This is a genomic window from Janthinobacterium lyxosi, from assembly GCF_051380665.1.
GTDB lineage: Bacteria > Pseudomonadota > Gammaproteobacteria > Burkholderiales > Burkholderiaceae_D > Janthinobacterium.
This window is the reverse complement of the sequence record NZ_JBNYXM010000001.1, coordinates 111448-168062: the sequence shown is the minus strand read 5'-3', so window position 1 is coordinate 168062 and position 56615 is coordinate 111448. Positions and strand designations below refer to the sequence as shown.

Below are 56615 nucleotides of genomic sequence, written 5' to 3'. Positions count from 1 at the left end.
TCATCGCCATGCTGTTTCTGGGCGATATTATGAACCTGACGCTGGATAAATACATCGCCGTGTTCTTCGTGCTGGCCGTGATCTGCCTGATCGGTTGTTTCACCTATCTGCTGCGCGAGATTTACCTGGCCGCCACCGCCCAGCGCATCCGGCGCCATATCCGCCCACCCCGCTAGGCGGGCCGCGCCGGTTTTACCTTCCATATTAAGAACGAGTCAAGCATGCACGATTACAAACGCCCCCCCACCCTGCACCGCTACGGCCAGCGCAGCGAGCTCGAATTGGCCTTGAGCCTGGGTCAGTTCCGCCTGGAGCCGGCGGGCAATTGCCTGACCCTCAGTTTTTCGCAAGTGTGGGACAAGCAACTGTTCGACCTGTTCGCCCCGGCCGACGCCTGTTTGATCATCCACAATACGGAAGAATTCGGCGAACGCCTGCACCGCGCCGTGCAGCGCACCTTGCCCAGCTGGGCCGGCATCGACGGCATCGTCGAATATGGCCAGCGCGCGGCCCTGGGCGCCGCCTTCACCAAGACGCGCGCCGAAGCGCCCGAGCAGGAATGGCTGTTCGCCTGGCGCTCGATGCAGCCGCAGGCCAGTTTGAACCCCGTCACGGTAAAACTGGGCAGCCTGGAAAATTTCGCGGAGCTGCGCGACCGCGATACGTATTTAGCCTGATTTATCAGGATTTATCGGCATGCTGGCTGTCGATGCGGGCCAGCACGGCCGCCATCATGCGCTCGATATCGCCGCGTATCATGGTCGTGCCCAGCATGCCGGGCACATAGAAGCCCGGCATCAGCCGGCTGCTGAAGACGATGCGCGTGCCGCCCGTCTCGGGGATGGGATACAAATTCCAGCGCGATTCGTAATGCCGCATGTCGCCCGAAATGAGGGCGATGTCGATGGCCGTGAACGGCGTTTCCGTGGCCCGCACCACCAGGTGGATGGCGTGGTTCATGAACAGGAAGCGCGCCATGCCCTGCTGCTCGATGATGACTTCATTGCCGTTGCGCGACAGCACGCGGCAGGAACTGAGGTCGGGCACGAATTCGCTCATGCGCTCGTAGGTGGTCAGCGTCTTCCAGACGGACGCCAGCGGCGCCTGCACGCTGCCGCTGGCATCGACTTCATACATGCGTTGCCCGTCGACCTCGATGCGCTTGACGTCGACCTTCAACCTGTCCAGGCGCAGCACCTGCATCTGCGCTTGTGCTGCCGCCGGGGTGGCAACGGTGCACAGCATCAGCAGGCAGAGGAAGAGGCGCGTCATGCTACCTAGCCTACGGGAAACTTGCGCCCGGCACAAGCTGTACCCATCGCCGGCGAGTGCGCCGGGCGATTTAGAACTCCCGGTCTAGAGAAATACGCTGCGGCGGCCAGCAATGCTTGTTACCGTACGGCCTGCATACCATCTTCTATCGGACCGACCATGACTGCCTATCCCCATTTGCTGGCCCCGCTCGACCTGGGCTTCACCACCTTGCGCAACCGCGTCATCATGGGGTCCATGCACACGGGCCTGGAAGACCGTTTTTATCATTATGGCAAGCTGGCCGCGTTTTACCGCGAACGGGCACGCGGCGGCGTGGGGTTGATCGTCACGGGCGGCATCTCGCCGAACCGCCAGGGCTGGCTGCTGCCGTTCGGCGGCACCTTGAATTTCCTCGGCGACGTGCCCAACCATCGCAAGGTGACGCGCGCCGTGCACGAGGAGGGCGGCAAGATCGTCATGCAGATCCTGCATGCGGGCCGCTACGGCTACCAGCCCTTCGTCGTCTCGGCGTCGGCAAAAAAATCGCCGATTTCGCCCTTCCGCCCCCGTCCCTTGAGCGAACGGGGCATCGAGCGCACCATCTGCGACTACGTGCGCTGCGCGCGCCTGGCGCAAAAGGCGGGCTACGACGGCATCGAGGTGATGGGCAGCGAAGGATACCTATTGAACCAGTTCCTGTGCGCGCGCACCAACCTGCGCCAGGACCGCTGGGGCGGCAGCATCGAGAACCGCATGCGCCTGCCCGTGGAAATCGTGCGCCGCATCCGCGCCGCCGTCGGCCCCAACTTCATCATCATGTACCGCCACTCGCTGCTCGACCTGGTCGAGGGCGGCAGTACCTGGGACGACGTGGTGACGGTGGCCAGGGCGCTGGAACAGGCGGGCGTGACGATACTCAATACGGGCTTCGGCTGGCATGAAGCGCGCGTGCCCACCATCGTCACCTCGGTGCCGCGCGCCGCCTTTGCCAGCGTGGCGGGTCGGCTGCGCCGCGAAGTGAGCATTCCCGTGGTGGCCTCGAACCGCATCAACATGCCGCACGAAGCCAACGCCATCCTGGAGCGGGGCGACTGCGACCTGGTGTCGATGGCGCGCCCCTTCCTGGCCGACCCTGACTTTGTCGCCAAGGCTGCCTCGGGACGCGCCGACGAAATCAACACCTGCATCGGTTGCAACCAGGCGTGCCTGGACCACACCTTTGCCAACAAGCGCGCCAGCTGCCTGGTCAACCCGCGCGCCTGCCATGAAACGGAACTCGTGTACGCGAAAAAAGCCGTGCCGCGCAAGGTAGCCGTCGTCGGCGCCGGTCCGGCCGGCCTGTCGGCCGCCACCGTGGCCGCCGAATGCGGGCACGAAGTGACCCTGTTCGACAGCGGCGACAGCGTCGGCGGCCAGTTCAAGGTGGCCATGCAGATACCCGGCAAGGAAGAATTTACAGAAACCATCCGTTATTTTGCCCGCCGGCTGGCGCTGCTGGAGGTCAAGCTGCGCCTGGGCCAGCGCGTCACGCGCGAGCAATTGCTGGCTGGCGGCTATGACGACGTTATCATCGCCACCGGCATCAAGGTGCGCCTGCCGGCCATTCCCGGTATCGAGCATCCGAAAGTGCTGTCGTATCTGGACGTGCTGCAAGCCAAGAAGCCTGTCGGCGCGCGCGTGGCCATCATTGGCGCGGGCGGCATCGGTTTCGACGTGGGCGAGTATTTGCTGCACGACCCGGCGCACCCGCTGCCGCAAGCCGTGGCGACCTGGGCGGGCGAGTGGGGCGTGGATTTGGACGCGGCGACCGGTGGCGGCCTGGTGCCGCCCGTGGCATCCACCCCGGTGAGGCAAATCTTCCTGTTGCAGCGCAAGACCTCGAAAGTGGGCGCGGGACTGGGCAAGACCTCGGGCTGGGTGCATCGGGCGGCGCTGGCGAGAAACGGCGTGGCCATGCTGGCCGGCGTGACCTACGACAAGATCGACGGGCAAGGCTTGCACATCACCGTGGGCGGCGAGCAGCGCCTGCTGGCGGTGGACAACGTGGTCATCTGCGCGGGCCAGGACAGTTTGACGGAACTCATGCCGCCAGCCGACAAGGATGGCAAGCCGCTGGCCACGGGCGGCCCGCGCTTCCATAAGATCGGCGGCGCCGCGCTGGCGGCGGAACTCGATGCCAAGCGGGCCATACGGGAGGGCGCGGAGCTGGCAGCGAGTCTATAAAAAATGGGGCCAGTCCTTTCAGGGGGCTGCGCCCCAATGGGGCGCGTCCCGATCCCGAAGGGACTGACCCCGGAAGCCGGCATCAATGCCCGCCATGCCCCCTCTTCACCGTCTCAAAACTCTGCAGCACGTGCTCGGCCATGCCATTCGCCAGTTCGTGCTCGCCAATAAACACTTTGCCCGCGTTTTCCGCGCGCAGCAATTCCGCCTCTTCCTCGCTGTGCGTGCGCACCACCGTCAGGATGGAGGGGTTCAGCGCGCGCGCCGTCGCTATCATGGCGCGCACGTGGAAGGTGTCCGGTGTGGCAATGACGAGCATGGTGGCGTGCGTGATGTGCGCCTGGATCAGCACGGCCGGTTCGCCCGCGTTACCGGCCACGGCCGGGATGCCCTCCTTGCGCAACTGGTCGACGATGTCGCGGTTTTCCTCGGCCACGACAAAGTGGATGCCCCGTTCCATCAGGGCGGCGGCGATGCGCCGGCCCACGCGCCCATACCCGACCAGCACGACTTGCCCCGACAGCTTTTCCTGCGGCACCGTCATCGGCAACTCAGCCAGCGGGTCCGTGGTGCGCTCGAACTTGCGCGCGAAATCGCTGTTGCCGATCACGCGCAGCAGCGGCTTGGCCAGGCTGAACACCAGCGGGTTGAGGGCGATGGACAGGATGGCGCCGGCCAGAATCAGGCTTTGCCCTTCCTGCGGCATCAGGCCCAGCGACAGGCCCAGGGCGGCCAGGATGAACGAGAATTCACCGATCTGCGCCAGGCTGGCCGAGACGATGATGGCTGTTTTCGGCGGATAGCGCAGGGCCATCACCAGCAAGAAGGCGGCGATCGACTTGCCGAAGATAATGATGGCGCACACGGCCAGCACTTGCAGCGGCTTGTCGATGAGGATATTCGGCTCGAACAGCATGCCGACGGAAACGAAGAACAGCACGGCGAAGGCGTCGCGCAGGGGCAGCGACTCTTCCGCGGCGCGATGACTGAGTTCGGATTCGCGCAGCACCATGCCGGCGAAGAAGGCGCCCAGCGCGAACGACACGCCGAACAGCTTGGTCGAAGCGTAGGCGATGCCGACGGCGGCGGCGATCACGCACAGGGTAAACAGTTCGCGCGAACCGGTGCGCGCCACTTGCCACAGTATCCACGGGAACAGCTTGCGGCCCACCACCAGCATGAAGACGATGAAGCCGGCCACTTGCCCCAGGGTCACGGCCAGGGTTTGCCACAGGCTGACGGCCTCGGCATCCGGTGCCACTTTACCACCGAGCACACCGGCAAACGCCGGCAGCAGCACCAGCACCAGCACGGTGACCAGGTCTTCCACCACCAGCCAGCCGACGGCGATGCGCCCGTTGAGCGAGTCGAGGATGCCCCGTTCTTCCAGCGCGCGCAGCAGCACCACGGTACTGGCCACGGACAGGGCCAGGCCAAAGATCAGCCCGCCACCGAGGGTCCAGCCCCACCAGTGGGCCAGGCCCATGCCCATCGCCGTGGCGACGCCGATCTGCAGGATGGCGCCGGGCAGCGCGATCTTGCGCACGTCCCACAAATCCTCGATGGAAAAGTGCAGGCCGACACCGAACATCATCAGCATCACCCCGATTTCCGCCAATTGCCCGGCCAGTTCCGCATCCGCCACAAAACCGGGTGTGGCCGGTCCGATGATGATACCGGCGGCCAGATAGCCGACCAATGCCGGCAGTTTCAGGCGCGCGGCGATGAAGCCAAAGATGAGGCCGAACCCGAGGGCGGCGGCGATGGTGGTGATCAGACTGATGTCATGGGGCATGCGTGGTGGGTTCCTTATGGGGGCGTGCGGATGGAAAAAGAGGGTGTTCAGCGATCGAGTATAAACGCAACAAAGCTGCGGCTGGAATGTTCCTGCCGCTTTTTTTACAAAAAATTTACGCACCATCTTCGTCCAGGTGGCCGCGAACGCATGCCATCCACCCGCATCTGCGCCTAATTGAAGCAATCAGGCGCTTCTCCCCCAGGCGCTTACACCTTGCGCACGACCACGCAGCCGATGGAATAGCCGGCGCCGAACGAGCAGATGACGCCCATGGCGCCCGCCGCCATATCATCCTGATAGGTATGGAAGGCGATAATGGAACCGGCCGACGAAGTGTTGGCGTAGGTGTCGAGGATCACGGGCGCCTCGTTGGCTTCCGCGTCGCGGCCCAGGATCAGGCGCGCGATCAGCAAGTTCATGTTCAGGTTGGCCTGGTGCAGCCAGTAGCGGCTCACTTGCGCCACTTCCACGCCGGCCTTGGCCAGGGTTGCCTTGATCATCTCGGCCGCCATCGGGCACACTTCCTTGAAGACCTTGCGGCCTTGCTGGCGGAACAGCTTATCTGCCTTGCCCACGCCGGATTCGTCAAAACGGTTGAGGAAGCCGAAATTGTTGCGGATGGCGTTCGAGAAGCGCGTTTTGAGTTGCGTGCCGATGATCTCGAACTGGTGCTGCGACACGGCCGTGTCCTTGGCTTCGACGATGATGGCGGTGCAGGCGTCGCCGAAAATAAAATGGCTGTCGCGGTCGCGCCAGTTCAGATGGCCGCTGGTGATTTCGGGATTGAGCACGAGCACGGCGCGCGCCTGGCCGCTTTGCACGGCGGCGACAGCTTGCTGGATGCCGAAGGTGGCGGACGAGCACGCCACGTTCATGTCGAAACCATAACCATCGATGCCCAGCGCATCCTGCACTTCCACGGCCATGGCCGGATAGGCGCGCTGCATATTGCTGCACGCTACCAGCACCATATCGATGTCGGCCGGCGCGCGGCCGGCGCGCGCCAGCGCATCGCGCGCGGCGGCGACAGCCATTTCCGCCTGCAAGGACAATTCGTCATCGCCCCGTTCCGCAATGCGCGAGACCATGCGGGCAGGATCGAGGATGCCTTCCTTTTCCATCACGAAGCGCGACTTGATGCCGGACGCCTTTTCGATGAAGGCCACGCTCGACAGGTCCAGCGCCGTCACCTCGCCCGTGGCGATCGCGTCGGCGTGATCGGCATTGAATTTTTCTGCGTAGGCATTGAAGCAGGTGACCAGTTCTTCGTTGGAGATCGAAAATGGCGGCGTGTACAGTCCGGTACCGCTGATGACGACTTGTTTCATGGTTAAACTTTCAAATTTGGCAATCGGCGCGCTGCCGATAAGTGAAGCAAATTTTACACAAACGGACTCGACTGTAGAGAGTTTCGTGTTGCGGAGGAGGGGGAAGTGTGGCGGAAGATTGATTTTTGTCGCTTGGACGGGTGACCGGGGAGCATGGCGCCCCCCGCTGTGCTGTTGGCGCTGCTGCTTACTTCTTCTGTTCTTTCTTGACGTCGGCTTGCACCACCACCGGTTCGGCCTTGGCCAGTTGCACCGGCAAACCTTTCAGGTGGTTCAGCGCCTGATGCAATTGAAAATCATCCTTGCTGCCAAATTCCAGCGGCTTGCGGGTCTTTTCCAGGGCGATGATGCGCAATTGCTCTTCCATCTCGTCGTTGACGGGCGCGGCCTTGGCGCCGTTGGTGGCGCTGCCTTGGTCGCGGTCGTTGCTCAGGTGCTTGGTCAGGTCCGCTTCGCGGATGCGCAAGCCGTTCAAGCCGTCGCCGTCCGCATTTTCATCGACCAGCAAGTCGGGCACGATGCCCTTGGCCTGGATCGAGCGGCCGTTCGGCGTGTAGTAGCGGGCCGTCGTCAGCTTGACGGCCGTGTCGGCGGTCAGCTGGCGAATGGTTTGCACGGAACCCTTGCCGAAGGTTTGCGTGCCGATGATGGTGGCGCGCTTGTAATCCTGCAGGGCGCCGGCAACGATTTCCGAGGCCGAGGCCGAGCCCGTGTTGACCAGCACCACCAGCGGCACTTTTTTGATGGCTGCCGGTAATTTCGCCAGCGCATCGCCTTCCGAGCGGAAGGTATAGTATTCGGCGCGGCCGTAGAATACCTGTTTCGAGTCGGGCAACTGGCCGTTCGTCGAGACGATGGCCGCGTCCTTTGGCAGGAAGGCGGCCGAGACGCCGATGGCGCCCTGCAGCACGCCGCCCGGATCGTTGCGCAGGTCGAGCACCATGCCCTTGATGTGCGGGTCTTGCTGGTACAGGGCCGTGATCTGCGCTGCCATGTCGTCGACGGTCGGTTCCTGGAATTGCGACACGCGCAGCCAGGCGTAGCCCGGTTCGACCATCTTCGCCTTCACGCTTTTTTGATGGATTTCCTCGCGAGTAATGGTGAAGGCCAGCGGCTGCGGTTCATCCTTGCGGGCGATGGTCAGCGACACCTTGGTGCCCGGTTCGCCGCGCATGCGCTTGACGTTATCGTCCAGGCTGACGCCTTTCACGGGCTGGCCATCCAGGCGGGTGATTAAATCGCCGGCCTTGATGCCGGCGCGGTAGGCGGGAGAATCTTCGATGGGTGAGACGATCTTGATGTAGCCGTCTTCGCTGAGGCCAATTTCAATGCCCAGGCCGACGAACTTGCCTTCGGAGCCTTCGCGCAGCTCGGCGTAGGCTTTCTTGTCCAGGTAGGCGGAATGGGGGTCGAGCGAGGCGACCATGCCGGAAATGGCGTCTTCCAGCAGTTTCTTGTCTTCCACCGGCTCGACGTAATCGGACTTGATCAGGCCAAACACATCGGCCAGCTGGCGCAGCTCTTCCAGCGGCAGGGGCGGCTCGACGGTTTTTTGCGCCATGGCCGAAAATTGCAGCGACACGGCGACGCCGGCCACCACGCCCAAGCCGATCAAGCCGGTATTTTTGAGTTTGCCCATCATTGCACCTTTGCAGCTAGCGTGTCTTGCACAAGCGCCAGTCCCCGTGGAGCGGCGCTTTCCTGAAAGTATAGACCTGAATCTCTGCCGGCGTGGGCCGGCCATGGAAAAAGCGTGCCTGGGCCCAGTCTACGCGCGAAAACGGGGCTGTCAGCTTGCCATATGTTGCGGCTTTGTATGCGATGTATAGTTACTCTTGAGGGGAGTAAGCATTTGTAAGAGTCGAAAAAAAGCGTGTGCGGCGGCCCTATAGTGGACTCGCATTCTCGACCCGAAGTGGTTTTGCCTGCGTCTGCGGACGCAGGCTTTTTTTTATCCGGAGCCCCCATGACCTCGTTGACCTTTACCCCTGCCGTGCGCCGCCTCGGCCTGGCCTTGCTGCTGGGCACGACCGCCTTGACCGCCTCGGCCGTGCCGATTGCCGAGATGCGCCTGGAAGACTTGCTGCCGATGGCCCCCGATTTCAGGACGGAATTGAAACTCAATGCGAATCAAACCATCTTGTGGCAACAGGTGGAAGGGAAAAGCCGCCAACTCTTGCGTGAACGCAAGGCGCGCCACGAACGCCTGCAAGCGGGCGTGGCACAGGGCTTGCAGGCGCCCCGGCTGGAGTTGCGCGATTTGCTCGCCGGCCTGGACAATGAAAGCACACAGAGCCTGACCGAAGAAAAGCAGTTGCGCGAGTGGTGGCTGAGCGTCAACGATGCCCTGGACGAGCAGCAGCGCCAGGCGGTGGCCCAGTTCATCGCTGGCCAGATGGCGCGCATAATGAACGCCGCCGCGCCCCGTAGTGAATCGCGCGGCGCGCCCGGTGGCGAACACGGCGGGCGCAAGGGTGGCAAGGGGGGAATGGGTGGCGCGGGCGCCAGCATGACGCTGCCCGGTAACTGAGGGGCAATTCCGGGGCAGTCCCGGGGCAAGGATGGCCAAATGGCATGGTCGCGTGCTACATTCCTGCAGCGCCTGGCGCGGCGGGCTATCCGCCCGCAGCTATCTGCCCGGTCTTTTTGACATGCCCCATAAGGACAATCCGTGAATCGCTATCTCTTAAGCAGTCTGACTCTGACCCTGTTGGCTGCGTTTGCCCATGCCGCCGAACCGGCATCCGCCGCATCCGCCGTGGCAGCACCAACCGTGGCGCCCAGTGTCGCACCTTCCGCGCCTGCCGCCGCTGGCATCGTTTCCGGCATCGATGTGCAGTACATCGACCCTGCCGTCAGAGTGCAGGACGATTTTTTCACCCATTTGAACGGCAAGTGGCTGGCCACGGCCGAGATCCCTGCCGACAAGTCGAGCTGGGGTTCGTTCGCCAAGCTGCGCGATGACACCACGCCACAGTTGCGCGGCATCATCGAAGCCACGCAGCAGGACAAGCACAAGAAGGCCGGTTCCGAAGCGCAGAAAATCGGCGACATGTACGCCAGCTACATGGATGAAGCCAAGCTCGATGCGCTGGGCACGAAGCCGCTGGCAGGCGAACTGAACCGCATCCGCTCGCTGCGCGACAAGAAGGGCGTGCCCGCCCTGATCGCCCACCTGAGCCAGACGGGTGTGTCGACGCCGTACGCCGTGTATGTGGGGCAAGATGCGCGTGCCTCGACGAAATATGCGGCGTATGTGAGTCAGAGCGGCCTGGGCATGCCCGACCGCGATTACTACCTGGAAGCCAAGCAGGCTGGCACCAAAGAAAAATACCAGGCGCACGTGGAAAAAATGCTGGCCATGGCCGGCGACAAGAACGCCGCCGCCCGCGCCAAGGCCGTGGTGGCCCTGGAAACCTCGCTGGCCGAAGTGCAATGGACCAAGGTTGAGAACCGCGACCCCGTCAAACGCTACAACAAGACCGACATTAACAAGCTGAACGAACTGACCCCCGGCTACGACTTGAAGTCCGGCCTGGCGGCCCTGGGCATCGCCAACAAGGTCGATTACGTCATCGTCAACCAGCCGAGCTACCTGGCCGGCTACAACAAGGTGCTGGCTAGCACCGACCTGGACACCCTGAAAGCGTATTTCGAATGGCAGTTGCTGCGCAGCTATGCCAGCTACCTGTCGAAAAACTTCGTCGACGAGAGCTTTGCCTTCTATGGCACGGTGCTGAGCGGCGTGACGGAAAACCAGCCGCGCTGGAAGCGTGGCGTGGGCGCCGTCGAAGGCGTGCTGGGCGAAGCCGTCGGTAAGCTGTATGTCGCGCAATATTTCCCGGCAGAGCGCAAGGCACACATGCAGGAACTGGTGAAAAACGTGCTGGCCGCCTATAAGGACAGCATCGACACCCTGGACTGGATGAGCCCGGAAACCAAGAAGGAAGCGCAAGCCAAGCTGGCCAAGTTCACGCCGAAGATCGCGTATCCGAACAAATGGCGCGATTACACGAAGCTGCAAATCGTCCAGGGTGACCTGGTCGGCAACATGATGCGCGCCGCCAATTTTGGTTCCGCCCGCCAGGTGGCCAAGCTCGGCAAGCCGATCGACCGCGAAGAGTGGGGCATGACGCCGCAAACGGTGAACGCCTATTACAGCTCGACGATGAATGAAATCGTCTTCCCCGCCTCCATCCTGCAGCCGCCGTTCTTTGACGCCAACGCGGACGACGCCGTCAACTATGGCGCCATCGGCGCCGTCATCGGCCATGAAATCAGCCACGGCTTCGACGACAAGGGCAGCCAGTCCGATGGCGACGGCAACCTGCGCGACTGGTGGACTCCGGCCGACCGCAAGAACTTCGCGGCCAAGGCCGACGCGCTGACCAAGCAATACGACGGCTACAGCCCATTGCCTGGCTATAACGTCAACGGCGCGCTGACCCTGGGCGAAAATATCGCCGACAACTCGGGCGTGGCGATTGCGTACAAAGCCTACAAGATTTCGCTGGGCGGCAAGCCGGCGCCCGTGCTCGATGGCTTGACGGGCGACCAGCGTTTCTACATGGGCTTTGGCCAGGTATGGCGCAGCAAGATGCGCGAAGCGCAGCAAATCGTGCAAATCAAGACCGACCCGCATTCGCCGGGCCAGTACCGCGCGAATGGCACCATGGTCAACCAGCCTGGCTTCTATGAAGCGTTTGGCGTGAAACCGGGCGACAAGATGTATGTCGCCCCGGAAAACCGCGTGATCATCTGGTAAGCCCTGTCTTGATGAAAACGTAATCCTGTAGCAACAGAAAAGATCACCTCGCGTGGTCTTTTTTGTATTTCGGACAAAGTTTTTTCTGTCGTTTCGGCCGGTATGCTACAGTCAAAAACCGGGCCAGAAGCCTCGGGCATTCTGACCCTTATATTCCACACAATATAATATTGAGGATTACCGTGAATCGTTATTTGTTAAGTGCATTGACCCTGAGTTTGCTGGCCGGCGTGTCCGGCATGGCTGGCGCCGCTGATTCTGCCAAGAAAGCTGCTGCTCCCGCCACGGCCGTCGCGGCTGCCGCGCTGACGTCCGGCATCGCCGTCGAATACGTCGATCCTGCCGTGCGCGCGCAGGACGATTTGTTCCAGCACCTGAATGGCAAATGGCTGGCGGAAACCGTGATTCCAGCCGACAAGTCGAGCTGGGGCAGCTTTGCCAAGCTGGCCGACGATACGCAAACGCAGCTGCGCGGCATCGTCGAAGGCGCCGCCGCCGACAAGGCCCGTGCGACCGGTTCGAATGCCCAGAAGATCGGTGATTTCTACAATAGTTTCATGGATGAAGCCAAGCTGGAAAGCCTGGGCCTGACGCCCTTGAACGCGGAGCTGGCGAAGATCGCCGCGCTGCAGGACAAGGCGGAATTGCCGGCCGTGATCGCCCACTTCAGCAAGCTGGGTGTGACTTCGCCTTACGACTTCGCCATTCACCAGGACGCCAAGGATTCCACCAAATACGTGGCCGACATCGTGCAAAGCGGCCTGGGCTTGCCTGACCGCGATTACTACCTGGAAGCGGGCAAGGCCGATACGCGCGCCAAATACCAGGCCCACGTGGAGAAAATGCTCAGCTTGTCCGGCGACGCGAATGCTGCCGCGAATGCGAAAGCCATTGTGGCCCTGGAAACGGAATTGGCCAAGGCGCAATGGAGCAATGTGCAGAACCGCGATCCCGTCAAGACCTACAACAAGGTGGAGCTGGCGAAACTGGCCACCGTGGCGCCAGGCTATGACTGGGCCCGCTACCTGAAGGACACGGGCATCGCCGGCAAGGTCAATTACGTGATCGTCAGCCAGCCCAGCTACCTGAAAGGCTTTGCCGAGATCGCCAACAAGACGCCGCTGGACACATGGAAAGCGTACTTCCAGTGGCACTTGCTGCACGCCAATGCCGGCTACCTGCCAAAAGCGTATGTCGATGAAAACTTCGCCTTTTATGGCACCACGCTGACGGGCGTGACGGAAATGCGTCCGCGCTGGAAACGCGGCGTGGGCGCCGTCGAAGGCGCGCTGGGCGAAGCCGTGGGTCAGTTGTACGTGGAGCAATATTTCCCGGCCGAGCGCAAGGTGCGCATGGAAGCGCTGGTCAAAAACCTGATGACGGCCTACCAGCAAAGCATCGACAAGCTCGACTGGATGAGCCCTGTCACCAAGAAACAGGCGCAGATCAAGCTGGCCAAGTTCACCACCAAGATCGGCTACCCGAACAAATGGCGCGATTACTCGGGCCTGACGGTGGCGCCGGACGATTTGATCGGCAACATCCAGCGTTCGCACCTGCTCAACTACAACCGCGAATTGAACAAGCTGGGCCAGCCTATCGACCGCGACGAGTGGGGCATGACGCCACAGACCGTGAACGCCTATTACAATCCTGAGCTGAACGAAATCGTCTTCCCTGCCGCCATCCTGCAAGCGCCGTTCTTCGACGCCAACGCGGACGACGCCGTCAACTATGGCGCCATCGGCGGCGTGATCGGCCATGAAATCAGCCACGGCTTCGACGACCAGGGCGCCCAGTACGATGGCGACGGCAACCTGCGCGACTGGTGGACCAAGGCCGACCATAAAAACTTCGCCAAGAAAACCAAGCAACTGGTGGCGCAGTACAACAGCTTCAGCCCTGTCAAGGACCACTTCGTTAACGGCGAACTGACCCTGGGCGAGAACATCGCCGACAATTCCGGCGTGGCGATTGCCTACAAAGCGTACAAATTGTCGCTGAATGGCAAGAAAGCTCCCGTCATCGACGGTTTCACGGGCGAGCAGCGCTTCTATGCGGGCTTTGCCCAGGTATGGCGCATGAAGATGCGCGAAGCGCAGCAACTGGTCTTGCTGAAAACGGACCCGCACTCGCCAGGCCAGTTCCGCGCCAACGGCACCATGCGCAACCAGCCCGGCTTCTACCAAGCCTTCGACGTGAAACCGGGCGACAAGATGTATCTGCCACCGAAAGACCGCGTCATCATGTGGTAAGACTGCTGTTCAAGGCCTAAGTTGCCAGCCGCCCCGCGCAAGCCGGGCGGCTTTTTTTGGTGCGCCAGGCATGGCGCGACGCGCGCGAGCGCGGCCCGACTGACTGTGGTGGTTAGTTGAGTGACTTGGAGGTGAAAGTCCTCTGCACACCCGGCAAGGGGGAGTGCTAGCTGAACGGCAAGGGTGTTCATCGGCATCATCCGCCTGTTCATGGGGCGCCTGGGTGTACTTAAGAGCAATATCGACGCCCTGTCGGCCGGCGACGCCGACCTGACGCGGCGCCTGCCGGGCGGCGGCGGCAGCGAGTTCAACGATGTGGCCGGCAGCTTCAACGCCTTCATCGAGCGGCTGCAGCAGATGATGCGCGAAATCGGCCGCAGCACCGGCTCCATCGCGCTGGCCTCGCGTGAAATCGCCAGCGGCAACCAGGATCTGTCGGCCCGCACCGAAAGCCAGGCCAGCGCGCTCGAGCAGACCGCCGCGTCGATGGAGGAGTTGACCGGCACCGTCAGGCAGATTGTCAGTAGCGGCCAGGAGGCCAACCGGCTGGCGCTGGACGCCTCGAAGGTGGCGGCGCGGGGCGGCGTGGTGGTGACACAGGTGGTTGAGACGATGGGCGCGATCGAACGTTCATCGAAGAAAATCGCCGACATTATCAGCGTCATCGACGGGATCGCGTTCCAGACCAACATCCTGGCGTTGAACGCGGCCGTCGCGGCGGCCCGGGCCGGCGAGCAAGGCCGCGGCTTTGCCGTGGTGGCATCCGAGGTGCGCAACCTGGCGCACCGCTCGGCCACGGCAGCCAAGGAAATCGGTGCGCTGATCGTGGAATCGGTGCACAACGTTGACGCCGGCACCAAGCTGGTCGACCAGGCTGGCGCCACCATGCACGAGATCGTCGCCGGCACCGACAAGGTCGCCAACATCATCGGCGAGATCCTGCTGGCCAGCCAGGAGCAGGAAACGGGCATCGGCCAGGTCAACCAGGCCATCGTCCAGCTCGACGACAACACCCAGCAAAATGCCGCGCTGGTGGAGCAGGCAGCGGCAGCAGCCCATTCGATGCAGGAGCAGACCGGCAAGCTCGAACAGATTATCGGCGCATTCAAGCTGTAGCGCGCCGCGCACGGACATTAAAAAAGCCGCCCGGTTCAGTTGAACCGGGCGGCTTTTTCACATCTGCGGCAGCCTTTGAGGGCCGCTTCAACGCGCCGCCTGAAGCGGCATCGCGCTTATTTCTTGGCTTCTTCCGTTGGTGCGCTAGCGCCGTCAGCGGCCGCGGCCGGTGCTGGCACTTCTGGTTCCTTGAACTTGCCGCCCGAAGCGTTGGCAATGTAGACGACGGCGCGCGCTACTTCCACATCGTCGAGGTCGGGATTGCCGCCCTTGGCCGGCATCGCGCGCAAGCCTTCGATGGCGTGTTTCAGGACCGTATCGTAGCCCTGGGCCAGGCGGGCCGACCAGCCGCCCACATCGCCAAACTTCGGTGCACCAGCCACGCCGGCGCCATGGCAAGCCACGCAGGTTGCCGTGTAGACAGCTTCGCCGCTTTGCAGCACTTTCGGACCGCTGGTATCCTTGAAGGTAAAGCCGGCGTTGGCAACCGGACTCAAGCGCTCGGCAATGGCTTCCGGCGACTGGCTGTCCGTGCCGGCGCCCGTCAGTTTTTGCGCCGTGACGAACTGCACCAGCAAGATGATGCCGATGACGGTGACGAGGAAGAAGCCAGCTACGGCGGCAAGCAATTGTTTAGGCGTTTTGATCGCTGATTGTTGTTCGTTATGTGCGTCGCTCATGATGTCCTTAGTCCAGATTTGAAACTGATGGCCGTGTAAGGTAGCATTTTTACATGCTTGGATGCAAACCTTTATGAAACCCACAATTATAGGCACAAAAATTGAGCAGTGACATGCAATTGCCAGCGATACGACAGTTTCCGTAGACGTAGGTAAAGAAAAACGGTATCCTTCGCATCACTTCAGAAATTCCCCCTACGCGGCTGTAGCTCAGTGGATAGAGTATTGGCCTCCGAAGCCAAGGGTCGTGGGTTCGATCCCCGCCAGCCGCACCAGTTTTTCCCTAAAAAAATCAACTACTTGGTTGTTGCATTGGTTTGCAATGTAATGCGTTATTTTGCGTATTTTGGCACACTCACTGTGCCAAAATTGTGCCACCACATAGGCACAGAAATTCAAGTATTTGGCACAATGTGGTGACCTAGGTCGACTTTAATGAGTGTTCACGAGTGTAGTCCACGTGGCGCTGCAATCTCTTAAGTTCATCATCTACCTGTTACGAGCACGGCATCCATGGCCCCGGCCACAACAGCTTTACCACGGCCGACGATGGCGATGGCGTGTTGCTGGTGTACCATGCGCGCATCTACACGGAAATCGTTGGCGATCCCTTGTGGAACCCGGACCGTCACACGTTTGTGACGCCGCTGCGCTGGGATGCGCAGGGCATGCCCGTGTTTGGCCGTTCATCGACCCTGTAATCTTCGGAAGAGTGCTTATGACCTCTGTTGAACCTGTTTCCGCGTCCGCCACCGTCACCGAGGCGCCGTTCGGCGTCTTGCCCGATGGCGCCCACGTCAGCGTATTTACCCTGACGAACCGCCAGGGCATGCGCGTCAAAGTGCTCGACTTTGGCGCCATCATCAGTGAAATCCACGTGCCGGACCACCATGGCGTGTTTGCCGACGTGGTGCTGGGTTTCGAGCGCCTCGAACCCTACCTGGCCAACAGCGCTTTCCTGGGCGCCGTCATCGGGCGTTTCGGCAACCGCATCGCCGCAGGACGTTTCAGCCTTGACGGCAAGGATTACCAACTGGCGGTGAATAATGCGCCGAATCACTTGCATGGCGGCAACCAGGGCTTTCACCAGGTCATGTGGCAGGCCGAGCCGTTCACCAGGGATGACACCGTTGGCGTCACGTTCAAGCGCAGCAGTCCGGACGGCGAAGATGGCTATCCGGGCCGGCTCGACGTCACGCTGACTTATGAACTCGATGACGACAACGCGCTGAGCCTGCGCTACCACGCCGTGACGGATCAGGCCACACCCGTCAACCTGACCAATCACAGCTATTTCAACCTGGCGGGGCAGGGCACTATCCTCGGCCATGAGCTGACGATACACGCGGACCGCTACCTGCCCGTCGATGCCGGTTCCATCCCCACGGGCGAGCTGGCGGACGTGTCCGGCACGCCGTTCGACTTGCGCCAGAGCACCATCATCGGCGACAGCATAGCCCTGCCGCATGAACAGATCCGCATCGGGCGCGGCTACGACCATAACTTTGTGCTCAATCAACAGGCAGATCACAGGCTGAACCTGGCCGCCAGCGTGCGCGATCCCGTTTCGGGCCGGGTGATGCAGGTGTACACGCAGGAGCCGGGCATGCAGTTTTATTCGGGCAATTTCCTCGACGGCAGCCAGCACGGCAAGCAAGGCCCCATCTGCTACCGCGGCGCGCTATGCCTGGAAACCCAGCATTTCCCGGATGCGCCGAACCAATCCCATTTCCCCAGCACCATCTTGCGCCCGGGTCAGGTGTATCAGACGCAAACCGTGTACCGCTTTTCCGCCGAGTAGGCACCCCAGCCAAAACAGCCCACGCCCTGCAGCTACCCGCCCGCAGGGCGTTTTCATTGGTGCATGCTGATACCGTTTTCGATATCGGAACGCATTAAAAATTGATTGGAAAGGCATGGCAGGATTCTTTAGTATTCCAACATCGCTGCCCGGGCCGACGACCTTAAATCCGGCATGGCACAACCAGGAGAATGGCATGTCTGAGACAAAAAAGAAGGTTGCCCTGCGCTCTGCCGAGTGGTTCGGCTCGCAGGACAAGAACGGCTTCATGTACCGCAGCTGGATGAAAAACCAGGGCATACCTGACCACGAATTTCACGGCAAGCCCATCATCGGCATCTGCAATACCTGGTCTGAACTGACCCCCTGCAACGCGCATTTCCGCCAGCTGGCCGAACACGTCAAGCGCGGCATCCTGGAAGCGGGCGGTTTCCCTGTGGAATTCCCCGTCTTCTCGAACGGCGAATCGAATCTGCGCCCCACCGCCATGCTGACGCGCAACCTGGCCTCGATGGACGTGGAAGAGTCGATCCGCGGCAACCCGATGGACGCCGTCGTGCTGCTGGTCGGCTGCGACAAGACCACGCCAGCGCTGCTGATGGGCGCGGCCAGCGTCGACATTCCCACCATCGTCGTCAGCGGCGGCCCCATGCTGAACGGCAAGCTCAATGGCAAGGATATCGGCTCCGGCACGGCCGTATGGCAGTTGCACGAACAGATGAAGGCCGGTTCCATCACCTTGCACCAGTTCATGTCGGCCGAATCGGGCATGTCGCGCTCGGCCGGGACCTGCAACACCATGGGCACGGCCTCGACCATGGCCAGCATGGCTGAAGCGCTGGGCACGTCCCTGCCGCACAATGCCGCCATTCCCGCCGTCGATTCACGCCGCTACGTGCTGGCGCACATGTCGGGCATCCGCATCGTCGAGATGGTGCACGAAGACTTGCGCCTGTCGAAAGTGCTGACGCGTGCGGCGTTTGAAAACGCCATCAAGGTCAACGCCGCCATCGGCGGTTCGACCAATGCCGTGATTCACTTGAAGGCGATTGCCGGGCGCATCGGCGTGCCCCTGGAACTGGAAGACTGGACCCGTGTGGGCCGCGGCACGCCAACCATCGTCGACCTGCTGCCGTCGGGCCGTTTCCTGATGGAAGAGTTTTACTATGCGGGCGGCTTGCCGGCCGTGATACGCCGGCTGGGCGAAGGCGATTTGCTGCCGCACAAGAATGCGCTGACCGTCAACGGCAAGTCGATCTGGGATAATTGTGTCGAAGCGCCCATCTACAACGATGAAGTGGTGCGCACCTTGGACAACCCGCTGCTGGCCGATGGCGGCATTTGCGTGCTGCGCGGCAACCTGGCGCCACGCGGTGCCGTGCTGAAACCCTCGGCCGCCTCGCCGCATTTGATGCAGCACTGCGGCAAGGCTGTCGTCTTCGAGGATTTCGAACACTATAAATCGCGCATCCTCGATCCGGACCTCGATGTCGACGCGAACTCCGTGCTGGTCATGAAAAACTGCGGCCCGAAAGGCTATCCGGGCATGGCCGAGGTGGGCAACATGGGCTTGCCGCCGAAACTGCTGGCGCAAGGCATCACCGACATGGTGCGTATCTCGGATGCGCGCATGAGCGGCACGGCCTACGGTACCGTCGTGCTGCACGTGGCGCCGGAAGCCATGGCGGGCGGCCCGCTGGGCATCGTGCGCGATGGCGACATGATCGCCCTCGATTGCCACGCCGGCAGCCTGAATATCGACATCAGCGACGCGGAAATCGCCGAGCGCCTGGCGAAGCGCGAGCTGGGCAGCGCGCCTGGGCCGAAGAGCGGCTACCAGCAGCTGTACATCGACCACGTGTTGCAGGCCGACGAAGGCTGCGATTTCGACTTCCTGGTCGGCAATCGCGGTTCCGCCGTGCCGCGCCACTCACATTAAGCGGAGAATCCCATGCTGTTGCTGCAATTTACGAATGAACACGGCGACCGCCTGGTCGGCCTGCTGCAAGACGACCAGATCCGCGTCATCGAAGGCTACAACACGACGTATGCGCTGGCGCAAGACGCCATCCGCAAGAAGGTCAACCTGGCCGAACTTGTCAACGCCACCGTCGGCAACACCACGCACTTGTATGCGGATGTGGCCGCTGCCGGACGTCTGCTGGTGCCGCTTGACCATGCGGACGAAGCGCACTGCTACGTGACGGGCACGGGCCTGACCCATCTGGGCAGCGCCGGCGCGCGCGACGCCATGCACAAGAAAATCGGCGGCGACGCGGAGTCCTTGAGCGACTCGATGAAAATGTTTCGCCTGGGCGTGGAAGGCGGCAAGCCGGCTGACGGCACGGCCGGTGCCCAGCCCGAGTGGTTTTACAAGGGCGACGGCTCCATCGTGCGCCCAAGCCGCCAGCCGCTGCGCATGCCCGATTTTGCCCTCGATGGTGGCGAAGAACCGGAAATCGCCGGCCTGTACGTGATCGGCGACGATGGCCAGCCCTACCGCGTCGGCTACGCCATCGGCAATGAATTCTCGGACCATGTGACGGAACGCCAGAACTATCTGTACCTGGCCCACTCGAAGCTGCGCATGTGCAGCGTGGGACCGGCCCTGCTGGTGGGCGAATTGCCCGCGCACATCGCCGGTACCTCGCGCGTGCTGGATGCGGCCGGCAAGGTGCGCTGGGAAAAAACGTTTGTCAGTGGCGAAGAGAATATGTCGCACACGATTGCCAACCTGGAACACCATCACTTCAAGTATCCGCTGTTCAAGCGCCCTGGCGACGTGCATGTGCATTTCTTTGGCACGGCCACCCTGAGCTTTGCCGATGGCGTGAGCGTGGCGCCGGGCGAAACCTTTGAAATCGAAGCGCCGGCCTTTGGCCCTGCCTTGCGCAACCGCCTCGACGTCTCCCCAACCGAATTTGCGAAAGTGAGCACATTATGAGTTTCAATATCACCGGTGATGCATTGATCGGCGGCGTCGCCGTCAAGGGCAATGGCGGCTCCTTCGAAGCGTGGGACCCGGCCGCGCGCGCGCACATCGCGCCCGCCTTCCACATGGTGGACGTAGCGCAAATCGACGCAGCGTGCCGTCTGGCGCAAGCCGCGTTCGACCCGTTCCGCGCCACCACGGATGCGCAGCGTGCCGATTTCCTGGACGCCATCGCCACGCAAATCCTCGAATTGGGTGACGACTTGATCGTGCGCGCCATGACGGAAAGCGGCTTGCCGCGCGCGCGCCTGGAAGGCGAACGTGGCCGCACGGTGGGTCAGCTAAAACTGTTCGCCGGCTTGCTGCGCGAGGGTTCCTGGACCGATGCGCGCATCGATTCGGCTTTGCCGGAGCGCACGCCACCGCGTCCTGATTTGCGTTTGCGCATGATCGGCCTGGGCCCCGTCGCCGTGTTTGCGGCCAGTAACTTCCCGCTGGCCTTCTCCGTGGCCGGCGGCGATACGGCTTCGGCCCTGGCTGCCGGCTGCCCTGTCGTGCTGAAAGCTCATTCGGCCCACCCTGGCACGTCGGAACTGGTGGCGCGTGCCATTGTGAAAGCGATTGCCCTCTGCAAGCTGCCGGCCGGCGTCTTCGCCTTGCTGACGGGCACGGGCAATGGCATTGGCCAGGCTTTGGTCGCCCATCCGGCTATCCAGGCCGTGGGTTTTACGGGTTCGCGTTCGGGCGGCATCGCCCTGATGAAGGTGGCCGCGGAGCGCCCGCAGCCGATACCTGTATATGCTGAAATGAGCAGCATCAACCCCGTGTTTGTGCTGCCGCAAGCCCTGGCTGCCCGTGGCGCGGCGATCGCCAGCGGTTTTGCCGCTTCGCTGACGATGGGCGTGGGCCAGTTCTGCACCAATCCCGGCCTGGTGCTGGGCCTGGAAGGCGCCGACTTCACGGCCTTTGCCGCCGCTGCCGCCGAAGCGCTGGCACCCGCGCCGGCCGCCACCATGTTGACGGCCGGCATCGCCAGCAGTTATGCCAAGGGCGTGGCCGCCCTGGCGCAGCACGCCGATGTGACGTCGCTGGTGCAAAACACGGGCGAGGAAGGCAAGGGCGCCGCCGCCCTGTTCGTCACCTCGGGCGAGGCCTTCCTGGCCAAGCACGACTTGCGCGACGAAGTGTTCGGCCCCGCCTCCTTGCTGGTGGCTTGCCGCGACATGGAACAGTTGCTCACGATCACGGAAAGCCTGGAAGGCCAGCTGACGGCCACCCTGCAAATGGATGCGGGCGACCTGATTGATGCGCGGCGCTTGCTGCCCGTGCTGGAACGCCGCGTGGGCCGCATCCTGGCCAATGGTTTCCCGACGGGCGTGGAAGTGTCGACGGCCATGGTGCACGGCGGCCCGTTCCCGGCCACGTCGGATGGCCGCAGCACCTCGGTGGGCACGGCGGCGATCAACCGCTTCCTGCGCCCCGTGTCTTACCAGAATCTGGCGCAGGACTTGCTGCCGGCATCGCTGCGCGACGATAATCCGCTGGGGATCTGGCGCCGTCACGATGGCGTGCTGGGCAAACCTTAATCATAAAAAATACACAGTGGAGACAAGCATGAAGCAATTGGCGACATATGGCAGCTTGCAGGGCAAGCGCGTGTTCATCACGGGCGGTGGCAGCGGCATCGGTGCATCCCTGGTGGCGGAGTTTGCCGCCCAGGGCGCGCTGGTGGCGTTTGTCGATATCGCCGTGGAAGCCAGCGAGGCCCTGTGCCGCCGCCTGGAGGAGGCTGGCATGACGGCGCCCTTGTTCCGCCATTGCGACATCACGGATATTCCATCCTTGCAAGCCGTCATGGCGGAACTGGCGGAGAAGCTGGGCGACTTCGATATCCTCGTCAACAATGCGGCCAATGACCAGCGCCACCAGGCGCAGGATGTTACGCTGGAATACTGGAACGAGCGCATTGCGATCAATCAACGTCCCATGTTCTTCACGTGCCAGGCCGTCTTCGAGGGCATGAAGCGCAAGGGCGGCGGTTCCATCATCAATGTCAGCTCGATTTCCTGGCACATGAAGTCGGGCGGCTACCCCGTCTACGCCACCACCAAGGCGGCTGTCGTGGGCCTCACGCGGGGCCTGGCGCGCGATTATGGCGCCCACAATATCCGCGTCAACACGGTCACGCCTGGCTGGGTCATGACGCAGCGCCAGATCGACCTGTGGGTCGACGACGCGGCGGAAGTGGAAATCAAGAAAAGCCAATGCTTGCCAAGCAAGCTGATGCCACAGGACATCGCCGCCATGGTGCTGTTCCTTGCATCGGACGACGGCGCGATGTGCACCTCCCAGGAATTCATCGTCGATGCTGGCTGGGTCTGACAAAACGCCCTGGGCGTTTTGTCGGGCGCGGGTTTGCCCGTGGGCCGCACCAAGGTCTTGCTCTACGCCTTCAGCGGCTTGTGCGCGTCCCTGGGTGGCGTGCCGGTGCTGGGCACCATCCAGACCCTGATCGCCTTCGACGGCACGCTCAGCTCGTGGTGGACCAAGATCGTCATCGGCGGCCTGCTATTCGTCTTTTGCGTCGTGCAAAGACTGATGGCCATGGGCCAGAAACATACCAACGGGAGTTAAGCAATATGTTTTACAAGAGCAAATTTGCCGCAGCCATCGGCATGGCGGCGGCGCTCGCCTGCGCTCCATTCGGCGTGCAGGCGGCCAATCCCATCGTCAAGGATATCTACACGGCCGACCCCGCCGCGCTGGTCGACAATGGCAGGCCTACCTGTACGTCGGCCGTGATGAAGCGAGCGCCACGGATACGGATTACCGCATGAATGAGTGACGCGTGTATTCCTCGTGCGACATGGCGAACTGGACGGATCACGGCTCGCCCGTGCGCTTTTCCACCTTTGCCTGGGCCGGCAACATTTTCCGCGGCACCATCATGGACAAGAATGCCGTGGTGAAAACCATTCACCAGGCCATCATCGAATTTAACGGCAAGTCCTACCTCTTCTATCACAACGACAAATTGCCCGGTGGCGGCCAATTCCAGTGCTGCCTGCAAGGCATCCTGAGCGCTGCTTGACGACGCACCAGACAAACCGATATCAGTAGTATCGATATTGAATTAAAACTGATATCGATCATGATATGATTTATTCATGGATACCCTCAACCCCAACTGGTTCTTGCGAGCCCGCCTGAAGACGCGGCAATTGCTGCTGTTGATCGCCCTGGACGAGCAGCGCAACATCCACCGCGCGGCGGAAGAATTGCACATGACGCAGCCGGCCGCGTCCAAGCAAATCAAGGACCTGGAAGAGATGCTGGACGTGCGCCTGTTCGACCGGTTGCCGCGTGGCATGGAGCCGACGATTTACGGCGAGACGATGATACGCCACGCGCGCATGGCCTTGACGAGCCTGTCGCTGGCGCATGACGATATCGTCGCCCTGAAGTCGGGCCTGACGGGCCAGGTGGAAGTGGGCGTCATCATGACGCCGGCCATGGCCTTGCTGCCCCGGGCCATTGCCCGCATCAAGCAGCAGGCGCCGTTGATGCGCATCGGCGTGCACCTGGAGCACAGCAATACCCTGATGGACATGCTGCAGCATGGCACCTTGGATTTCATGATCGGGCGCATCCTGGAAAAGGAAAGCAGCGCCGGCCTTATCTATGAGGAATTGACGGAAGAGCCGGCCAGCGCCGTGGCGCGCAATGGCCACCCGCTGCTGTCGCGCAAGAATCTGCAACTGAAAGACCTGGCGGGCCAACCGTGGATCTTGCCGCCGCAAGGCAGCATCCTGCGCCACCGCTTCGACATGATGTTCCGCCGCGCCAGCCTGGAACCGCCCGTCGACGTGGTCGACACCACCGCCTTGCTGCTGATTACGTCCCTGCTGCAGCAAACGGATTCGCTGCACGTGATGCCGACGGAAGTGGCGCATTACTATGAATCGTTGAACGTGCTGAGCATTTTGCCCATCGAGCTGCCGTGCAAGATGGATGCGTTTGGCATCATCCGTCAGCAGGACCATTTGCTGTCGCCGGGGGCGGACATGCTGCTCAAAGCCGTGCGGGCGACCGCCGCCGATATGTACTAATCCGGCACTTCAAAAAAGAACAGCTGCACCAATCTGCCATTCTCCGGCGTGTCGCCAAACACATTGCTGATCGAGTGAAAGTAATGGCCCTTGTACACGATCAATCGGTTGTGGCGCATGGGTACTTCCAGCAGCGCTTGCCAACTGTCGCGCTGTTCCTGTAAGTCGTTGAATTTCTGCACCTTACTGTTCGGCAGCCAGCGTTTCTGGAAATCCTTGAAGCTGGCGTAGCCGCCCGCTTTTACGTCCGCTTCTGGCAAGCGACGGTACCAGCCGCTGGGCTGGTGGCGCCAGAAGGTGGTGCCGCCCTGGCACTGTTCGGGCGGGTTCAGATACAGCACGCCCGCATAGAAATTGAAATTGTTGCCCGTCTCGTTATCCACGTGGATATCCGTGCGCGCCATCGCGTCCGCATAGCTGAGGCGGTAGGAACCATTGTCGGGCGAGATAAAACGGATGGGGCGGCCCAGCGCCGTGGCGATGCGCTCCATGATGGCTTGACTGGGCTGGCCCGCCGTCTGGCTGCCCGGGTAGTTCTGTCCCGCATAGCGCTGCTGCTCGAACGGTAAAGCCAGCGCCTGCGCACGCCAGGCGGCGGGATCGGGCAGGAAATCGTCGAGGATGTGCAGGTCGGTTTCGCGCAGGAAATCGTGCAAGCTCGCAGGCACATCGGGTATGGTCAGCCGTTCCGTGTTTTCAGTGTTGGGACTGGCAAAGCCGATGCGGCACGTATGTGCCAGTGCCGGGTGCAGTGCCAGGGCCTGCGCGTAGCGGGCCAAAGCCAGTGCCTGCTGGCCCGTGCGGTAATACAGTTCGGCCAGGCCCTGCAGGGTTTGCCAGCGCTGCGGGCGCAGGGCGTGGGCCCGTTCCAGTTCGGCGATGGTGTCCGTCAGACGTTGTTTTCCCATCAGCAATTCCGCATGGCTGATGGCGAAATCGTGCTCGTGCGGCGCCAGCCGCGCCGCCGTGGCATAGCTGGCCAGCGCCGCCTCGCTGTCCGTACCGCGCAGCACATTGCCGAGGTTGTAGTGGAACAAGGCATTGTCGGGCTGCTGCTTGAGCGACAGTTTCAGTAAACCCAGGCCGATGGCGCCCTGGCCCAGCTCCAGCATGGCCAAGCCCTGGAAATGCTGGGCTTCCGCCAGGGCCGGGTCCAGTTTATACGCGGCCTGGTAGGCATTGATCGCTTCGATCAGCTTGCCTTGCTGCTGCAGTTGCCGGCCCTTGGCCAGCTGTTGTTCCGCCAGTGTCTGTTCGCCCATGTCCCGATCCCGATGCAAAGTGGCGAACAGTGTAACCGAGCCCGTTCTACCGCGCCTGGCTGACAGGAATTTCTTCCCCGTTCAGCTTGATCGCCACCTTGACGATCTGCGCCTTGACCTGGTTGCTGGCCATGTCCGTTTCCTGGGCGTAGGCATACACGATGATGGCGAAGTCCTTGTAGCCGCTGCGCGCCGCCTCGATCTTGCGGGCCGCGTCCTGGTCCACTTTCAGCAGCGAGTAGCCGTCGCCATTCGTGAACGCCAGCTTGTAGTCGCCGTTGTCGTACATGTAGTAATACGTGCCCGCTTCGGCGAACTTGGCGGGGAAGGCGGCCTTGTCCATCGCGTACGGCGACAGCGCGCCCTGGCCGTTGATCTGGTAGCGCAGGTAGCGCTTCGTTTTGGCCTCATTGACCTTGGCGTCGATCTGCGGTTTCAGCGCGTCGAGCACTTCCTGCTTGCGGAAGGCGTCGTTGCTGCCCGCATATTCACGCGAGATGCGCTGCGCCACGGCCGCGTAATCGGGCGGCACGCCGGACAGGGCGATGTAGCTGTACATCAACTGGTTGCCGCTGGTGATGTCGACATAGCTGGCGCTTGGCGTGGCAGCGTCCGCTTGCGGCAGGCTGGCGGCAGCCACCTTGACTTGCGCTTTCGCGGCCAGGTCGGCCGTGCTGGTGGCTGGTGCGGCGACGGTCGGTGCGGCGGAGTCGGTCTTGCCGCAGGCGGACAGGATCAGGGCGATGGCGAGCAGAGCGGGCAGAGTACGTTGCATGATATTTCCTTCAGTGAGTGTGTAAGAGATGACTTAGCCGACGGGTTTAGCAAACGCTCTTGCGTTTGTATTCGCCAACACCGTAAGCGGCCAGGACAATGCTGGCGGCCAGCACCAGGTAAAAGCCGATGCCAAACGAGAGTCCTTGCCACACTTGCCCCAGCATTTCGCTGGCCATCTGCTCGGCCATGCGGGCTGCGCGGCTGCCCATGATGCCGCCCATGGCGTTGCCTGCCTCGCTGACGGCGCCCTTGATCTTGATCAACAGCAAGCTGCTGTGCACGACGACGAACAGCAGCGGTGCGCACTTGCCCAGCGCCGCTTTCGGCTGGCTGCTGGCCATGGTGGCGCAGCAGGCGGCAATCGCCGTCAGGAAGAAGAATTGCGCGGAGGTAAAACCGCCGCCGCCATCGCGGGCAAAGTTTTCCAGGCTGTCGGCGGACAGGCCCAGCAACTGCCAATAGGTGCGCGAGACGGAAGCGAAGAGGCGGATGCCGAGGGTGTTGAAGACAAAGGCGCCGGCGATCAGCACGCCAAGAGTCGCCAGCACCTTGATGCCCAGCGCCGAGACGGCCTTGCCCCACAGCTGCTGGCCCTTGTCGCGCGCCAGTTTCGCCGCGCCGGCCATTTCTTCCTGCGCCAGCTGCTGCGTCGCCACGGCGCTGACGGTGGCGAGGCTGCCCGCGTCGTCGAAGCCTACGTCGACGACGGCGTTGATGGCGGGCGCCACATCCGAGCGCCAGTGCGTGGCCACGTCGAAGGCATGTTGAATGCCGGCCACGCTGACGGAACCTTGTCCGCTTGCCTGGTAGGCGAGGATGCGGCCCCGTTGGCCGGTGGTAATGGTTGCTGCCGTGCTGGATGGTTGCATGGGATTTCCCTGGTCACTGTCATGCTGTATTGCATGTACCCACGGATAACGGGGACAGTTCAGGGAAATCCAAAATTATTTGAAACTATTTTTTCGGCGGCTGTAAGACGTCCTTGGCGGCGCCCTGGTAATCCTTCATCAAGCCCATGAAGGCGTCCTGCAAATGCCGGGCTGCGTCCTGCGGCGGCGCGCCCGTGCGCCGCGCCAGGTCGAATTTATAGGCATGGGCGGGGCTGTAGCCCGCTTGCGAGGCGGCGTCGAGCAGCACGCCCGCGCGTTTTAATGAGGCCGCGTCGCCCTTGACCATCAGCAATTCCGCCAGATAAGTCTGGGCGATGGGAAAGTCTTTCGCGGCGGCCTTTTCCAGCCACTGCATGCCTGCCTTCGGTTGTTTGATGCCCGCATCGCCGCCGCCGATGCCATAGCCGAGGGCAGTCAGCGCCACCAGGTCGCCACTGCGCGCGCGCTTTTCCAGTTGCTGGCGGGGAAACGGCCGCGCCGCGATCTGCATGCGGATTTCATAGTTGATGTCTTGTAAGACGTTGCCTGGCCATACTTTCTTGCCAGCGGCGGTGACGGCGGCAGGTGGCACCGGCGCCGGCGCCGGAGCGCGCATGCCGCTGTTGCCCGAGGCCAGCACGCCCGGCACCGGCTGGCTGACGCCCTTGCCGCTGCCCACGTTCAGCACCAGGCGCGCCGACGTTTCACCGAACGAGACGCGGGGCTTTTGCACATCGTGCGTCATGGCGGCCACCCTGGCTGCCACTTGCGAGAAGACGTCGCCCATCGGCAAGCCCGGCGCATCGAGCGCGTCGAGCAGGGCGCTCGTGTAGGGGCTGTTGCTCGAATCGGGCGACCAGAAATCGCGCGCCAGGGCGCCGGGGCCGGCTGAATAGGCGATCACCACGCCGCGTGGCGCTTGCGTGTCGGCAAAGCCGTGGCTGGCCGCGTTGCCGCCACCGGGAATCACCGCCGCACCACCGCGCGTATATTCCTGGCGGCAAGCGTCGAGGATCAGCACGGCGCCGCGCGCGCCCGTGCGCTGCAAATCGCCTGCCAGGCTGGAAACGGACACGCCCTGCGCGGCGATGGCCGCCGCGCTCAGCGCATGCATGTTGGCGCCCAGCGGCAGCACATAATTGGCTTCGCCCGCCTGCGCGCCGTGGCCCGCGTAAAACACGAGGGCGATATCGGCGCCGCGTGCCTGCGTGGAAAACTCGGCCGACGCCTTTTGCAGCTGCGCCGCCGTGATGTCCGTGCGTAACAGCACTTCAAAGCCCAGGCGGCGCAGGCGCTCGGCCATGGCGCGCGCATCGTTGACGGGATTTAACAGGGGCTGCGGATAGGCCGCATTGCCGATCACCAGGGCGATGCGCTTGCCGGGGGCAGCTTGCACCGGCGCTGGCACGGCGGCGTGCGCTACGTTGCCGCCCAGCAAAAAGAACAGGCTCAAGAACAGGGGAATCAGGCGATGCATCGGCGTCTCGGGAATTGTCGTGAAAATAACAAAAGTTAGCGATTTCCAGTGTGATATGAGAAAATTGCTTTAATGCATTTTACCTTACTGACAAGTTTCTCTTGTCTGGCCAGCGCATTGCTTGATTGCCGGTGCGCGTCGCCGCCGGCCAGTGGCGCGTGCCGCCCAACACACGATCGGACCGGCTGTGCAATCGGAACAATTTGAACGGATTCATGCTTTCTGGACCCGCCGCCCGCAGCTGACGCAAGGTGAACTGGGCGAGTTTTACCAGCGCGTCATCGCCGCGCTGACGCCGTGCCGCCCGCGCGAGGCGGCGTCGCTGGGCGATTCCCTGGCCGACTTGCGCCACCAGTTTTTCATCGAAAAAGTCCTCCACAGCGACAGCGACGCCGCACCCCACCATGTGGGCGCCCTGTTTTTGTACTTCAAGCGCTTCATCATCGACCAGCTGCGCAAGCAGCGCGATGACGAAGATGCCGATGCGCAAGAGGGCTGCGAGCTGCGCGCGCCCGACGCCTATGCGGAACCGCTGCGCGACTATCAGCTCACGCCGCAGCAAGTGCGCGTAGCGGCAGACGTTTTTATCACCACCTTGCCTCGGGACTTGATCTTGCTGCTGCGTCATTGCGGCTGCGGCGGCATGCCCGTCAAGGAACTGGCCGAGCAAATCGCTTCCGCGCACTATCACGGTGGCAAGCTGGGCCTGGTGCACAGGCAGAAGGGCGAGACCAATAGCGCGGGACGCCAGATCGTCGAACCGGCCCACCGCGCCACCTTGCTGGGCAGCTGGGTCTTGAGCCTGCTCAAGCTGCGCGTGGGGGACTCTTTGGCCGCGCGCGACATGCAGGCGGCGCAAATAGTTTTGGATATCTTGTGCGTGGCCGCGTTATCCCTGCACATGGACCCCGCGTCCACCCACCCGAACACTGATGAAAGGCCACCGGCATGACTGCTTTGACGCCCTCGCTGGCCATCGTTGCCGCGCGCCTGCCATCTCCCCCATCTTCCGCCGAGCTGCTGGACGCGGATGTGAGCGGTGCTACCCCCGACTGGCGCGGCATTGCCGTGCCGGAGCACGTGCTGGCAGGCTTTGCGCGCCGCAGCGATGCCGCGCCGCTGGCCGCGCGGCCCATCGCGGGTGGACAAATCCATGTGCTGGCGCGCCGCCCCGGCTTTGGCGCCGTGCTGCTCGATGCCTGGGATAGCACGCGGCAGCGCTGGCGCGGCTGGCTCGTCACGCCCGACACGGCGTATGCGGATGCCTGCGGCCTGGTGGTCGAGCAGCGCGACGCGCCCGCCGACCCGCGAGCCGGCCTGGTGCTGTGCGACCTGCCCGTGACCCTGGCCGTGACGGACCTGGGCGCCTGTCTGGGCGTGTTCAGCCAGGACCGGCTGCAGGCGGCGCGTTGGCTGGAAGCGCAGGGCCGCGCCAATGGGGCCACGGCGGCGCCCGGCGTGATCGCCCGCGTGGCCTTGCCCGGCGACGACTATGCGCTGACGGGCACGCCTTTGTCGCGCGAACTGGGCAAGGATGACCGCGTGGCCTACCGGCAATTGCTGCGCCAGGGGCTGCAGCAGTTGCAGATCGCCTCGGCCGAAGCGCTGGCACCGGTATCGAGGCCTGTGCAGGCGGCCAATGCCAGCCGCTGGCTGAAGATCGTCACCGCCGTGGCCGCCAGCGTGATGGTGGTGCAATCGGCGTGGCTGTTCCTGCCGAAACAGGATGCCGTCGTCGGCCATGCGGAATTCCGTAACGGGGGCAGCGGCGTCGAGACGGGCGTGCGCCTGCGCGTGCTGTTCCGCGCCGACGCGACGGAAGCGGAAATCCGCACCTGGCTGCAGCGCGAGCAGCTGGAAATCGTCGCCGGGCCGGACACCCTGGGCGCCTTTACCCTGCTGTCGCGCGACCGCCAGAAAGTCTTGCCGTCACCGGGACCGGGCAATCCGCTGGCCGTGATCAATCCCTGAATTGTGAAATAAGAGAAAGTTATCCAGCATGACAACGTATAAGATTTTTGCATCCGCGCACTGGCGCAAATTGATCGCCGGCGTGGCAGTTGGCGTCCTGTTGACGGGCTGCGCCATGACGCCGAATGGCCGTGGCGGCGTGATGGTGGGCCTGGATACGGCCGAGTTGTTCGGCACGCCGATGTCCACCTTCCGCCTGCGCGATGGCACGGAAGGCGTCTTGCGCAAGGACCCGCAAGGCAAGTATTCGATCAAGCTGTCGCAGGCGTTTCGCGTCGTGCCGCTGGACAAGGCCATCATGGCCCGCGTGGCGCGCGTGGAAAACGTGGGCGAGCGCACCGTGGTGATCGTCGAAACGCAGGAGCGCAACTGCGCCTACCGCTATGAAGTGCTGGCTTTCCAGGGCACGGACGTGCTGCAGTGGACGGTCGGCAATTGCAAGGACCGCCCTCGCGTGGAACTGGCGGTGGACGGAAAATCGCTGAATATCGACTTTCCCAACTACAACCGTTTGTCGCGCATGATCTACACGGACAACCGCCTGCTCAACGCCAGCGTGGCCGTGCCGCCCGGCGTCGATACGCGCGCGCAGCCGTTTGCCGACGATGCCTTGCGCGCCACCGGCCCCGTCATCGCCACCATGCCTGGCAGCGACAGCGGGCGCGTGATCCCGGCGCCGCCTGCCGCCGCCCCGGCGCCTTCCGCCGCCCCGAAAGCGGGCAGCCGCGCCAGCGCCAAGCCGCGCCGCCAGGAGAGCCAGGCCAGAGCGGCGGCGCCCGCCGTCAGCAGCCTGCCCGCGCAGCGTACCGCAGCTTCTGCGCCGGCGGCGCCGATGATCTTCCAGGCCGAAGAGATCAAGCCCGTCGTCATCGACTTGAGGAAATAAGATGGCCGCGAGTTTGCGCAGTCTGCAAATCCGGCAGACCTTGATCCTGATCGTCCTGACGATTATTTACCTGTGCTTCGAGCTGGGCTTCAATGCCCGCTTGCTCGACGTGGTGGGCGGCAACGTCAAGCCGGAAGACGTGGAAGGGGTAGAATTTTATGGCCGCAGCCTGTCCGGCATCGCCGCCGCGCTGGTGGTGTTGCAGCTGATGTGGCGCCGCCGGCTGAAGAACAATGGCAGCGGGCCAAGCTGGACCAAGATCATCGTCTGCTGCGTGGTGACGGCTGGCATCGTCTTCGGCGTGCTGAAAACCACGGTGAATGTGCTGGTCAACACGCGCGACGCGGAATTTCGCCGCATGGCCTTCAACACCACCTTGCTGCAGCGTTCGCTGGTAGGCGGCAGCTTGCAACTGCAGGGCCTGGTCGACGATCCCACCCTGTTCGCCAAGCCGGAAGGCAAGTCCTTCCTGGCCCTGTTCCCCTTCCTGGCCGTGTCCGTGCGGCATCTTGACGAGCGCATGGGGCCGGCCAAGGAGCAGCTGGTGCGCGCCAACGTGCGCCAGGTGGCGGGCGGCCCGTCCGGTTACTATGACAAATATCAGGAAGCCATGCGCGAGCTGGCCGGCAAGTGGGAACTGTATGCGGGCATCATCCCCGATAGCGATGCCGGCTTGCGGGCCAAGCAGCAATCCTCGTGGGAAGAATACCGCAACAGCCTGTCGCGCCGTGGCTGGCAGCCGCATTCCGTGCCGATGCGGCGCCAGGCGGCCGTCGTCAACAATGTGCGCAAGAAAGTGCCCGTGCCCGCCAACTGGCGTACCGATGACGAGCAGGGCTTCCGCGCCGCCGTCAAGCGCCGCTACATGGCCGAGGCGGCCAGCAAGGGCGTTACCGTGCGCGGCGAGCGCATCCCGCCGGGCTTGCCGTTTGCCGCCTTTGTCGCGCGCCCCGGCGTGCAGGCGGAATTGCGCGAAGCCTTGAAACTGCCGGCCAGCGCCACGGTGCAGGCATCGTATGCGAGTCCTGCCGAGTTCGGGCGCCTGTTCGACCAGTTCCTGGATCGCCAGACGGCGGAAAAACTGGTGGAATACCGCGCCAGCCGCACGGATTTTGAAGCGGGCGGCAGGTTCTTCCATGAAGGCAAGGAAGCGGCGCGCGCCGCCATCGTGCCGCCCGTGGCCCTGTTTTTCTCGCTGCTGGGCGCCATCGGCCACTTTTCCAAATTGCTGTACTTGATCGCCACCGTCGTATTATTGCTGCTGGCCATGCGCCGTGGCGAGCAGGCGGGTGCCGATGGACAGCTGAGCCGCCGTTCCGCCTGGATCGCCACGGGCGTGCTGGCGACGGCCTTTGCGGGCACCTGGGGCATCTTGTCCGTGCTCGACAACAACGTCACGCGCAGCGAGCTGTTCCGGCAAATGCTGGACTGGACGCGCCAGGGCGAGCCCGACAGCACGCGCTGGAATCTCGCCGGCAAGGCCATCCTGGCCAATATCACGCACGTGGTGGCGGTGGGGCAGGGCTACAGCTACCCCGTCAACGAAGCGATCCGCATCAATGTTTTGCAGGGAATTCACTATGGCTATCACGCAGGACAAAAATAAGGCGGCCGCCCTGGCCTTGCTGCTCTGCATGGCCAGCACGGCCGTGCATGCCGACTGCCTGGGCATGAAGGTGCATGCCCACCGCGGCGCCGGCAATGCGCCGGAAAACTCGCTGAGCGCGCTGCGCAACACGTATTTCGGCACCTGGGACGGCGTCGAGACGGATTTGCAGCTGCTGGGCGACGGCAGCTGGGTGGTGCACCACGACCTGCTGACGGGGAGAGTGGTCGACACAGGATCGCCCCGCACCGTGAAACAGTTGACGGCCGACGACTGGCGCGCCGCCAGCATGAAGAACCGCGGCGTGCTGACGGCAGAAACGCCGCCGTTCGTCAGCGATATTGCCGACCTGGCGACGGCTTTCCCTGCTAAAACCCTGAATGCGGAAATCAAGGATGTCGTGGCGTCGTGCGCGCCCATCAACACCCTGGTGGGGCAGTTGCGTGCGAACATCAAGCATGGCAACTGGTTTTTGACCTCGGGCGTGCCGAACAATCTCGCTTGCGCGCGCCGCGCCGATCCGCACGGTTATCTGGGCCTGCTCGTGTTTGACGCGCGCAATGCGCAGGCGGTCGGGGCGAACCGGGTCAGCCGCTATATCGCGAAAAATGCCCGCCCGCCCAAGCTCGACAAGCCGTGGCTGCAGCGCGTGCGGCAGCAGATCGGCATGCCCGCCGGCGTGCACGTGGATGCGCGCAGCCTGGACGCCAATCCGAATTTGCTGGCCGATGCCGCCAGCCTGAGCATGCCCGTCTTCGTGTACGCCGTCGATGGCGACTCGGCCCTGGCCGCGTCCTTGCTGCGCGCCCAGCAGCGCAGCCACCGCTGGCCCAGCGGCGTCATTCTTGACGGCAATCCCGAAACGTTTTGCGCGATGATGAAATAAGCTGCCATGTCCGAATTCGGCCGGCTCATCGACTATGCGCCTGCCGCGCTGCAAATGTTTCACGGCTATATTTTCGAGCGTATCGACAACCGCTAGTTCATGCAGGCACCGCACGCCGTGCTCGGCTCGGGAATGCAGGCGGCGCCTTACCTTGACGCCTCCAGGCAGCAATTCCCGGCATTGGGTTGACCAGGGGATGGCGACATCGAACTGCTGTGGCTGCCGCTTTTCGTGTTTCGGTTCGCGCTGGGCGTGCCAATGGCCGGCTTGGCCATATGGCACGTGAAGCAGCGAAGGGATGGCGTGTCGTTCCTGCTGTCGCCTGTGGCCTCGCCGTTGAGGAATTTAATTAGTATCCACCAGCTGTGATATCGAAGTTCCTTCGATCAGTTGGTACCTGTGATTGTCGGCCTTAACCATCGCAATGAGATATTCGGGCTTGCTGATATAGCTTAGCTTGGCCATGATTCATCTTTATATGATCAAAATAGGACCTGCCATGTCGCCTGATACTGCGCATTTAGTGCGCTCCTTACGCTCACCAGATGCCATCAAGAACCGAGAAGAGGCCCTGAGTGCACCGCATATTGCTGCACTGAGGACTTATGTTGAAGGGCTGCGCAACCAATACCCAGGATGGGAGTTTCCAGACTTTGATCCGTATGATGGGGGGCAAGAGGCAGACATTCTTTTTTTGCTGGAAAAACCTGGCCCTAAAACGTCAATTAAAGGTGGTGGGTCAGGATTTATCTCGCGTGATAATGATGATGCAACAGCTGCAGCGCTATTCAATTTCATGCAGATGGCTGGTATTCCGCGCCAGCGCACGGTGTTATGGAACTCCATCCCTGGCTGGAACGGAACGATCAAAATGACGGCTGCAGAGAGGAGGGCTGGACTTGCTGAATTGCCAATTTTGTTGACCTTGTTACCCAAACTAAAGGCAGTCATTCTTGTGGGAAGGAAGGCCCAAAAGGCTTCTGTGTTGTTACAAGGTAATGGGCTCCAAATAGCAATATCAGCACACCCATCTCCTAAGGTTCGATCAATTAATCGACCTATGTGGGATAGTATTCCCAAGCAATGGCAGTTGGCTTTTAGAGAGTCATTGGAGAGATAGTGAAATGTGGATATATATGAAACACGATTCCTTCAAGACTTCCTTTTGCAATTTTATCTATTTTCAGTGATCGCCAAGGCCATATAAAGGGTTATCCAGATGCCTCGCACCTCCACCACTCTGGCAAGCAGCGCCATCGGCGCCATGTTCTTTTCCCTGTTTGGCGGCGTCTGGGTCGCCGCCTGGTGCGAGCAGACGTTTGGCGCGCAGCCCTTGGCGCTGCTGCCGATAGCCGGCCTCACCGTCTTGCTGTTCATGCTGGCGTGGAGCCAGTTCCGGCGTCACCGCGCCGCGCATGCGGCGGCGGAACAATCGCCGCAGGCCAAGCGCGTGGGCCGGCTGTTCAATATCGTGAACGCGGGGCAATGGATCGCCATCTTCATCGTCGGCAACGTCCTGAAAAACGTGGGCTTGCAGGCGTGGTTCATTCCTGCCGTCATTTTGATCGTGGGCCTGCATTTCTTTCCGCTGGCCTGGCTGTTCAAGGCGCGCCGCCACCTGGCCATCGGCGTGGCCCTGTGCGTGTGGGCCATCGGTTATCCGCTCACCGTGCGCCACGGCCCCATCCATCCCGTCGGCTGCCTGGGCGCCGGCCTGATATTGTGGGTGGCGGCCCGCTCCGCCGTGCGCGCCGGTTTTGCCGTGCAGCAGAGCGCCTTGCAGCCCCAGAAATAGCGGCTTGCGATGGCCCGTACAGGGCCGGTTTTTGCGCATTGCAGCATCGATAATGTTTGCATCAGGCAGCGTGCTGGCATATAAATGTAATCGATTACATTTATGTGACAAGCCCCATGCCGCCAGCCGTTCCATCACCTTTGCCGACAGAAACCGTCTCCATCAGCGCCGTCGCCGCGCATGCGGGGGTGTCGGTGGCCACCGTCTCGCGCGTGATGAACGAGCAGACCGGGGTGCGGGCGCCCACGCGCGACAAGGTGCTGGCCTCCGTGGCGGCGCTCGGCTACCGCATGAACCATCTGGCGCGCAGCTTGCGCACGGCCGAGAGCCGCATGCTGCTGACCATGGTGCCGGACGTGGGCAATCCCTTTTATGCGCAGATCGTGCGCGGCATCGACACGGTGGCGCGCGAACACGGCTATTTCGTGCTGCTGTGCGACACGGGTGCCGATGCGGGTCGCGAGCGCTCCTACTTCGACTTGCTGCGCATGCACCGCGCCGATGGCGCCATTTGCCTGGACCCGGACACGGTGCAACATGCCCTGTCGCATGAATCCGTCAGCCTGCCGTGGGTGGCGTGCTGCGAATTCGATCCCGCCGTGGCCGTGCCCTATGTCGGCATCGACAATCACCGCGCCGCGTCCGACGCCGTCGCGCATCTGCTGTCGCGCGGCCATACGCGTATCGGCCTGATCAATTCGGATGAACGCTATCTGTATGCGCGGCAACGCCAGCAAGGCTATCTGGACACCCTGGCGGCCGCCGGCTTGCCCGTGCAGCCGCATTGGGTGCACACGGTGCAAAGCCTAGCTTACGAAGCGGGCACGGCCGCCACCCTGCAGATGATGGCGGGACCGGATGCGCCCACGGCCATCTTTGCCGTCTCCGACACCCTGGCCATCGGCGTGCTGAGCGCGCTGCGCCAGTTGAACAAGCGCGTGCCGGAAGACGTGGCTGTCATCGGCTTCGACGATATCGCCATCGCCGCGCAGATAGCCCCGGGCCTGACCACCATCGCGCAGCCCATGCGCGAGCTGGGCGAGACGGCAGCACGATTATTGCTGCAACGCTTGGCTAACCCGGCGGCCAGCGTGCCTGGCGTGTTGCTTAACCATAACTTGGTCTTGCGAGGGAGTGCATAGTGAGCGTTGCCGTCGGTTTCGAGGGGATCTGCAAGGATTTCGGCCCCGTGCGCGTCTTGCATGGCGTCAGTTTCAAGCTGGCACCCGGGCGCGTGTATGGCTTGCTGGGCGAAAATGGCGCCGGCAAGTCGACCCTGATGAAAATCCTCGCCGGCTATGAGAGCGTGAGCGAAGGGCAGCTGCTGATCGATGGCCAGCCCCGCCGTTTTACCAGCTCGCGCGCGGCGGAAAGCGCGGGTATCGTGCTGATCCACCAGGAATTCAACCTGGCCGAGCACTTGACGGTGGCGCAGAACATGTTCCTCGGCCACGAAAAGACGCGCGGCTGGCTGCTGGACGAAGCCGCCATGCGCGAAGAAGCGTCGCGCTACCTGAAACAGGTGGGCCTGGAGGTGTCGCCCGACACGAAAATCCGCGACCTGATCGTCGCTGAAAAGCAGCTTGTGGAGATCGCCAAGGCCCTGTCGCGCCGCGCCCGCTTCCTGATCATGGACGAACCGACGGCCACCCTGACGTCATCGGAAACCCAGCGCCTGTTCGCCGTGATGGCGCAGCTGAAGGCCGACGGCGTCACCATCCTGTATATCTCGCACAAGCTCGACGAAGTCGAGCGCAACACGGACGAAGTCATCGTCATGCGCGACGGGCGTTTCGTCACGCGCGAGCCGACGGCCAGCCTCACGCGCCAGCAGATGGCAAATTTGATGGTGGGACGCGAATTGTCCGACATGTTCCCCGCGAAAGTGCCACTGGCGCCGGATGCCCCGATCCTGCTGAAGGTCGATGGCTTGAGCGTGCCCGGCTGGTCGAAAGACCTGTCGTTCGAAGTGCGCGCGGGCGAAGTGCTGGGCTTTGCGGGCCTGGTGGGCGCGGGGCGCACGGAATCGTTCGAAGCGCTGCTGGGCTTGCGTCCGCGCAGCGCGGGCACAATCTTTCTCAATGGCCAGCAGGTGGACATCCGCACGCCGCGTGTAGCCATGCAGCACGGCATGACCTACCTGAGCGAAGACCGCAAGGGCAAAGGCTTGCACGTGAACCTGGGCTTGCGCGAAAACCTCACCATGATGACGATGGAGCGCTATGCGCGGCCCTGGCTGAACTTGAAAGCGGAGAAGCAGGCGCTGGCCAAGGCCGTGCTTGACTTCAATATCCGCACGGGCGACCTCGACAGTCGCGCGCGCATGCTGTCCGGCGGCAACCAGCAAAAGCTGGCGCTGGCCAAATACCTGCATTCGGATCCGCGTGTCGTCGTGCTCGATGAACCGAGCCGTGGCGTGGACGTGGGTGCCAAGCGCGACATTTACTTTTTGATCCACCGCCTGGCCGCCGAAGGGCGCGCCGTGATCGTGATTTCATCCGAACTGATCGAATTGATCGGCCTGTGCCACCGTGTCGCGGTGATGCGCGCGGGCACCTTGCAAGCCACCCTGGCTGCTGACCACCTGACCGAAGAGGAGTTGATTGCCCATGCAACCGGCACGCACTGACACCACCGTATCCCCGATTGGCGCCGCCGTTGCCAGCTTTGGCGCGCGCATCAAGGGCTTTGGCCCTGTGCTGGGCTTGTTATCTCTGTGCATCGCGGGCACCTTGCTGAACGGCGATTTCGCCACCCTGGACAACCTGATGAACGTGCTCACGCGCACGGCCTTCATCGGCATCATCGCCGTGGGCATGACTTTTGTCATCATTTCCGGCGGCATCGACTTGTCGGTCGGGTCGATGGCGGCCCTGATTGCTGGCTGCATGATTTACTTCATGAATGCGCTGGCGCAAGGCGCGGGGGGGAGCTTGGCGCCGATCACCATGCTGGTGCTGGGCATCGCCATGGCATTGATATTGGGCGCCGGATTCGGCCTGATGCATGGCTTGTTGATCAGCAAGGGCAATATCGAGCCGTTCATCGTGACCCTGGGCACCCTCGGAATCTTCCGCGCCGTGCTCACGTATTTGGCCGATGGCGGCGCGCTGACGCTGGATGCCACCCTGTCCGAGCTGTACAGCCCCGTGTATTACACGAGCGTGCTGGGCGCGCCGATTCCGATCTGGATTTTCCTCTTCGTCGCGGCGGCCGGTGCCATCATCCTGAACCGCACCACGTTTGGCCGCCACGTGCAGGCGATTGGTTCCAACGAACAAGTGGCGCGCTATGCGGCCATCAACGTCGATAGAGTCAAAATCGCCACCTACATGCTGCTGGGCGTGTGCGTGGGCATCGCCACCGTGCTGTACGTGCCGCGCCTGGGTTCGGCCACGCCCACCACGGGCTTGCTGTGGGAACTCGAAGCGATTGCCGCCGTTGTCGTGGGCGGCACGGCCCTCAAGGGTGGCGAGGGGCGCATCGTCGGCACCGTGATCGGCGCCATCCTGCTCTCCGTGATCAGCAATATCCTGAATTTGACCAGCATCATCAGTGTCTACCTGAATGCCGCAGTGCAAGGCGTGGTGATCATCGCCGTCGCCTTCCTGCAGCGAGGCCGCAAATAAAAACACAGCGGCGTTCTGAAAGGGCGGCCAACGGGCGCCCACAACCTTGGAGGAGAGCAGCATGAAGAGCTTTATACGGGTAGCAGGGATGGCAGTGCTGGTGATGCAGGCGTGGGCGCTGCCGATGGGGGCGGCGCAGGCGGCCGAGAAGCTGGTGGTCGGCGTGGCCATACCCACGGCCACGCACAGTTTTACGTCGGGCATCGTGTGGTGGGCGAACCAGGCCAAGGCGGAACTGGAAAAAGCCCATCCGGGGCTGAAGATCATCGTCAAGACGGCCGCCACGGCGCCCGAGCAGGCGAATCAGTTGCAGGACATGTTGACGGTGAACAAGATCAACACCCTGGTGATCTTCCCCATCGAATCGGCCTCCTTGACGCAGCCCGTGGCGCAAGTCAAAAACAAGGGCGTGTATGTGACGGTGGTCGACCGTGGCTTGACGAACACGCAGTCGCAGGATGCGTACATTGCGGGCGACAACACGGCCTTTGGCAAGCTGCCGGCCGAGTATCTGGCGAAAAGCCTGAATGGCAAGGGCAATATCGTCGTGCTGCGCGGCATGCCGACCACCCTGGACAACGAGCGCTACGATGCATTCAGTGCCGTCATGAAAGGTCATCCCGAGATCAAGGTTCTGGACGCCAAGTACGGTAACTGGAACCGCGACGATGCCTTCAAGGTCATGCAGGATTATTTGACGCGCTTCAAGCATATCGACGCCGTCTGGGCCGCCGATGACGACATGGCCATCGGTGTGCAAAAGGCCATCGCGCAAGCCAAGCGTACGGACATCAAGCAAGTGTTCGGCGGCGCGGGCGCGAAGGGCGCCGTCAAGAAGATCATGGACGGTTCCGACCCGCTGATCGTGGCCGACGTATCGTACTCGCCCAAGTTCATGTACGACGCCATCAAGCTGACGACGGAAGCGCGCCTGAAAGGGGATAAATTGCCGGCCAACACCATCATCCCCTCGGTGCTGATCACGCGCGAGAACGCCAAGCAGTTTTACTTTCCGAACTCGCCTTTTTAATTTTCGTAATGTACCCAACAGCAAGTGCTGGGGTCAGACCCGCCGGGTCTGACCCCGGATTTTGCCCTCGGGGTTGATAAGGACTTTCCATGAAAACCATCCAGGGCCCGGCCATTTTCCTGGCCCAGTTTCTCGGCGATGCGCCGCCGTTCGACTCGCTCGAGCACCTGGCGCAGTGGGCGGCCGGCCTGGGTTACAAGGGCTTGCAGCTGCCCACGGCACCACGATTGTTTGATCTGGAACAAGCGGCCAACAGCCAGCAGTACTGCGACGACGTCAAGGCGCTGCTGGCGCGCCATGGCTTGCAGGTGACGGAATTGTCGACGCACTTGCAGGGCCAGCTGATCGCCGTGCATCCCGCCTACGACGCCCTGTTCGATGGCTTTGCGCCCGAACACGTGCGTGGCGACTCTGCTGCCCGCACGGCCTGGGCCACGCAGCAATTGCTGTGGGCCGCCACCGCCTCGCAGCGCCTGGGCCTCAAGGCGCACGTGACATTTTCCGGCGCGCTGGCCTGGCCGTATCTGTATCCGTGGCCGCAGCGCCCCGCCGGCCTGGTGGAGACGGCATTCGCGGAACTGGCGAAACGCTGGCTGCCCATCCTCGACGCATTTGACGCGGCCGGCGTGGACCTTTGCTATGAACTGCATCCGGGCGAGGATTTGCACGACGGCGTGACGTTCGAGCGCTTTCTGGCCGCCGTCAATGATCACCCGCGTGCATCGATTTTGTACGACCCCAGCCATTTCGTGCTGCAGCAGCTCGACTATCTCGCCTTCATTGACATTTATCATGCGCGTATCAAGGCTTTTCATGTGAAAGACGCGGAATTCCGGCCGAACGGGCGCCAGGGCGTGTATGGCGGCTACGGCGACTGGCAAGACCGGGCCGGGCGCTTCCGTTCGCTTGGCGATGGGCAGATCGATTTCAAGGCGATCTTTTCCAAGATGGCGCAATACGACTTTCCCGGCTGGGCCGTGCTGGAATGGGAATGCTGCCTGAAACACCCGGAAGATGGGGCGGCCGAAGGCGCGCGCTTCATCCGTGAACACATCATCCACGTGGCCGAACACGCATTCGACGATTTTGCCGGCAGTGCGGTTGACCAGGATCAAATTCATCACTTGCTTGGCTTGACATAAGGAGACGATATGCAGCGACGCTTACGGCTGGGCATGGTAGGGGGCGGGCAGGGCGCATTTATTGGCGCCGTGCACCGCATCGCGGCGCGCATCGATGACCAGTACGAGCTGGTGGCAGGCGCCCTGTCGTCCGACCCGGAGCGTGCGCGCGAGAGCGGCGCCGCGCTGCACCTGGCGCCCGAACGCTGCTACAGCGATTACCGCGCCATGGCGCAAGCGGAGGCTGCGCGCGCGGACGGCATCGAGGCGGTGGCCATCGTCACGCCGAATCACCTGCATGCGCCCGTCGCCACGGCCTTCCTGGAAGCGGGCATTCACGTGATTTGCGACAAGCCGCTGGGCATTTCACTGGCGCAAGGTCAAGCCTTGGCGGCGCTGGCGCAACGCAAGAATCTGCTGTTTGCGCTCACGCATACCTACAGCGGCTACCCGCTGCTGCGCCACGCGAAAGCCTTGGTCGAGGCGGGCGAGATCGGCGAGCTGCGCCTCGTGCAAGTCGAGTATTCGCAGGATTGGCTGGCCGACGCGATCGCGGCTGGTGGCATGAACGAGGGTAACTGGCATAACGACCCGCACAAGGCCGGGCCCGGCGGCACCCTGCTCGACGTGGGGCTGCACGCGTATCACCTGGCGCAATTCGTCAGCGGACTCACGCCGCAATCCGTGCTGGCGGAACTGTCGACCTTTGTACCGCACCGCACCCTGGACGACCACGTGCAGGTGATGCTGCGCTATGCGAACGGGGCGAAAGGCACCTTGTGGGCCAGCCAGGTGGCGACGGGCTGCGAAAACACGGTGCGCCTGCGCTTGTTCGGCAGCAAGGCGCAGCTGGACTTTGACCAGGAACAGCCGAACCAACTGTGGCTCACGCCGCAGGGCGGCAACCGCCAGCTGCTGCGCCCGGGGCGCGTCGACAGCGCTGCCGCGCGCCACGCCACGCGCGTGCCGGCCGGCCATCCGGAAGGTTATCTGGAAGCGTTCGCCCAGCTGTACCTGGATGCGGCTTTGCGCATTCGCGCGTTGCAATCGGGCTTGCCCGTGCCCACGGAAGCCAGCTGGTTGCCGACTGTCACCGATGGCGTGGCGGGCCTGGCCTTTGCCGAAGCCGTGCTGCGCAGTCATGCGGATGGCGCGAGCTGGACGACCTTGGCAAGCTGACTGTTACACTGGAGCCATGCGCTCCTTTACCATCACCATCGTTCCGCAAGGCTGGCAATTCCCGGCCGACGCGGGTACGACTCTCCTGGCCGCCGCCGAGCTGGCCGGTATCCGCCTGCTCAGTTCCTGCCGCAACGGCACTTGCCGTACCTGCCTCTGTCACATGCCAGAGGGGCAGGTGCGCTACACGGTGGACTGGCCCGGCATCAGCCCCGATGAACGGCTCGACGGCTACATCCTGCCCTGCGTGGCCGTGGCCGAAAGCGATCTCACTGTGCAGGCGCGCGCTGTGCGCACGGGTGTCTAATTCACGACGGCTTGCCGCCCTTGAGGCGCTGCAGCAGCGCGTCCACGCTGTCGCTCACGGGCAAGCCGTGGCGGCGCAGCAGCTGCACGTGCAAGACCAGGTTTTCCAGCACCAGCTTGGCCGCCACGGCCAGCAACGCCAGATTGCGGTCTTCCGGGCTGAAACTTTCCATGGCATCGGCCATCTCGCACAGGTGGTTGGCGATCAGTCCGCGCAATTCCTGCTCGTCGAAAGGCAGGTCGGCAAAATCGATGGGATCGGCCACTTCCACTTCCTGCATCAGCACCGCTAGTTCTTCCGGGGTAATCGTCATGCCTGGCCTCCTTGTGTGCTTGCCTCTATTTTAATTGTATTGGCCGCAAAGCGGACTAGAATGAGTCGAAGCCGACGACGTCGAAGGGCAGCATGGCGCATCTGCATTTTACGCAACAACTGGCACGCTTCCTCGACGTCCCCACGGTGGACGTGGCCGCGCCACGCCTGCGCGCCGCCCTCGATGCCGCGTTTGCGCAACAGCCGCGCCTGCGCGGCTACGTGCTCGACGAGCAGGGAGCCTTGCGTCCCAACGTGGTGATCTTCATCGATGGCGCACGCTGCCGCGAACGGCGCGTGCTCGACGACGTCTTGCGACCCGACAGCCAGGTGTATATCTTGCAGGCACTTTCCGGAGGTTAATCATGGCACAAGGCATGGCGCAACGCGCGTATCTCGGCACCCGCAAGGGTTTGTTCCAGTTCGATGTCGATGCGGCCGGCGCCTGGCAGCTGGCGCTGGTGCAGTTTGCCGGCGACCCCGTTTCCATGCTGCTGCACGATAGCCGTGACGGCACGCTGTACGCGGCCCTGAACCTGGGCCACTTTGGCGCCAAGCTGCACCGCCTGGACAGCGGCAGTTCCACATGGCAAGAAGTCGCCGTGCCCGCCTATCCCGCCAAGCCGGAAGATAGCAACGATAGCGTGGACTGGACCCTGCAGCAGGTCTGGTCACTGGCGGCCGGTGGCGCGGACCAGCCCGGCGTGCTGTGGGCGGGTACCCTGCCTGGTGGCCTGTTCCGTTCCGGCGACCGTGGTGACAGCTGGCAACTGGTGGAGTCCTTGTGGCATGTGCCGCAGCGGGCGCAGTGGTTTGGCGGCGGCTACGACGTGCCCGGCATCCACAGCATCTGCGTCGATCCGCGCGACAGCAGCAAGGTGCTGGTCGGCGTTTCCTGCGGCGGCGTCTGGCAAACTAGCGATGGCGGCGCCAGCTGGGCCTTGAGCGCGACGGGCATGCGGGCCGACTACATGCCGCCCGAACTCGATGAAAACGAAGCCGTGCAAGACCCGCACCGCATCGTGCGCAGCGCCGGCACGCCCGATGCGCTATGGTGCCAGCATCATAATGGCATCTGGCGCTCGCACGATGCTGGCTGGCATTGGCAGGAAGTGAGCACGGCGCCGCTGTCGCATTTCGGCTTTGCCGTGGCCGTGCATCCGCGCGATGGCGACACGGCCTGGTTCGTGCCCGCGCAGGCGGACGTGCTGCGCATACCCATCGACGGCGCGCTGGCCGTCACGCGCACGCGCGACGGCGGGAAAACCTTCGAAGTGTTGCGCGCTGGATTGCCGCAGCAGCATTGCTATGACCTGGTGTACCGCCACGGGTTGGCGCTGGCCGACGACGGGCGCAGCCTGCTGATGGCGTCGACCACGGGCGGCGCCTGGTATTCCGGCGATGAGGGCGAACATTGGCAGACGCTGTCCGCCCACTTGCCGCCCGTTTATGCCGTCTGTTTTGCCACGCCGTAGTAGCACAGGAAGATATCGACGGCCAGTTCCGTCACTTCGCGCCGGCGTGCCGGGCCCAGCAGAGGCTCACCCAGGGTGATCTGCGGCCAGAAGGCAAAGGTCTTCAGTGGCGACATCAGCAGGTGCGCCACTTCCAGCGTCTCGCCCGCCTTGATGCGCCCGTCTTGTTGCGCCGCACGGATCCAGATATTCAGGCCGGTTTCCTTTTCATTCAGGCGCGCCACCATGGCTTGCGCGCGCTCGGGCGAGTGGATGGTTTCGCCAAAGATCACGCGCGCCAGGTCGATGAATGCCGGGTCGCACAGCAAGCCCATTTTCTGCTCGACCAGGGCCAGCACCTGCGGGCGCAGCGGCTGGTCGGCAAGATAGGGTACGGCGGGCTGGGCCATGCTGCTTTCCCACAGGCGCTGCAGGATTTCCGCAAACAACTCGTCCTTGCTGGGGAAATGGTTGTACACGGTGCGCTTGGAAACGGCAGCCGTGGCGGCGATCCTGTCCATGCTGGTCGCGTCAAAACCGTGCTCGCGAAACTCGGCGATGGCGGCATCGACGATGGCGACGCGCTTGCGGTCGGTGAGGCGTTGCGGTGCGGCCATGGCGGGAAATCTCCTTTGAAAACAATATTTTACACCTCTTGGTTTACTTTGCCAGAAATAGGAACTACACTGTGTAGTGTAGTTTAATCTTTGCATTTTATTTGCCGGGCCGCATATGCACTTGCACCGAGTCGCACGTCGTCTCTTCTTTCTGGGAGTCCTGATCATCATGAGTTCTTGCACCTTGCGCGCCGAGCCTGCCGCGCCTGTTGAATCCTTGCAACGCCACGAAGGCAAGTTCCGCAATCCCGTGCAGATGCACAAACTGGGTACGGCAGCAACGCTCAAGCTGATGTGGACATTTTTCTTTGATAAGCCCGACAGCACGGTGCCGGCTGCAGCCGTACCCGTGCAAGCCTTGAGCCGGGCGCAGTTGCTGGCCGCACCCGACAACAGCCTGTTTCGCCTCGGCCACTCGACCCTGCTATTCAAACTCAACAACGAGTTCTTCCTCACCGACCCCGTGTTTTCCGAGCGCGCCTCGCCTGTGCAGTGGGCGGGACCGAAGCGTTTCCACCAGCCGCCCATCAGCATCGCCGACTTGCCACCGATCAAGGCCGTGATCCTGTCGCACGACCACTACGATCACCTCGACCATGCTGCCGTGCTGCAACTGGCCGCCAAGACCGAATACTTCGTCACGCCGCTGGGCGTGGGCGATACCATGATTCAATGGGGCGTGCCGGCCGCCAAGGTGCAGCAGTTTGACTGGTGGCAGGGCACCACGATTGCCGGCGTGAAACTCGTCGCCACGCCGTCGCAGCATTTCTCGGGACGCGGCTTGTTTGATGGCAATCAAACCCTGTGGGCGTCGTGGGTCATCGACGCGCCGGACGTGCGCGTGTTTTTCAGCGGCGACTCCGGCTATTTCCGCGGTTTCAAGCAGATCGGTGACAAGTACGGGCCGTTTGACGTGACCATGATCGAGACGGGCGCCTACGACAAGCTGTGGCCGGACGTGCACATGCAGCCGGAAGAAACCCTGCAAGCCCACCTGGACTTGCGCGGCAAGTGGCTCATGCCTGTGCATAACGGCACCTTTGACCTGGGTTTACATGCCTGGCATGAACCGTTCGACCGCATCACGAGGCTGGCGGCGAAGCAGGGCGTGAACCTGGCCACGCCGCAGATGGGCGAGGCGGTCGACCTGACGCAGCCGCAGAAGGGTAAAAAATGGTGGCTGGCGATGCTGGAAGAGGAAATGGCGAAGTAAGCTTGCTTTACGCCGTCACATCGATCAGGCGGCCCAGGGTCTGGCCATAGCTGTTCAGCTGGGGCGTGCTTTTCGGCGCGGTGGGGGCTGCTTGCTGCACCACGGCCACCTTGATCGCCTGGTCCAGCTGCGGCGCCTTGACGCTGGCCGGGGCCTCGGCCTGGGCTTGCCGGCTGGTGCGCTGTGTCTGGCTTAGCGATTCCTGTTCCCGCGCCAGCGACTGGCGGCTTTGCGCCAGCTGTTCACTGTCGCGTTGTACCTGGTTCTGGCCTTGTTCGACGCGCCGCTGCGCCGTGGCCAGCGAGGCTTGCAGATTATTGATGGACGTTAGCGTGACCACATTGTTCACCTTTGAAAGTATGTCCAGGCGTGCACAGGAGAGGAAAAGTCAGGCCGGGGGACGTGACATGTCTTCAGGTAATCTTTATCTGAATCAAGAGTAGGACAAATTCTCGCATAGTTCCAGTAAATTATGCTTTCTTGATAATTCTATTGTGCGCGCGCTGGGTTGCCAAACCGGCATGCCGAAGCTGGCGCCATGCTTGGAAAAGTGAGTACACGCTGTCGCTTGCAGCCATTGTTAGTCTGCCATACCCGATGCGCACGCTGCGCAGGTGGCAAGCATGGCCGCCTTCAAAGGGTACGTTCTAGAGTGTCAATATGTTGTTGTTTTTTTACCGTGATGGCGCACGGTAATGCGCGGTCTGCTTGGCGCTCTGGGCTATAATTGACGGTCAGAGTTGGTTTCTTTTGCCATACAGACAGGTAGTTAACACATGAATCTCAAGAGCCTCGCAATTGCCCTCGGCATGTCGAAAACGACAGTCAGCAGGGCGTTGAACGGCTATCCGGAAGTCAATTCCCGCACCCGTGAAATCGTCCTGGCTGCCGCCAAGAAAGTCGGCTACCGGCCCAACCCGCTGGCACGCAGCCTGGCCGTCGGCCGCACCAATGTGCTGGGCATGATCTATCCCCTGCTGCCCAGCGACCTGGGCGACAGCGTCTTTCTTTCCGTGGTGAATGGCATGTCCGACGCCGTCGAAGCGTCGAAGATGAGCCTCATCATCGCCCCCGTGTCGCCGCAGAACGAACAGCCCTCGTATGAAACCATGGTGCGCGGGCGCCAGGTCGATGGCCTGGTGGTGGGCCGCACCAAGGTAGTCGATGAGCGCATCGCCTACCTGACGAAGGTGGGCTTTCCCTTTGTCGCGAATGGCCGCACGCGCATCGACGCGCCGTATGCGTATTTTGACTACGACAACGACACGGGCATCGACCTGGCCGTGTCTTTCCTCGCGGCGCATGGCCACCAGCGCATCGCCCTGCTGAGCGCGCCGCTGGATTTGCATTTTGCCTACGAGCGCAAGGAAAGCTTTATCCGCTGCATGGCGCAGGCGGGTTTGCCGCTGGATCCCCACTATTTGCTCGACAATACTTTCGACCGCCGCAGCGGCTACCAGGCCATGCAGCAATTGCTGGCTTGCTCGCCCCGTCCCACAGCCGTCATCGTCGATAATCATCTGTCCGGCGTGGGCGTGGTGCGCGCGCTGATGGATGCGGGCATCGAGATCGGCAAGGAGGTCTCCGTCATCGTCTGGGGTAATGTGGAAGATACCTTGATCGGCATCAATGTCACCACCATAGACCAGCCCGACCTGCGCCGCGCCGGCGCCAAGATGGTCGAAATGCTGCAATCCCTGCTGGCCGGCACGCCACCGGAACGGCTGCAGGAAATCTGGCAACCCGTGCTGTTGCCGGGGGCGACGGTGGGACGCTGCCCTGAATAAAAAAAACGCAGAGCCGAGGCTCTGCGTTTTTACTTCAAGACCTTTGACTGGCTTAGGCCGCGTGCTTGCTGCCATCCGCCAACACCGCCAGCAATCTCGCTTTGTCCTTGCGGTAAGTGTTGACGGCGGCTTCCTTGACGTGGCCGAAGCCGCGGATTTTTTCGGGCAGGGACGCCAGTTCCACGCAGGTAGCCAGATTCTCCGCCGTCAGGTTAACCAGCATTCCCGCCAGCAGTTCGCGGTATTCGACGATCAGGGCGCGTTCCATCTTGCGCTCGGTCGTATAACCGAAGACGTCGAAGGTGCCGCCGCGCAGACCCTTGGCTTTCGCCAGCAGCTTGAAGGCGCGCCACATCCAGGAACCGAACTCCGCTTTCACCAGATGCCCTTTCGCATCCTTTTTCGCGAACAGCGGTGGCGCCAGGTTGAATTTCACGGAGAAATTCCCCTCGAACTGCTGCTGCAATTGTTCGACGAAACGGCCGTCCGTGTACAGGCGCGCCACTTCATACTCGTCCTTGTAGGCCAGCAATTTGAAGTAGCTCTTGGCCACGGCCGTCGACAGCTTCTGGCCCAGTCCCAGGGTATTTTCGCGGTCGCGCACCTGTTTGACCAGGGTCAGATAACCGTCCGCATACGCGGCGTTCTGGTAGGCGATGAGGAATTCCACGCGCTTTTTGATCACGCTATCGAGGCTTTGCGGCATTTGCACGATGATGGCTTGCGACGGCGTGGCGATCTGCGTGACTTTGCGCACATCGACGGCGGCGCGGCGGCCCCACAGGAAACTCTTCTTGTTCGACGCTATGCCGACGCCATTGAGTTCGATGGCGCGCAGCAGCGCCGCTTCCGTCAACGGGATGCGGCCCTTTTGCCAGGCGTAGCCGAGCATGAACAGGTTGGCGGCAATCGAGTCGCCCATCAGCGCGGTGGCCAGTTTTGTAGCATCGATGAAGTCCGCCGCATCCGCGCCGCCCACGGATTCCTCGATCAGCTGGCGCACTTCCGCCGTTGGATATTGCCAGTCGGCATTTTGCGCAAACGTGCCCGGCGGCTGCTCGTGCAGGTTGACGACGGCCAGGCTGCGGCCCGGACGCATTTTCGACACGGCATCCTGCGCGCCGGCCGTCAGCATGTCGCAGCCTAAAATCAGGTCCGCTTCGCCCGTGGCGATGCGCTGGGCGCGGATGTGTGCGGGGGAGGCGGCGATTTTCACGTGCGACGTGACGGAACCGTTCTTTTGCGACATGCCCGTCATGTCCAGCACGGAAGCGCCCTTGCCTTCCAGGTGGGCCGCCATGCCCATCAGGGCGCCGACGGTGATCACGCCCGTGCCGCCGATGCCGTTAATCAGGATGTTGTACGGCGCGTCGCAGGCGGGCAGGACAGGTTCCGGCAGCGGGCCGAAGTTGTCCGTCTCGCCCGGCTTGCCGGCGCCCGTTTTCGTTTTCTTCAGGCTACCGCCTTCGACGGTGACGAAGCTGGGGCAAAAGCCCTTGGCGCACGAGTAATCCTTGTTGCACGAGGATTGGTCGATGGTGCGCTTGCGGCCAAATTCCGTTTCTTTCGGCAAGATCGACACACAGTTCGACTGCACGCCGCAATCACCGCAGCCTTCGCAGACGGCATCGTTGATGACCATGCGCTTGGCGATGTCCGGATACTCGCCTTTCTTGCGGCGCCGGCGTTTTTCGGCCGCGCAGGTCTGGTCGTAGATCAGCACCGACACGCCTTGTACTTCGCGCAATTCGCGCTGCACGGCATCCATGTCCTTGCGGTCGTGCAAGGTCAGGTGGGCCGGCAGGTTGCTGCGGTCGCTGTAGCGGCTCAAATCTTCCGTCACCAGCGCGATGCGGGCGATGCCTTCGGCCGCCACCTGCTGCGCCATCATGGGCACGGTGATCAAGCCGTCCACGGGCTGGCCGCCCGTCATGGCGACGGCGTCGTTGTACAGGATTTTGTAGGTGATGTTCACCTTGGCCGCCTGCGCGGCGCGGATGGCCAGGTAGCCCGAGTGGAAATACGTGCCGTCGCCCAGATTCTGGAACACGTGCGGCAGTGTGGAAAATGCGGCTTGCCCGATCCATGGCGCGCCTTCGCCGCCCATGTGCGTGGTCAGCTTGTTCATTTCCGGGTAGATCGAGGTAGCCATCACGTGGCAGCCGATGCCGGCCAGGGCCAGGCTGCCGTCCGGTACCTTGGTCGAGGTATTGTGCGGGCAGCCGGAGCAGTAAAACGCGGGGCGGAACGGCGTGTTCACGGCCTTTTTCAATACCGCATCCTTGGCGTCGAGGAAACTCAGGCGTGCCTTGATCAGGTCGCAGGTGAGGGGGTCGGAAATCAGGCGCGCGATGCGGCTGGCGATGACACGTGCCACTTGCGAGACGGAAAAATCCGCCTTCGAGGTCAGCAACCATTCGCCGCGCGGCGCCACCCATTCGCCTTTTTCGTCGAACTTGCCGATGACTCTTGGGCGCACGTCGTCGCGCCAGTTGTACAGCTGCTCCTTGAGCTGGTATTCGACGATTTGCCGCTTCTCTTCTACCACGAGGATTTCATCGAGACCTTGCGCAAACTCACGCACGCTGTCCGGTTCCAGCGGCCACGGCATGGCGACCTTGAACAGCCGCATACCGACGTCGGCCGCCATCTGCTCGTCGATGCCCAGCTCTTCCAGCGCTTCGAGCACGTCCAGGTAAGACTTGCCGGAAGCGATGATGCCCAGCTTGGCGTTCGGGCTGTCGATGGTGGTGTGGTTGAGCTTGTTTTCGCGCGCGTAGGCCAGGGCCGCATAGATTTTGTAGTCCTGCATCAACGCTTCCTGGTTGCGCGCCTGCTGGCCCAGCGGGATGCTCGACAGGCGTGCGTTCAGGCCGCCTTCGGGCATGATGAAATCCTGCGGAATCTTGACTTCCACGCGGAACGGGTCGGCATCGACGGAGGCCGACGATTCGACCGTGTCGGCCAGCGCCTTGAAAGCCACCGTGCAGCCGGAAAAGCGCGACATGGCCCAGCCGTGGATGCCCAAGTCCAGGTAGTCCTGCACATTGCATGGGTACAGCAACGGGATCATCGAGGCGGAGAACAGGTGGTCGGACTGGTGCGGCAGGGTCGACGAGTACGCGCCATGGTCGTCGCCGGCCACCAGCAGCACGCCGCCCAATTTGGATGTGCCCGCATGGTTCATGTGCTTGAAGACATCGCCGCAGCGGTCCACGCCCGGTCCCTTGCCATACCACATGGCGAACACGCCGTCGTACTTGGCCGGGCCGATCAGGTCCACCTGCTGCGAACCCCAGACGGCCGTGGCGGCCAAGTCTTCGTTGACGCCGGGCACGAACTGCACATGGTGCTGTTCCAGGTGCTTCTTGGCTTTCCACAGGTTTTCATCGAGGCCGCCCAGCGGAGAGCCACGGTAGCCGGAAATGAAGCCGGCCGTGTTCAGTCCGGTGGCCTGGTCGCGCAGACGCTGCATCATGGGCAGACGCACGAGGGCCTGGATGCCGGACAGGAAGATGGCGCCGGAAGTGGCCGTGTATTTGTCGTCGAGGCTGACGGTGCTCAAACGGGAAGTGTCGGGGGGCGTAGATGGCGCGGCACCGGCGTTTCTAGCGAACGCTGCGGAGCCGTTTTCCGTGGTCACGGACATGGCTGTCTCCAAAAGGGTGTTTCAGATAGCGGCTGTACAAGGTCGCGCCCGGTAAGGCGCGCGCTGTGCAGACGGGATGGCCGCGTGTGGGCGGCACATAACTATTTTAAATTTAAAATAGTTAATGTGGTCAGTGTAGAACGCGCGTGGGGAAGGGGCAAATACGCTTTGACGATGGGGGTATAAGAAAAAATGATGGCCTGCCTTGCGCCGCAAGACAGGCCATGCATGCCTGCACGCTTAGGGCTGCGTCCATTGCAGTTTGCGCAAGTTACGGACATGGGCAGTGGGCGTCACTTCAGGCACGAGGGCGTTGATCGAATCCTGGGTCAGGTCCAGCGCCTGTTGGCCATCGAGTTCGCTGACACTGAGTCTGTTCAAGAAACCTCGCTTGAAGCTCAGGTAAACAGGCGCACCGTCACTCTTGATGTCAATGGTGACTGGGGCGTCTTGCCAGGCCAACTCGTATTTGCCCGGCGCGAGTTCCAGGGCGGTATGCATATTGGAATAGCTTGTGTAATAGGTTTTTTTCGCGCTGCCCATCAGATGGTTTGCCCGGAGAGAAAAGAATTGTAGGCCATCTGCAAAGTACGTGCTGCTGGAGGTCGCCTGCGGCAGCCGATTGAAGATGATCAGATTGGCTTTGGTATTGAGCGCGGTACCCGCTTGTCCGGGCTGGCTTGCCAGCGCGAGCGCCGTGGTACGCCTTACGCCGCCCATTTCCGCGTCAACGGTGTCCTTTTCGTCTCCCAGACGGGTCAGCGTAGCGTTGATGGGATTCGGCCCCAGTCCAGCCAACTTATCCTCAGCGTAGCTTGCACTGCGCATGTCGGCACGCTGGGTCTGGATCGAATGCCAGATGGTTTTTCCGGCAGCCCTGTCATATACGACGACCTCGCTGGACATGAGGACTCCGGCGGTGCAATTGGAAGCGCAGCGTTTTGACGCGGTCAAATCAATGAATTTCCAGTCCACCAAGGCCACATAGCGTCGTCCGGTGGCGCTGGCAGGCAGGGCGTGAACGGTCTCGACGATGGATGGACGTTTGAGGGCAGGCGAGGTGGGAATGAAGGCTAACTCTTCTTTGGGATTGTTGGCGGCAATCGTATATGCACGGCAAGCCCAACTGCGGATGAGGGCGTCATTCGTGAGGGCAATCATTTCCTGCAACTCAGTGGCGCCGGACGGAGGCGTGCAACTCTCCGGGGCGACGAATACCGTGACGTCGATCTCTTTTTTTTCAATTCGCTGGGTGATGTCGAGCAGTAGCGTCTCGTGCAAGGGAAAATCGGATTGGGGAAGAGCAGCTTGTACGCCTGGTATCAGGAGCAGCAGGGACGTGCCCGCCGCCAGGCAGCGCAAGGAAGTGGTAAGCAAGGACATGATGATGATGGTGAAATGAATAAGATCATCATTTTATTTCTTTTGAGAAATTATTGCTGGAAAAATAATGCTCGTTACAGCACATGCGCCCCCACCCAGCGTCCGCTGCCGCACAGCTCGGCGGCCACTTGCAGCACGAGGTTTTTCACGGCGTTGCCCGCATTCGTCAGGGGGATGTTTTTTGAGGCGCACAGGGCCACCGTGCGCGACAGCACGGGGCTGTGGATGGCATAGCTGCGCATGGCGCCGCTGTCCAGTTCGGCGAGCAGGGGGGCGGCCGGCAGGATGGTGGCGCCCATGCCGGCCAGGATGGCCGATTTCAGGATGGCGATCGAGTTGATCTCGATCACGTTTGCCGTCTCCAGGCCCAGTTCGCGGGCGCGGCTGTCGATGCGCGGACGCACGCCATGCTGCAAGCCCGGCAGGATCAGGGTGGCGTTCAAGGCTTGCTGGAACGATACGGCATGGCTGGCGGGCGCGAACGGCGAATCGCTGCGGCAGATAAAACGCATCTCTTCTTCCACCAGCGGGCTGCAGGCAAAGGGCGTGAGCTGGCCATCGTCGAACAGCACGGCCAGGTTGATACGCCCCGATTTCAATTGTTCGTTCAGGTTGCCGGTGATTTCTTCCGTCAGTTGCAGGGTGATTTCGGGGTAGCGTTCGCGCGCGGCCAGCAGCAAGGGCAGGGCCAGCGCGCCGGAGATGCTGTGCGGCAAGCCAAGGGTGACATTGCCGGATGGCCGCGCGGCGCTTTGCATGACGGCCGAGCGGGCGTCGGCCACCTGTTTCAGGATCGCTTGCGCGTGTTCGTAAAACACCTTGCCCGCGTCCGTGCTGAGCACGCCCTGGGCCGAGCGGTGCAGCAGCTGCACGCCCAGTTCTTCTTCCAGCTGGCGCAGCTGCTGCGTCAGGGCCGGCTGCGCCACATGCAGGGTCAGGGCCGCGCGCGACAGCGAGCCGTGGTCGACGATGGCAACAAAGTAGCGTAATTGGCGCAGTTCCATGGGTCCCAAAGCGGTGCGTGCGCCATTGCCCGGCAAGGGTGCCGACAACAGCGCGGTGAGCGGAAAAACAGGGTGTTGCGCCGCAGCGCCGAACGCGGCCAGCAGAATAACAATTTTGTTATACTCATTCTAGCGCCTTCGGTGCTCCAGACGCGTATTTGTGGGATGACAGCATGCTCAAGAAAGTTGATTCGTCTCAATTAAAAGTGGGCATGTACATCCATGACCTCAGCTGCGACTGGATGACGCATCCGTTCGTGCGCAACCGTTTCCTGTTGCGCAGCGATGATGAAATCCGCAAGATCGTGCAGGCCGGCATCCACGACGTGGTGATCGACAGCGGCAAGGGCCTCGACGTGCAGGATGCGCCCACGGTGGCGCAGGCGCGGGCCGAGACGGAACGCGAACTGGTGCAGATCGCCACGCCGCCGCAGGTGGTCACGCGCGTGTCGCTGGGCATGGAACTGGCGCGCGCCACGCAGGTGCGGCGGCAGGCATCGAGCCTGGTGCGCACGGTGATGGCCGATGTGCGCCTGGGCAAGGCTGTCGAGATCGACCGCGTGCAGCACACGGTGCAAGATATCACCGAATCGATCTTGCGCAATCCCGGCGCCCTGGTCGGCTTGTTGCGCATCAAGAACAAGGACGACTACACCTTCTTGCATTCCGTCAGCGTGTGCGCGCTGCTGGTGGCGTTTTGCCGCTCGCGGGGCGTCGATGGGGCCACCACGCACCAGGCCGGCCTGGGCGGCTTGCTGCATGATACGGGCAAAGCCTTGGTGCCCGATAGCGTGCTGAACAAGCCAGGCCCCCTGACGCCGGAAGAATTTGCCCTGATCAAGCGCCATCCGCGCGATGGTTACGACATCCTGCACCAGTCGCCCGAAGTGGGCGCGATTCCGCTCGACATTACCTTGCACCACCACGAACGGCGCGATGGCAGCGGCTACCCGGACAAGCTGGCCGGTGACGCCATCAGCGAGCTGGCGCAGATGGCCGCCATCGTCGACGTGTATGACGCGCTGACGTCCGACCGCAGCTATCACAAGGGCATCGCCGCCGCGGAAGCCTTGCGCAAGATTTATGAGTGGAGCAAATTCCATTTCAACCCCGTGTTTGCGCAGGATTTCATGCGCTGCGTGGGGATCTATCCGGTAGGCACCATGGTGATGCTGGAATCGGGCCGCCTGGCTGTCGTCATCGAGGCGCACGAGAGCAATCTGCTGGCGCCGAAGGTGAATGTATTTTTCAGTACGAAGAGCAATGCCTACATCAAGCCCGAAACGGTCGACCTGTCGCGCGGCTTCGGCTTTGGCGGCGGCGACAAGATCGTCGGCCATGAGTCCGCTGCCAAGTGGCAGGTGGATCCCATGCGCTTTTTATCGCTGGCGGATGCCTAGAAAAATTCCGCCGTATCGTTCGAGGCAATGGTGGTGAGCAAGCCCTTGGCGACGAGCTCGTCATAGTGGCAAGCCAGGTTGCGGCCATGGCTTTTCGCGTAATACAGGGCCTGGTCGGCGCGGCCGAGAATGATGACGGGCGCCTCGTAGGCGTTGATGCTGACGAAGCCCACGCTGACGGTGACTCTGCCCACTTGCGGGAAGTTGTGCGCCTCGACATTGGTGCGGAAGCGGTCGATGATTTTCTGCGCATTCTCCAGGGTGATCGAGCGCAGCAGCACGACGAATTCCTCGCCGCCGAAGCGGAAGATACGGTCTTGCGAGCGGAACGACGATTGCAGCTGGTTGGCGATCAGGATCAGCACTTCATCGCCATACAGGTGGCCGAATTTATCGTTGACCAGTTTGAAATGATCGACGTCGATCACGGCCAGCCATTGCCGTTCCGTGTCCGTATGGTGGCGCCTTTCTTCATCGACGGGGCACGGCTTCTCCGCTTCCGGTTCGCCGCGGCTTTGCAGGATTTTCGCCAGTTGGTCGTCGAAGGTCTTGCGATTTAACAAGCCGGTGAGCGAATCGCGTTCGCTGTAGTCGAGCAGGTTCTGGAAATTGCGGTACACGCTGACGATGCCGCCGATCACCTGGATGGTGGCCCCCGTGTAGGGCGTGGGGTTGGTGATTTCCAGGCAGGTGGTGACTTGGTCGCCGATCCAGATGGGCAGCCACAGCAGGTGGCGCCC

At 62.4% G+C, this 56615-nt stretch carries 50 protein-coding genes, 1 tRNA gene and 2 pseudogenes (2 of these 53 only partly in view); 37 read left to right on the top strand and 16 right to left on the bottom strand.

Features of this window, described 5'->3' with window-relative positions; all coding sequences use genetic code 11:
* Together ACQ4WP_RS00830 and ACQ4WP_RS00825 are read left to right on the top strand one after the other, a co-directional pair.
* On the top strand, positions 1-176 hold the 3' portion of the coding sequence (locus ACQ4WP_RS00830) for a DUF2721 domain-containing protein (RefSeq protein WP_071079926.1). Its footprint begins 265 nt before the window's first position; only the last 176 of its 441 coding nucleotides appear in the window; the start codon falls outside the window, past its left edge; it ends in the stop codon at positions 174-176.
* Between the two features lie 45 nt (positions 177-221).
* The gene (locus ACQ4WP_RS00825; protein WP_436518224.1) at positions 222-677 is read left to right on the top strand and encodes a hypothetical protein; all 456 of its coding nucleotides are present in this window, start codon (positions 222-224) and stop codon (positions 675-677) included.
* 4 nt (positions 678-681) lie between these two features.
* Here the strand turns inward: ACQ4WP_RS00825 and ACQ4WP_RS00820 are convergent, their stop codons facing one another.
* Positions 682-1272, bottom strand: a complete 591-nt coding sequence (locus tag ACQ4WP_RS00820) for an SRPBCC family protein (RefSeq protein WP_436518223.1) — start codon at positions 1270-1272, stop codon at positions 682-684.
* A gap of 159 nt (positions 1273-1431) precedes the next feature.
* Here ACQ4WP_RS00820 and ACQ4WP_RS00815 point away from each other — a divergent pair, with 159 nt between their 5' ends.
* Positions 1432-3477 (top strand): oxidoreductase, encoded by a 2046-nt coding sequence (locus ACQ4WP_RS00815; protein WP_436518222.1) that lies wholly within the window; start codon positions 1432-1434, stop codon positions 3475-3477.
* An 82-nt stretch (positions 3478-3559) separates the two neighbouring features.
* Here the strand turns inward: ACQ4WP_RS00815 and ACQ4WP_RS00810 are convergent, their stop codons facing one another.
* From ACQ4WP_RS00810 to ACQ4WP_RS00800, 3 genes are all read right to left on the bottom strand, one after another.
* On the bottom strand, positions 3560-5272 hold the full coding sequence (locus tag ACQ4WP_RS00810; protein ID WP_436518221.1) for a cation:proton antiporter domain-containing protein: 1713 nt from the start codon (positions 5270-5272) through the stop codon (positions 3560-3562).
* Between the two features lie 209 nt (positions 5273-5481).
* Positions 5482-6603, bottom strand: a complete 1122-nt coding sequence (locus tag ACQ4WP_RS00805; protein ID WP_436518220.1) for a beta-ketoacyl-ACP synthase III — start codon at positions 6601-6603, stop codon at positions 5482-5484.
* Between the two features lie 187 nt (positions 6604-6790).
* Positions 6791-8245 (bottom strand): S41 family peptidase, encoded by a 1455-nt coding sequence (locus ACQ4WP_RS00800; RefSeq protein ID WP_436518219.1) that lies wholly within the window; start codon positions 8243-8245, stop codon positions 6791-6793.
* A 324-nt stretch (positions 8246-8569) separates the two neighbouring features.
* On the opposite strand from ACQ4WP_RS00800, the gene ACQ4WP_RS00795 reads away from it, so the two are divergent.
* From ACQ4WP_RS00795 to ACQ4WP_RS00780, 4 genes are all read left to right on the top strand, one after another.
* Positions 8570-9133: a hypothetical protein gene (locus tag ACQ4WP_RS00795; protein WP_436518217.1), complete on the top strand. Its 564-nt coding sequence runs from the start codon at positions 8570-8572 to the stop codon at positions 9131-9133.
* 141 nt (positions 9134-9274) lie between these two features.
* The gene (locus ACQ4WP_RS00790) at positions 9275-11368 is read left to right on the top strand and encodes a M13 family metallopeptidase (protein ID WP_436518216.1); all 2094 of its coding nucleotides are present in this window, start codon (positions 9275-9277) and stop codon (positions 11366-11368) included.
* A gap of 182 nt (positions 11369-11550) precedes the next feature.
* Positions 11551-13623, top strand: a complete 2073-nt coding sequence (locus ACQ4WP_RS00785; protein WP_436518215.1) for a M13 family metallopeptidase — start codon at positions 11551-11553, stop codon at positions 13621-13623.
* A 183-nt stretch (positions 13624-13806) separates the two neighbouring features.
* Positions 13807-14739, top strand: coding sequence for a methyl-accepting chemotaxis protein (locus tag ACQ4WP_RS00780; protein ID WP_436518214.1), 933 nt, complete (start codon positions 13807-13809; stop codon positions 14737-14739).
* A 116-nt stretch (positions 14740-14855) separates the two neighbouring features.
* Here the strand turns inward: ACQ4WP_RS00780 and ACQ4WP_RS00775 are convergent, their stop codons facing one another.
* Complete coding sequence (locus ACQ4WP_RS00775) at positions 14856-15419, bottom strand: c-type cytochrome (RefSeq protein ID WP_436518213.1); 564 nt, start codon at positions 15417-15419, stop codon at positions 14856-14858.
* Positions 15420-15618: 199 nt separating this feature from the next.
* On the opposite strand from ACQ4WP_RS00775, the gene ACQ4WP_RS00770 reads away from it, so the two are divergent.
* The 11 genes and pseudogenes from ACQ4WP_RS00770 (at position 15619) to ACQ4WP_RS00720 (ending at position 24261) form a co-directional block, all read left to right on the top strand.
* Positions 15619-15694: transfer RNA gene (locus tag ACQ4WP_RS00770), tRNA-Arg, on the top strand.
* A 231-nt stretch (positions 15695-15925) separates the two neighbouring features.
* Positions 15926-16120: pseudogene (locus ACQ4WP_RS00765) on the top strand (family 43 glycosylhydrolase); the annotation flags it as partial.
* Positions 16121-16137: 17 nt separating this feature from the next.
* On the top strand, positions 16138-17220 hold the full coding sequence (locus tag ACQ4WP_RS00760) for an aldose epimerase family protein (protein ID WP_436518212.1): 1083 nt from the start codon (positions 16138-16140) through the stop codon (positions 17218-17220).
* Between the two features lie 196 nt (positions 17221-17416).
* Positions 17417-19159, top strand: a complete 1743-nt coding sequence (locus ACQ4WP_RS00755) for an IlvD/Edd family dehydratase (RefSeq protein ID WP_436518211.1) — start codon at positions 17417-17419, stop codon at positions 19157-19159.
* A gap of 12 nt (positions 19160-19171) precedes the next feature.
* The gene (gene araD1 / locus ACQ4WP_RS00750; RefSeq protein ID WP_436518210.1) at positions 19172-20164 is read left to right on the top strand and encodes an AraD1 family protein; all 993 of its coding nucleotides are present in this window, start codon (positions 19172-19174) and stop codon (positions 20162-20164) included.
* Complete coding sequence (locus tag ACQ4WP_RS00745) at positions 20161-21738, top strand: aldehyde dehydrogenase (NADP(+)) (RefSeq protein ID WP_436518209.1); 1578 nt, start codon at positions 20161-20163, stop codon at positions 21736-21738. Before araD1 ends, ACQ4WP_RS00745 begins: the two co-directional genes overlap by 4 nt.
* Before the next feature lie 28 nt (positions 21739-21766).
* Entirely contained in the window at positions 21767-22534 is a 768-nt protein-coding gene (locus ACQ4WP_RS00740; protein WP_436518208.1) for an SDR family NAD(P)-dependent oxidoreductase, read from the top strand.
* Positions 22535-22564: 30 nt separating this feature from the next.
* Positions 22565-22786, top strand: a pseudogene (locus ACQ4WP_RS00735) (sugar ABC transporter permease YjfF); the annotation flags it as partial.
* A 5-nt stretch (positions 22787-22791) separates the two neighbouring features.
* A complete protein-coding gene (locus tag ACQ4WP_RS00730; RefSeq protein WP_436518207.1) occupies positions 22792-22989 on the top strand; it encodes a hypothetical protein in 198 nt (65 codons plus the stop codon).
* Positions 22990-23000: 11 nt separating this feature from the next.
* Complete coding sequence (locus ACQ4WP_RS00725; RefSeq protein WP_436518205.1) at positions 23001-23243, top strand: hypothetical protein; 243 nt, start codon at positions 23001-23003, stop codon at positions 23241-23243.
* Between the two features lie 76 nt (positions 23244-23319).
* The gene (locus ACQ4WP_RS00720) at positions 23320-24261 is read left to right on the top strand and encodes a LysR family transcriptional regulator (protein WP_035823672.1); all 942 of its coding nucleotides are present in this window, start codon (positions 23320-23322) and stop codon (positions 24259-24261) included.
* Here ACQ4WP_RS00720 and ACQ4WP_RS00715 read toward each other — a convergent pair.
* From ACQ4WP_RS00715 to ACQ4WP_RS00700, 4 genes are all read right to left on the bottom strand, one after another.
* Positions 24258-25523, bottom strand: coding sequence for a DUF6445 family protein (locus ACQ4WP_RS00715; RefSeq protein WP_436518204.1), 1266 nt, complete (start codon positions 25521-25523; stop codon positions 24258-24260). The genes ACQ4WP_RS00720 and ACQ4WP_RS00715 overlap by 4 nt on opposite strands.
* Before the next feature lie 46 nt (positions 25524-25569).
* Complete coding sequence (locus tag ACQ4WP_RS00710; protein ID WP_436518203.1) at positions 25570-26298, bottom strand: hypothetical protein; 729 nt, start codon at positions 26296-26298, stop codon at positions 25570-25572.
* A gap of 46 nt (positions 26299-26344) precedes the next feature.
* A complete protein-coding gene (locus tag ACQ4WP_RS00705; protein ID WP_436518202.1) occupies positions 26345-27169 on the bottom strand; it encodes a hypothetical protein in 825 nt (274 codons plus the stop codon).
* 85 nt (positions 27170-27254) lie between these two features.
* Positions 27255-28646 (bottom strand): caspase family protein, encoded by a 1392-nt coding sequence (locus ACQ4WP_RS00700; RefSeq protein WP_436518201.1) that lies wholly within the window; start codon positions 28644-28646, stop codon positions 27255-27257.
* 187 nt (positions 28647-28833) lie between these two features.
* Between ACQ4WP_RS00700 and ACQ4WP_RS00695 the strand changes: the two genes are divergently transcribed.
* The 14 genes from ACQ4WP_RS00695 to ACQ4WP_RS00630 all read left to right on the top strand — a co-directional run bounded on the left by ACQ4WP_RS00695 (position 28834) and on the right by ACQ4WP_RS00630 (position 43056).
* Positions 28834-29598, top strand: coding sequence for a hypothetical protein (locus tag ACQ4WP_RS00695; RefSeq protein WP_436518200.1), 765 nt, complete (start codon positions 28834-28836; stop codon positions 29596-29598).
* Positions 29595-30617 carry a hypothetical protein gene (locus tag ACQ4WP_RS00690; protein ID WP_436518199.1) on the top strand — a complete coding sequence of 341 codons (1023 nt, stop codon included), beginning with the start codon at positions 29595-29597 and terminating at the stop codon, positions 30615-30617. The genes ACQ4WP_RS00695 and ACQ4WP_RS00690 overlap by 4 nt, the downstream gene beginning before the upstream one ends.
* Positions 30618-30645: 28 nt before the next feature.
* Positions 30646-31503, top strand: a complete 858-nt coding sequence (locus tag ACQ4WP_RS00685) for a hypothetical protein (RefSeq protein ID WP_436518197.1) — start codon at positions 30646-30648, stop codon at positions 31501-31503.
* Position 31504: 1 nt separating this feature from the next.
* Positions 31505-33109 carry a hypothetical protein gene (locus ACQ4WP_RS00680; protein ID WP_436518196.1) on the top strand — a complete coding sequence of 535 codons (1605 nt, stop codon included), beginning with the start codon at positions 31505-31507 and terminating at the stop codon, positions 33107-33109.
* On the top strand, positions 33084-33995 hold the full coding sequence (locus ACQ4WP_RS00675; protein ID WP_436518195.1) for a glycerophosphodiester phosphodiesterase: 912 nt from the start codon (positions 33084-33086) through the stop codon (positions 33993-33995). The genes ACQ4WP_RS00680 and ACQ4WP_RS00675 overlap by 26 nt, the downstream gene beginning before the upstream one ends.
* A gap of 499 nt (positions 33996-34494) precedes the next feature.
* The gene (locus tag ACQ4WP_RS00670; RefSeq protein ID WP_436518194.1) at positions 34495-35115 is read left to right on the top strand and encodes a uracil-DNA glycosylase; all 621 of its coding nucleotides are present in this window, start codon (positions 34495-34497) and stop codon (positions 35113-35115) included.
* 99 nt (positions 35116-35214) lie between these two features.
* Positions 35215-35790 carry a hypothetical protein gene (locus ACQ4WP_RS00665; RefSeq protein WP_436518193.1) on the top strand — a complete coding sequence of 192 codons (576 nt, stop codon included), beginning with the start codon at positions 35215-35217 and terminating at the stop codon, positions 35788-35790.
* A 116-nt stretch (positions 35791-35906) separates the two neighbouring features.
* Positions 35907-36932, top strand: a complete 1026-nt coding sequence (locus ACQ4WP_RS00660) for a LacI family DNA-binding transcriptional regulator (protein WP_436518192.1) — start codon at positions 35907-35909, stop codon at positions 36930-36932.
* The gene (locus ACQ4WP_RS00655) at positions 36932-38419 is read left to right on the top strand and encodes a sugar ABC transporter ATP-binding protein (protein WP_436518191.1); all 1488 of its coding nucleotides are present in this window, start codon (positions 36932-36934) and stop codon (positions 38417-38419) included. Before ACQ4WP_RS00660 ends, ACQ4WP_RS00655 begins: the two co-directional genes overlap by 1 nt.
* The gene (locus tag ACQ4WP_RS00650; protein WP_436518190.1) at positions 38400-39419 is read left to right on the top strand and encodes an ABC transporter permease; all 1020 of its coding nucleotides are present in this window, start codon (positions 38400-38402) and stop codon (positions 39417-39419) included. Before ACQ4WP_RS00655 ends, ACQ4WP_RS00650 begins: the two co-directional genes overlap by 20 nt.
* Positions 39420-39480: 61 nt before the next feature.
* On the top strand, positions 39481-40449 hold the full coding sequence (locus ACQ4WP_RS00645; protein WP_436518189.1) for a substrate-binding domain-containing protein: 969 nt from the start codon (positions 39481-39483) through the stop codon (positions 40447-40449).
* An 89-nt stretch (positions 40450-40538) separates the two neighbouring features.
* Positions 40539-41591: a sugar phosphate isomerase/epimerase family protein gene (locus tag ACQ4WP_RS00640; protein WP_436518188.1), complete on the top strand. Its 1053-nt coding sequence runs from the start codon at positions 40539-40541 to the stop codon at positions 41589-41591.
* Between the two features lie 9 nt (positions 41592-41600).
* Positions 41601-42749 carry a Gfo/Idh/MocA family protein gene (locus ACQ4WP_RS00635; protein ID WP_436518187.1) on the top strand — a complete coding sequence of 383 codons (1149 nt, stop codon included), beginning with the start codon at positions 41601-41603 and terminating at the stop codon, positions 42747-42749.
* 16 nt (positions 42750-42765) lie between these two features.
* Entirely contained in the window at positions 42766-43056 is a 291-nt protein-coding gene (locus tag ACQ4WP_RS00630; protein WP_436518185.1) for a 2Fe-2S iron-sulfur cluster-binding protein, read from the top strand.
* Between the two features lies 1 nt (position 43057).
* On the opposite strand, the gene ACQ4WP_RS00625 is transcribed toward ACQ4WP_RS00630, so the two are convergent.
* On the bottom strand, positions 43058-43369 hold the full coding sequence (locus tag ACQ4WP_RS00625; RefSeq protein WP_070258491.1) for a hypothetical protein: 312 nt from the start codon (positions 43367-43369) through the stop codon (positions 43058-43060).
* Positions 43370-43461: 92 nt separating this feature from the next.
* Between ACQ4WP_RS00625 and ACQ4WP_RS00620 the strand changes: the two genes are divergently transcribed.
* Positions 43462-43731, top strand: coding sequence for a MoaD/ThiS family protein (locus ACQ4WP_RS00620; RefSeq protein ID WP_436518184.1), 270 nt, complete (start codon positions 43462-43464; stop codon positions 43729-43731).
* Between the two features lie 14 nt (positions 43732-43745).
* The gene (locus ACQ4WP_RS00615; protein WP_436518398.1) at positions 43746-44843 is read left to right on the top strand and encodes a WD40/YVTN/BNR-like repeat-containing protein; all 1098 of its coding nucleotides are present in this window, start codon (positions 43746-43748) and stop codon (positions 44841-44843) included.
* Here the strand turns inward: ACQ4WP_RS00615 and ACQ4WP_RS00610 are convergent.
* Positions 44816-45439: a TetR/AcrR family transcriptional regulator gene (locus tag ACQ4WP_RS00610; protein WP_436518183.1), complete on the bottom strand. Its 624-nt coding sequence runs from the start codon at positions 45437-45439 to the stop codon at positions 44816-44818. The two genes, ACQ4WP_RS00615 and ACQ4WP_RS00610, sit on opposite strands and share 28 nt — an antisense overlap.
* A 169-nt stretch (positions 45440-45608) precedes the next feature.
* Between ACQ4WP_RS00610 and ACQ4WP_RS00605 the strand changes: the two genes are divergently transcribed.
* Positions 45609-46652, top strand: coding sequence for an MBL fold metallo-hydrolase (locus ACQ4WP_RS00605; RefSeq protein WP_436518182.1), 1044 nt, complete (start codon positions 45609-45611; stop codon positions 46650-46652).
* Positions 46653-46659: 7 nt separating this feature from the next.
* Here ACQ4WP_RS00605 and ACQ4WP_RS00600 read toward each other — a convergent pair whose 3' ends face one another.
* A complete protein-coding gene (locus ACQ4WP_RS00600) occupies positions 46660-46992 on the bottom strand; it encodes a hypothetical protein (RefSeq protein ID WP_436518181.1) in 333 nt (110 codons plus the stop codon).
* 436 nt (positions 46993-47428) lie between these two features.
* On the opposite strand from ACQ4WP_RS00600, the gene ACQ4WP_RS00595 reads away from it, so the two are divergent.
* Positions 47429-48439 carry a substrate-binding domain-containing protein gene (locus ACQ4WP_RS00595; protein ID WP_353659265.1) on the top strand — a complete coding sequence of 337 codons (1011 nt, stop codon included), beginning with the start codon at positions 47429-47431 and terminating at the stop codon, positions 48437-48439.
* Between the two features lie 52 nt (positions 48440-48491).
* Here ACQ4WP_RS00595 and ACQ4WP_RS00590 read toward each other — a convergent pair whose 3' ends face one another.
* From ACQ4WP_RS00590 to ACQ4WP_RS00580, 3 genes are all read right to left on the bottom strand, one after another.
* Positions 48492-52088 (bottom strand): indolepyruvate ferredoxin oxidoreductase family protein, encoded by a 3597-nt coding sequence (locus ACQ4WP_RS00590; RefSeq protein WP_436518179.1) that lies wholly within the window; start codon positions 52086-52088, stop codon positions 48492-48494.
* Positions 52089-52328: 240 nt separating this feature from the next.
* Positions 52329-53471: a hypothetical protein gene (locus ACQ4WP_RS00585; RefSeq protein ID WP_436518178.1), complete on the bottom strand. Its 1143-nt coding sequence runs from the start codon at positions 53469-53471 to the stop codon at positions 52329-52331.
* A gap of 74 nt (positions 53472-53545) precedes the next feature.
* Complete coding sequence (locus tag ACQ4WP_RS00580; protein ID WP_436518177.1) at positions 53546-54475, bottom strand: LysR substrate-binding domain-containing protein; 930 nt, start codon at positions 54473-54475, stop codon at positions 53546-53548.
* A gap of 173 nt (positions 54476-54648) precedes the next feature.
* Between ACQ4WP_RS00580 and ACQ4WP_RS00575 the strand changes: the two genes are divergently transcribed.
* Positions 54649-55875, top strand: a complete 1227-nt coding sequence (locus tag ACQ4WP_RS00575; RefSeq protein WP_436518176.1) for an HD-GYP domain-containing protein — start codon at positions 54649-54651, stop codon at positions 55873-55875.
* On the opposite strand, the gene ACQ4WP_RS00570 is transcribed toward ACQ4WP_RS00575, so the two are convergent.
* A protein-coding gene (locus ACQ4WP_RS00570) for a GGDEF domain-containing protein (protein WP_436518175.1) crosses the window boundary here: on the bottom strand, positions 55872-56615 show its 3' portion. It continues 303 nt past the right edge of the window; the window shows 744 of its 1047 coding nt (coding positions 304-1047); its start codon lies beyond the right edge, outside the window; its stop codon occupies positions 55872-55874. The genes ACQ4WP_RS00575 and ACQ4WP_RS00570 overlap by 4 nt on opposite strands.

What these genes read in the sequence shown, in the direction of transcription:
- ACQ4WP_RS00825 (WP_436518224.1), top strand. Translation starts at nt 222, where the DNA reads ATGCACGATTACAAACGCCCCCCCACCCTGCACCGCTACGGCCAGCGC.
- ACQ4WP_RS00820 (WP_436518223.1), bottom strand. Translation starts at nt 1,272, where the DNA reads ATGACGCGCCTCTTCCTCTGCCTGCTGATGCTGTGCACCGTTGCCACC.
- ACQ4WP_RS00815 (WP_436518222.1), top strand. Translation starts at nt 1,432, where the DNA reads ATGACTGCCTATCCCCATTTGCTGGCCCCGCTCGACCTGGGCTTCACC.
- ACQ4WP_RS00810 (WP_436518221.1), bottom strand. Translation starts at nt 5,272, where the DNA reads ATGCCCCATGACATCAGTCTGATCACCACCATCGCCGCCGCCCTCGGG.
- ACQ4WP_RS00805 (WP_436518220.1), bottom strand. Translation starts at nt 6,603, where the DNA reads ATGAAACAAGTCGTCATCAGCGGTACCGGACTGTACACGCCGCCATTT.
- ACQ4WP_RS00800 (WP_436518219.1), bottom strand. Translation starts at nt 8,245, where the DNA reads ATGATGGGCAAACTCAAAAATACCGGCTTGATCGGCTTGGGCGTGGTG.
- ACQ4WP_RS00795 (WP_436518217.1), top strand. Translation starts at nt 8,570, where the DNA reads ATGACCTCGTTGACCTTTACCCCTGCCGTGCGCCGCCTCGGCCTGGCC.
- ACQ4WP_RS00775 (WP_436518213.1), bottom strand. Translation starts at nt 15,419, where the DNA reads ATGAGCGACGCACATAACGAACAACAATCAGCGATCAAAACGCCTAAA.
- ACQ4WP_RS00760 (WP_436518212.1), top strand. Translation starts at nt 16,138, where the DNA reads ATGACCTCTGTTGAACCTGTTTCCGCGTCCGCCACCGTCACCGAGGCG.
- ACQ4WP_RS00755 (WP_436518211.1), top strand. Translation starts at nt 17,417, where the DNA reads ATGTCTGAGACAAAAAAGAAGGTTGCCCTGCGCTCTGCCGAGTGGTTC.
- araD1 (WP_436518210.1), top strand. Translation starts at nt 19,172, where the DNA reads ATGCTGTTGCTGCAATTTACGAATGAACACGGCGACCGCCTGGTCGGC.
- ACQ4WP_RS00745 (WP_436518209.1), top strand. Translation starts at nt 20,161, where the DNA reads ATGAGTTTCAATATCACCGGTGATGCATTGATCGGCGGCGTCGCCGTC.
- ACQ4WP_RS00740 (WP_436518208.1), top strand. Translation starts at nt 21,767, where the DNA reads ATGAAGCAATTGGCGACATATGGCAGCTTGCAGGGCAAGCGCGTGTTC.
- ACQ4WP_RS00730 (WP_436518207.1), top strand. Translation starts at nt 22,792, where the DNA reads ATGTTTTACAAGAGCAAATTTGCCGCAGCCATCGGCATGGCGGCGGCG.
- ACQ4WP_RS00720 (WP_035823672.1), top strand. Translation starts at nt 23,320, where the DNA reads ATGGATACCCTCAACCCCAACTGGTTCTTGCGAGCCCGCCTGAAGACG.
- ACQ4WP_RS00715 (WP_436518204.1), bottom strand. Translation starts at nt 25,523, where the DNA reads ATGGGCGAACAGACACTGGCGGAACAACAGCTGGCCAAGGGCCGGCAA.
- ACQ4WP_RS00710 (WP_436518203.1), bottom strand. Translation starts at nt 26,298, where the DNA reads ATGCAACGTACTCTGCCCGCTCTGCTCGCCATCGCCCTGATCCTGTCC.
- ACQ4WP_RS00705 (WP_436518202.1), bottom strand. Translation starts at nt 27,169, where the DNA reads ATGCAACCATCCAGCACGGCAGCAACCATTACCACCGGCCAACGGGGC.
- ACQ4WP_RS00700 (WP_436518201.1), bottom strand. Translation starts at nt 28,646, where the DNA reads ATGCATCGCCTGATTCCCCTGTTCTTGAGCCTGTTCTTTTTGCTGGGC.
- ACQ4WP_RS00690 (WP_436518199.1), top strand. Translation starts at nt 29,595, where the DNA reads ATGACTGCTTTGACGCCCTCGCTGGCCATCGTTGCCGCGCGCCTGCCA.
- ACQ4WP_RS00685 (WP_436518197.1), top strand. Translation starts at nt 30,646, where the DNA reads ATGACAACGTATAAGATTTTTGCATCCGCGCACTGGCGCAAATTGATC.
- ACQ4WP_RS00680 (WP_436518196.1), top strand. Translation starts at nt 31,505, where the DNA reads ATGGCCGCGAGTTTGCGCAGTCTGCAAATCCGGCAGACCTTGATCCTG.
- ACQ4WP_RS00675 (WP_436518195.1), top strand. Translation starts at nt 33,084, where the DNA reads ATGGCTATCACGCAGGACAAAAATAAGGCGGCCGCCCTGGCCTTGCTG.
- ACQ4WP_RS00670 (WP_436518194.1), top strand. Translation starts at nt 34,495, where the DNA reads ATGTCGCCTGATACTGCGCATTTAGTGCGCTCCTTACGCTCACCAGAT.
- ACQ4WP_RS00665 (WP_436518193.1), top strand. Translation starts at nt 35,215, where the DNA reads ATGCCTCGCACCTCCACCACTCTGGCAAGCAGCGCCATCGGCGCCATG.
- ACQ4WP_RS00660 (WP_436518192.1), top strand. Translation starts at nt 35,907, where the DNA reads ATGCCGCCAGCCGTTCCATCACCTTTGCCGACAGAAACCGTCTCCATC.
- ACQ4WP_RS00650 (WP_436518190.1), top strand. Translation starts at nt 38,400, where the DNA reads ATGCAACCGGCACGCACTGACACCACCGTATCCCCGATTGGCGCCGCC.
- ACQ4WP_RS00645 (WP_436518189.1), top strand. Translation starts at nt 39,481, where the DNA reads ATGAAGAGCTTTATACGGGTAGCAGGGATGGCAGTGCTGGTGATGCAG.
- ACQ4WP_RS00640 (WP_436518188.1), top strand. Translation starts at nt 40,539, where the DNA reads ATGAAAACCATCCAGGGCCCGGCCATTTTCCTGGCCCAGTTTCTCGGC.
- ACQ4WP_RS00635 (WP_436518187.1), top strand. Translation starts at nt 41,601, where the DNA reads ATGCAGCGACGCTTACGGCTGGGCATGGTAGGGGGCGGGCAGGGCGCA.
- ACQ4WP_RS00630 (WP_436518185.1), top strand. Translation starts at nt 42,766, where the DNA reads ATGCGCTCCTTTACCATCACCATCGTTCCGCAAGGCTGGCAATTCCCG.
- ACQ4WP_RS00625 (WP_070258491.1), bottom strand. Translation starts at nt 43,369, where the DNA reads ATGACGATTACCCCGGAAGAACTAGCGGTGCTGATGCAGGAAGTGGAA.
- ACQ4WP_RS00620 (WP_436518184.1), top strand. Translation starts at nt 43,462, where the DNA reads ATGGCGCATCTGCATTTTACGCAACAACTGGCACGCTTCCTCGACGTC.
- ACQ4WP_RS00615 (WP_436518398.1), top strand. Translation starts at nt 43,746, where the DNA reads ATGGCGCAACGCGCGTATCTCGGCACCCGCAAGGGTTTGTTCCAGTTC.
- ACQ4WP_RS00610 (WP_436518183.1), bottom strand. Translation starts at nt 45,439, where the DNA reads ATGGCCGCACCGCAACGCCTCACCGACCGCAAGCGCGTCGCCATCGTC.
- ACQ4WP_RS00605 (WP_436518182.1), top strand. Translation starts at nt 45,609, where the DNA reads ATGAGTTCTTGCACCTTGCGCGCCGAGCCTGCCGCGCCTGTTGAATCC.
- ACQ4WP_RS00595 (WP_353659265.1), top strand. Translation starts at nt 47,429, where the DNA reads ATGAATCTCAAGAGCCTCGCAATTGCCCTCGGCATGTCGAAAACGACA.
- ACQ4WP_RS00590 (WP_436518179.1), bottom strand. Translation starts at nt 52,088, where the DNA reads ATGTCCGTGACCACGGAAAACGGCTCCGCAGCGTTCGCTAGAAACGCC.
- ACQ4WP_RS00585 (WP_436518178.1), bottom strand. Translation starts at nt 53,471, where the DNA reads ATGTCCTTGCTTACCACTTCCTTGCGCTGCCTGGCGGCGGGCACGTCC.
- ACQ4WP_RS00580 (WP_436518177.1), bottom strand. Translation starts at nt 54,475, where the DNA reads ATGGAACTGCGCCAATTACGCTACTTTGTTGCCATCGTCGACCACGGC.
- ACQ4WP_RS00575 (WP_436518176.1), top strand. Translation starts at nt 54,649, where the DNA reads ATGCTCAAGAAAGTTGATTCGTCTCAATTAAAAGTGGGCATGTACATC.